The sequence below is a fragment of the Myxococcus sp. AM009 genome, assembly GCF_013372605.1.
GTDB lineage: Bacteria > Myxococcota > Myxococcia > Myxococcales > Myxococcaceae > Myxococcus > Myxococcus vastator.
This window is the reverse complement of the sequence record NZ_JABXEP010000056.1, coordinates 1-48,721: the sequence shown is the minus strand read 5'-3', so window position 1 is coordinate 48,721 and position 48,721 is coordinate 1. Positions and strand designations below refer to the sequence as shown.

Below are 48,721 nucleotides of genomic sequence, written 5' to 3'. Positions count from 1 at the left end.
GTGAGGAGCAGCCCGCCCGCGTTCGCCGACCGGTCCGCGAGCACCGCCGCCTGCTCCAACGACACCCGCCGGGAACGCGCGCGCCAGAGCCACGCGCCCAGCCCCAGCGCCAGCAGCGGCGGCAGGGCCCAGACGAAGGCGCCGCGCAGGAGGAGCCGGGCCAGCACGCAGGCCGTGGCGGTGGCCCACATCGGGACGATGCCCGCCTCCGCCCATGCCACCGCGTTGAGGCGCCGCTGCACGCGCCGGATGGGCGAGAGCACCAGGGCCTGAAAGCGGCGTTCTTCACTGGCAGCCATGAAGCGCCGAGTGTCGACTACTCGGCCCATTCCCCACAAGCGACGCGACGCCCAGCCGTCGCGGTCCGGGTGTGAGCGGTCTCCTCCCGCCGTGCATTGACGCCCCCTCCCGCTGGCCGGCACGGATCGCCCGAGCCTCGCGGACACCGACGCGGCATCCCCGCGGTGGAAGTGCCCATGGCCGCGCCTTCACGCGAGGCTGCCCCAGGTGCCGCCTCGCGCGTCAAAGACGGCCCACCCACTGTCCCCAAGTGCCATCACGCCCACCGGACTGCTGCTACAACCCAGCTCCTGGATGCTCCTCGCCCGCCCTCCAGAACTGGCGCCCCAAGCGCCATGGCCGGACATGCCGCTGGTGGTGTGGCCCACCGCGCTGGCGATGTGGGGCCCCGGCGACGTGACGACGAAGCACGCCCACCACGCCATGCATCTGGTGCTGTGCCGACAGGGCGAGCTGTCCGTCCGCGCGCAGGGCCGGAAGACGGCCGAGCAGGCAGCCGGCGTGCTCGTGGGCCCGGACCTTCCCCATGCGCTCGACGCGCGCGGCAGCGAGGTCGTCATCCTCTTCATCGAGCCCGAGAGCGACGACGGCGCGCGACTCCAGGCCGCGCTCGACGGTCCGCTACGGCTGTTCGGCACGACGCAGCGCGATGCCCTCCTCGGCGGGCTGCCCACGGCGGGCGCACTGGCGCACGAAGCGGTCGGCGGATGGATGGAGTCCACGCTGGCCGCCCTCTCCGGAGCGCCCGAACCCCCCCGCCACCTCCACCCGCGCGTGCGCAAGCTGCTGCGCCACCTGCGCGCGGAGGCTGCGCCGGAAGACACCTCGCTCGAAGCCCTGGCCCAGGTCGCGGGCCTCTCGCCCGGCAGGCTGATGCACACGTTCACCGAATCCGTCGGTGTGCCGCTGCGGCCCTACCTCCTGTGGCTCCGGCTCCAGCGGGCCGCGGGCGCCATCGCCGCGGGTCGCACCTTGGGTGACGCCGCCCATGCGGCCGGCTTCTCGGATGCGGCGCACCTGACGCGCACCTTCCGGCGGATGTTCGGCACCACGCCGTCATCACTTCAGCGCCGTGGACCGCGCGTCCAGGCGCAGGGCCGCACCGGCGCGCCACCACCGACCAGGCCCAGGAGTTAGAGCGCCGAACAGATGAGTGGAACCTCAAGCCGCAAGACGTCGATGTGAGCCTGCCCCGATTCCGGTTGACGGAGTCGTAGACGAAGCCCGCTACTCCTCCAGCCAGAAGAACTGGTCGTCACTCGCCAGGGCGCGCTCAAGGAACTCGCGGAACGAGCCGGCAACTCGCCGCACCTCGCGCGGGTACGTCTCGTGGTAGGCGTCGAGGAGAGGGTACGGGCCTCCGGGGCGCGCCACATCGACCAGTACGAAGTCGGAGTCCTGACAGTCCACCAGAGGATACCAGCAGGCGGCCTCTCCATCGCTGTGGTCGCGACGGCGGAGCCGAAGGGTCGCCTCCTCAATCCCCGCCAACGAGAGGATGCTGTAGTTTGCCTCGGGAAGCCGCTCGAACAGCTCCGCGCCGTCGCAGTGCAGGAAGAAGGCGCGCAAGTCTTCGTCCAGGCGCCACCCCATCCGCGCCTCGAAGGTAGCAATCCGCTCTGGCGTCGCCGGAGGGTGCGGGAAATGCGCCCGTGAGATTTCCGCGAGCAGTGACTCAATGGCCATCGCTAGTCCACGTAGGGCCTGTCCGGCCCCACAGAGCGCCATCGGCCGCCGCGACTATAGCAAGCCGGGTAGGCCCCGCTGAAGACGTCATGCACGAGCGGAGGCACTGGCAACACGTTCGCAAGCGCTGTTGGGTGGCCGCCGTGAAACAAGTCGAAGATGTGGTGCCCCGGCCAGTTGCGCCCGTCCGACTGCGGCCAGCCGCCGAATTCGTTTCCCCACGCTTCGCGAAAGCCAACTCGCGCATTGTTCCAGGTGCGGCGGCGGCGCTGGAGGTCGCTGACAGTCGGGTAGTCGCAGCAGCAGTGGGTAACGGCCAAACGCCCACCTGCCGCCGCCGGGAGCGCCATGAATCGCCCCTGCCAGTCGCCCTTGATGTCCGCGAGCCCTATGCAGCCGAGCAAGGGCGCACGCCCCTCGGCCACGCACCGGCGCTCGCAGCGAGACAGCAGCGAGGCACTACACAGCCAAGGGCCATAGTAGATGGTCGTCTGCACCTTCCCGCCGGCCGGGCTCGGGATGGCCGGGCCCACCCACTTCGCTGAAGGCTTCCCGGCTGCGGTGCTGACGGTGGCCGACCCGCAGCCGCCCACGGCGAGGAGCAAGAACACGCTCACGAAGTACTGGCGGCGCCAAAGCTTCACGCAAACACCACATCACAGACAAAACTGGATAGTGGACCACCAACGCCGCAACTGTCGTGGTGGGTAGGCCCACCACGCCCACCCGCGCGACCAGCGGTAGCACCGAGACCGGAGGCCGCACGACGCGCGCCTCACATCGCAGCCAGTTCGTTCAAGCCGACGGCGGCACAGGGGCCCCATCCTGGAGTCAATGGCACGGCAGGCCACCCTCCCGTGCCTCTCTTCAGGAGCACACCCCATGTCCTTCGCCATCCTGTTGCTGTCCTTCTTCCTGCTGCTGCACCTGCCTCCGCTGCGGCGCCTCCCCGCGCTATCCACGCCCGGGGCGCGCGCCGCGGTCGCCGCGGGGCTCTTCTTCGTGGGCGCGGGCGTCATGCACTTCGTCATGCCCGCGCGCTACGCGGCCATGGTTCCGCCGCGGCTGCCGTCACCCGCGTTCTGGGTCTACCTCTCCGGGGCAGCGGAGGTCGCGGGCGGGCTGGGGCTGCTGCTGCCACGCACGCGCCGGCTCGCGGCGCTGGGGCTCATCGCGCTGCTGCTGGCCATCCTCCCCGCCAACATCCACGAGGCCCAGGCCAACACCGCCGCCCACGTGCTGCCCTTCCCGGACTGGTACTTCTGGCTGCGCATCCCCTTCCAGCTCGTCTACGTCGCCTGGGTGGCGTGGGCCGGCGGATGGTGGCCCGTCCGCGGCCGTGCGCGCCAGGAGGCCCACGGTTAGGCTGGCGCGCACCATGCACTTCCGCAAGCTCGGCCGCAGCGGCCTCGTCGTCAGTGAGATTTCCTACGGCAACTGGATTACCCACGGCTCCCAGGTGGAGGAGGAGGCCGCGCTCGCCTGCGTGCGCGCGGCGCTGGACGTGGGCATCACCACCTTCGACACCGCGGACGTGTACGCGGCGACCCGCGCCGAGGAAGTGCTCGGCCGGGCCCTGAAGGGCCAGCGCCGCGCCGGCTACGAGCTCTTCACCAAGGTGTACTGGCCCACCGGCCCCGGGAAGAATGACCGCGGCCTGTCGCGCAAGCACATCCTGGAGAGCATCGACGGCTCGCTGCGCCGACTCCAGACGGACTACGTGGACCTGTACCAGGCCCACCGCTTCGACGTGGAGACGCCGCTGGAGGAGACGATGCTCGCGTTCGCCGACATCGTCCGCCAGGGCAAGGCGCTGTACATCGGCGTCTCCGAGTGGACGGGCGACCAGATTCGCCAGGGCGCCGCGCTGGCCCGCGAGCTGCGCGTGCCCTTCATCTCCAACCAGCCGCAGTACTCCATGCTCTACCGCGTCATCGAGCCGCAGGTCATCCCGGCCTCCGACGAAGCGGGCCTGGGGCAGATTGTCTGGTCCCCCATCGCCCAGGGCGTCCTCACCGGCAAGTACCTGCCCGGCCAGGCGCCCCCCGTGGGGAGCCGCGCCACGGAGGCCAACGCCGTCCGCTACGGCATCACCCGCTTCATGACGGACGACGTGCTCACCCGCGTGCAGCAGCTCGTCCCGCTGGCGAAGGACGCCGGCCTCTCCATGGCCCAGCTCGCCGTGGCCTGGGTGCTCCAGAATCCCAGCGTCTCCTCCGCCATCGTCGGCGCCTCCCGGCCGGAGCAGGTGCACGACAACGTGAAGTCCGCGGGCGTGAAGCTGGAGCCTGAGCTGCTGCGCCGGATTGACGCGGTGCTGGGCCCCGCCATTGAACGGAATCCCGCCCTGACCGACGTCCCCGCCCAGCGCCCCTGAGCCGTCCCACCCGGGCGGGCGCCTGAGCGTCCGCTTCCGGGAGGGCGACACCCCACCCGAGCCGTTCCATTTGACTTTCCGCGCCAAGGGAACAAGACATGGGCCCGCAAGTTGGCAACCGGGTTGCGAGTACCCCGTGACCCACCTTTACCCAGGCTTCCCTCCATGACGCCCTTCCTCTCCCTGGCCCAGACGAGTCACACCGAGCTTGGCTGGCTCAGCAGCAAACTGCTCGGCGTGACGCTCACCTCCGCCGAGTGGGTGCTCTGGGTGCTCGTCATCCTCTCCGTGCTCTCCATCGCCATCATGCTGGAGCGCACGGTGTACTTCGCGCGCCACCGGCTGCCGGACTCGGAGGCCCTGGCGGTGCGGCTGGCCCGCGGCGAGTACGACGTGGCCCGCAAGGCCATTGAGGGCAAGACGGGCATGGAGGCCGCCATCATCCGCGAGGCCCTGGCCTCCGCCGACCAGGGCGCGGACACGGTGGAGCAGGTGATTGCGTCCACGCTGTCTCGCGAGCGCCCCCAGTACGAGCGCTTCCTGTCGTACCTGGGCACGCTGGGCAACAACGCGCCCTTCATCGGGCTGTTCGGCACGGTGCTGGGCATCATCAAGGCCTTCAACGACCTGGGGAAGATGAACGCCCAGGGCGGCGGCGGGGCCATGCAGCAGACCGTCATGGCGGGCATCTCCGAAGCGCTCGTCGCCACGGCCGTGGGGCTGGCGGTGGCGATTCCGGCGGTGGTGGCCTTCAACGTCTTCAACCGCCAGCTCAAGACGCTCACCAGCCGCACCAATGCCCTGGGCTACGCCCTGGTCGGCAGCATGCGCGCCGAGCGCCCCGCGGCCAGCACGGCCACGGCGGCGCGCGCCGCGGAGGCCCGCTAGGCCATGGCGGGCGGCGCGCAGGACAACGACGACGAAATCACCGGCATCAACGTCACCCCGCTGGTGGACGTGGTGCTGGTGCTGCTCATCATCTTCATGGTGACGGCCAACTTCATCGTCCGGGAGACGGTGGAGGTGGACCTGCCCCGCGCCGCCAACGGCGGTGAGACGGTGCAGGGCCTGGTCAACGTGGTGCTGGACAAGGAGGGCAAGCTCTTCTTCGACGGCGCGGAGCTGACCGAGCAGGAGCTGGAGCAGCGCGTCCAGGAAGCGGTGGCCAAGGACAAGGACACGCGCGCCATCATCAGCGCCGACCAGTCGATACCCTACGGCCGCGTCATGCGCCTCATCGACGTGGTGAAGGGCCAGGGCATCGCGAAGTTCGCGCTCAACATCGAGAAGGACGTGGCCCCCGCGGCCGCGCCCGCGGCACCCTGAGGCAAGGCGTCACTTCATGAGTCAGGCGGTCCTCGACAACGCTCCGACGCCCCGACGCGACCGCTCGCTGGCCGTGGTGGGCGTCTTCCTGCTCGTGTCGCTGGGGCTCCACGTCGGCGGCTTCTGGGCACTGGGAGAAGGCGCCGCGCGCACCCTCCCCGCCGCCAAGCGCCCCGTGGAGATGGTGATGGTGGAGGTGGTGAAGCCGCCGCCGGTGAAGGTGGCCGTGGCCCCCAAGCCGCTGCCGCCGCCGCCCGTGGACGCGCCGCCGCCGCCCAACGACACGCCGCCTCCGGAGCCGCAGGCGAAGCCGCCGCCGCTCATTGTCGGCATGACGATGTCCTCCACCACCAGCGCGGGCTCGTTCGCCGCGCCCGTGGGCAACACCGCCTATGGCAGGACGGGCCCCACCGCGAAGGACCCCAAGGACGTGAAGGGGTACAGCGCGCCGAAGTACGCGCCCATCTACCAGGTGGACTCCGAGCCCACGGTGGCCTCCGAGGTGAAGATTCCCTACCCGGAGGAGGCGCGCCGCGCGGGCGTGGAGGGCACCGTGACGCTCTCCATCACCATCGACCACGAGGGCAAGGTGGTGGCGGTGAAGCTTCTCAAGGGCCCCGGCTATGGCCTCAACGAGGCGGCGCGGGACGCCATCCGCCGCTTCCGTTTCAAGCCCGCCATCAAGGCCGGCGAGCCTGTCTCCACGGAGATGAAATACGCGTACACCTTCCTGCTCGATTGATGTCGCCACTCCCGCTGGGAGAGAGGCGGAGCGCGGGCGTGCCCGGCATGTCAGGGGTACCCCTCCCCACAGGCGTCGCCGGGGTTCCACCGCGCCTTCGCTCCGTCTCTCTTTCATCGGGAGCGGGAACCTCCTCACCCGTATGCTTGGACACGCCATGTCCTCCCTCCTGAAAGCCCGAGGCGCGCTCGTCGCGACCTCGCTCCTGCTGGCGGCGCCCGTGCTCGCGCAGGCACCCCAGGCCGGTGCGCCTCCCGCGGACGCGGCCACGCCACCCCCGGCGCAGGCCCAGCCCACCATCACCAGGCCGCCCGAGCTGGTGCAGCAGGTGGAGGCGCAGTACCCGCCCGAGGCGCTCGCGCAGGGGCTCACCGCGTCGGTGCGGCTCATCATCACCATCGCGGATGACGGCTCCGTCGCCGAGGTGCTGCCCACCGAGCCGGTGGGCAACGGCTTCGATGAGGCCGCCATGGCGGCGGTGCGCCAGTTCCGCTTCTCGCCCGCCGAGGTGGACGGCGTGCCCGCGCCGGTGCAGGTGGAGTACGTCTACCACTTCACCCTCACCGCGCCGGAGCCGGAGCCGGGCGCCGAGGTCGCGGAGGCCGAGCAGCCCAAGGCCACGCTCACCGGCCAGCTCATCTCCCGCGGCAGCCGCTCGCGCGTGCCCAACGCCACCGTGCGCTGCGGTGACGACCCGGACGCGCCCGAGGCGATGTCCGACGACGACGGCCGCTTCACGCTGGAGGTGCCCGCGGGCACCTGCGAGGTGCGCGTGGTGGCCACGGGCTTCCAGCTCTACCAGACGAAGGAGGAGCTGAAGCCGAACGAGACGACGGAGGTGAACTTCTACCTCGCGCCCTCGGGGAGCGGCCTGGAGACGGTGGTGCGCTCCGCGCGGCCGAAGAAGGAGGTGGTGCGCCGCACCATCACCCGCGAGGAGGCGCAGAAGACGCCGGGCTCCTTCGGCGACCCCATCCGCGTCATCCAGTCGCTGCCGGGCGTGGCGCGCGCCCCCTTCATCTCCGGCGAGCTGCTGGTCCGTGGCTCCAACCCGGGCCAGACGTCGACGATGATGGACGGGGTCGAAATCCCCCTCTTGTTCCACCTGCTCGGCGGGCCCTCGGTGGTCAACGCGGAGTTCATCGACCAGCTCGACTTCTACCCGGGCGGCTACGGCAGCCAGTACGGCCGCGCGGTGGGCGGCATCGTGGAGGTGGGCACGCGCAAGGGCGCCTCGGACACGCTGCACGGCTCGGTGAAGGTGGACCTGCTGGACGCGGGCTTCTTCCTGGAGAGCCCGATTACGGACGGCATCAGCGTGGCCGCCGCCGCGCGCCGCTCCTACATCGACACGATTCTGCCCGCCGTCCTGCCGGAGTCGGAGGGGGGCACGCTCTCCGTGGTGCCGCGCTACTGGGACTACCAGCTCCGCGTGGACTTCGGCGCCAAGCGGGGCACGGCCAATGACGACACGGCCGTGACGCCAGGGGGCGCGCGCAGCTCCGGCTACCTCATGGCCTTCGGCAGTGATGACCAGCTCCGCGTGGTGTCCACCGGCCCCACGACGGAGCGGGACCTGGAGCTGGACACGCGCACGAACTTCCACCGGGTGAAGGGCGACTGGACCTACCGCAAGGGCGCCATGTGGTCCGTGTTCACGCCCTTCGTTGGCCTGGACCGCAGCAGCGTCGACTTCGGCCTCGCGCGGCAGGATGGCAGGACGTACACGCTGGGCGCCCGCGAGGTGCTCGGCATCGAGCTGTCCTCCGCGCTCACGCTCCGCACCGGTCTGGACCTCGTCTTCGAGCACGAGCGCTACGACGTGTCGTTCCCCGCGCCGGGCGGCGTGGAGTACGTGCCCTTCCCCGGGGCCGAGCCGGTGGGCCAGCAGTTGGAGGAGCAGATTGCCCTGAGCGCCTTCGACGGCGCGCTCTTCCTGGAGGCCGACCTGCAGGTGGGGAAGTTCACCTTCACGCCGGGCGTGCGCGGCAACCTCCAGTCGGTGGGCAACACGCGGAACCTGGCGTTGGACCCCCGGCTGTGGGTCCGCTACGCGGCGACGTCGCGCACCAACCTCAAGGGCTCGCTGGGCCTCTACAGCCAGCCGCCAGAGACGTTCCGCTTCATCACCTTGCCCTACGGCAACCCGGACCTCGCCTACCAGCGCGCGTTCCAGAGCAGCCTCGGCGTGGAGCACCGCTTCAATGACGTGTTCAACGTGGACGTCACCGGCTTCTTCAACCGCCGCTTCAACAACGTGGTGTCCCCCGGCCAGCTCGTCACCAACGAGGGCGGCGGCGTCTTCACGCTGCCGTACTCCAACGACGGCATCGGCCGCGCGTATGGCGTAGAGGTGATGCTGAAGAAGGACCGCGCCTCGGCGATGGACAAGTGGTCCGGCTGGCTGTCGTACACCTTCAGCCGCGCCGAGGACGGACGCGCGGGGCCTCGGCCTCAGGGCGGAGGCCTCTTCGGTGGCGGGGGCGCCGTGCCGGATGACTCCACGTATGGCCTCAGCCCGTGGGACCAGACGCACATCCTCACGCTGGTGGCCAGCTACGTGCTGGGCAACGGCTGGGAGCTGGGCGGCCGCTTCCGCTACACCAGCGGCCGGCCCATGACGCCGCTGGCGAGCGGCTATGATGTCTATGATTCGGACCGCAACCGCTTCAACGCGACGTTCGGCCCGTACTTCTCCGACCGCACGGGCGGCTTCCACCAACTGGACGTGCGCGTGGACAAGAGCTGGCGGTTCCAGAGCTGGACGCTCACGGCCTACCTGGACGTGCAGAACCTCTACAACGCGCAGAACGTCGAGTTCGTCTTCAATGACTACCGGTTCCGCCGCGAGTACGAGGTGCCGGGCATCCCCATCCTCCCCGTGGTGGGTGTGAAAGGAAGCTTCTGAGATGAAGGCCCTGCTCGAGTCCTGCGGCCTGTCGCTGCTGCTGTTGGGCGCCGCCGCGTGTGTCGACGTGGAGGACCAGCCGTCGCGCGTGTTTGACTTCCGCGTGCTCGGTATCGCCACGGAGCCTCCGGAGCTGATGGCGTCCGCCTGTGAAATCACGCAGGAGACGCTGGATGAGCTCTCCTCGGACGTGACGTACCGGGCCCTGCTGGTGGACCCGGCGGGGGAAGGGCGGCCCATCCAGTACACGCTGTGGGCGTGCGCGGACAGGGAGGACCGGACGTGCGCGAACGCGTCCAACCGCGTGCTGCTCTCCGAGGGCGCCACCGTGGCGGGCGAGCTGGCGCTCAGCGTCCGTCCGGGCGCGTCCACGCTGGCGGAGGACATCCCGCTGCTCCAGCGCGTGCAGGAGCTGGACCCGTACCGGGGGCTGGGGGGCCTGCGCATGCCGCTGGTGCTGCGCGCGCAGGCGGGCGACGAGGTGGTGTACGCGCAGAAGCTGATGGTCTTCTGGTGCCCGGCGGTGGAGGGCATGCGGGTGAACGAACAGCCGGTGATTCCAGGCCTGCGCGTGGATGACGTCGCGTGGCCCGCGGAGGCGCCGCTGGAGCTGCGGGGGGCCGGGCCCTTCGTGGTGACGTCCGAGGACGTGGCCGCCTTGCAGGAGACCTACGTGGTGCCCGGGCTGCGGCTGGAGGCGGTGACGCTGCGGGAGAGCTGGGAGATTTCGTGGCACGCGACGCTGGGCGAGTTCGCGCCGCAGGAGACGGGAGGCTCGTCGTTCGGCGGGCAGGAAGGCCGGCACCGCACGGAGTGGGAGCCGCCCGCGGGCGCGCAGGCGCAAGAGGTGACGTTCTGGGCGGTGGTGCGGGATGGCCGGGGCGGCAGCTCCTGGGTGGTGCGGCGGGCGCTCTGGAGTCCGTGAGCCGCGCTCGCGCGCCGGCCACCAGTCGAGATATGCCGAGGGACTCGCTTGAGGCCGGGCCGGGCCTGACGCGTGGGGTGGAACGCGGATGATGAGACGCACCACTGCTGGGGGATGGGGCCGCCGGTGCGGTCTGCTGGCCGTCGCCTGCCTGGGCGTGTGGGCCACCGTGTCCGCCGCGGCCACGCCGCCCCCGGCGGAAGCGCCCCCGGTGACGCTGCGCCGCTTCGCGCTGCTCGTGGGCTCCAGCGAGGGCGGCGAGGGGCGCGAGCGGCTGCGCTACGCGGGCTCGGATGCGCTGGCCATGTCCCGCGTGCTGGAGGAGCTGGGCGGCGTGGCGGTGGCGGACCGCGTGCTGCTGCTGGAGGCGGACCGCAAGGGCCTGCTGGCGGCGCTGGCGCGGATGCGGGTGCTGGTGGAGGCCGCGACCGCGGACGGCGTTCGCAGCGAGCTGGTGCTCTACTACTCGGGCCATTCGGACGCGGAGGGGCTGCTGCCGCGCGGTGAGCGGCTGACCTACGCGGCGCTGAAGCAGGAGCTGGGTGCGGTGCCCGTGGACGTGCGCATCGCGATTCTGGACTCGTGCGGCTCCGGCGCGCTGACGCGCTTCAAGGGCGGGGTGCACCGGCCGGGCTTCCTCATGGACGCGGCGTCGCAGGTGAGGGGCCACGCGTACCTCGCCTCCAGCTCCGCGGACGAAGTGGCGCAGGAGTCGGACACCATCGGCGCGTCCTTCTTCACGCACTTCCTGGTGACGGGCCTGCGCGGCGCGGCGGATGCCAGCGGCGATGGCCGCGTCACCTTGCACGAGGCCTACCAGTTCGCCTTCCACGAGACGCTGGCGCGCACGGAGCGCTCGCAGGGTGGGCCGCAGCACGCGGCCTATGACATCCAGCTCGCGGGCAGCGGCGACCTGGTGCTGACGGACCTGCGCACCTCACGCGTGCGGCTCACGGTGGCGGAGGACGTGCAGGGCCGCCTCTTCGTGCGCGACTGGGGCAACCAGCTGGTCGCGGAGCTGCAGAAGCCCGCGGGCCGGCGCCTGGCGCTGGGACTGGAGGCGGGGCGCTACCACGTCGTGCTGGAGCGGCCGGCGCAGCGGCTCGAGGCGGAGTTGACGGTGTCGCCGAAGGGGGGCTCGGAGCTGCGCGCGGAGCACTTCGTGCCCATGACGCTCACCCGCACGGCGGCGCGAGGCGGGACGGACATGCGGGCCCAGGCCCTGTCCGTTGGCGAGCCGGTGGTCCTCGGCGACATGCCCTCCGTGCCCTTCAATCTGTCACTGGTGCCGCCGCTGGCCACCACCGCGCTGTGGGGTGGCGGCGGGCGCAACCACCTGGCGCTGGGCGTGCTGGGCGTGCGCTCGATGCAGCTCCAGGGGCTGGGCGTGGCCGTCGGCGTGGGGTGGGTGGACGGGACGTTGGAGGGGTTCCAGGTGTCGGGCATCGCGAACGTGGCGGGCGGGGAGATTTTCGGGCTCCAGACGGCGTTCGGCGGCAACCTCGCCTTCAGTGGCGGCACGGGCGGACAGGTGTCCGCCGTCTTCAACCTGGCCGAGCGGGACTTCACGGGCTTCCAGGTGAGCGCCACGGCGAACCGCGCGGCGGCGCGCCTTCGTGGCGTGCAGGCGGCCGTGGGCATCAACCTGGCGGAGCGGCTCGCGGGCGCGCAGGTGGGCCTCATCAACATCTCCGGGGACGTCGCGGGCGCGCAGGTGGGCCTCATCAACGTGGCGGCCGAGGTGCGCGGCGTGCAGTTGGGGCTCATCAACATCGCCGACGACGTGTCGGTGCCCATTGGCCTCTTGAGCATCGTCCGCAAGGGGCGCTTCGTGCTGGAGCTCTCCGCCGACGACGTCATGCCCCTGTCGGTGGGCATCAAGTATGGGAGCCGGACTGTCTATGTACTGGCCACCACGGGCGTGGGGATTGGCGAAGACTCGCTGCGGACCTTCCTCAACCTGGGCCTGGGCGTGCACGTCCCGCTGGATGCCGCGGACCGCTACTCGCTGGACGTGGACCTGTCATACGGGAGCTGGCAGCCGAACTTCTATGGCACGGGGCCCAAGAACACGCTGTTCCGGATGCGCGCCACGCTGGGGTGGGAGCTCAAGCGGCGCTTCGCGCTCTTCGGCGGTGTGTCGCTCAACGCGTACGACCCGTCGTCTCAGGACGAGGACCGCGACGTGAGCTGGCTGCCGCAGTGGAAGCTGGGGCGCGGCCCCGGCGGCGTCCGCATGTGGCCCGGCCTGTTGCTGGGCGTGCGCATCTGACCTGCCCTCGTGGAGGCGCGCAGCGCTAGCGAACGCTGGATGGCAGCCAGGCCAACACCGCCCGCGGCGCGTCTACGTGGACGAAGTGCCCGGCCTCCGGCAGCGTCTCCACCGGGCAGCCCGTGGCCACCAGGCGCTCCACGTCCGCGTCGCTCACGTACTTGGAGCGGCCACCCCGGAGGCAGCGCGTGGGTGGCCCGTCCTCGCGCTCCACCGCCGCCCACAGGTCCGTGTCATTCACGCGCGAGTGCAGGTCCGCCAGCCCCTGCCGGTCGAAGCGCCAGCGCACGCCGCGCTCCTCCGTCGCCAGGTTCATCAGCAGCCAGTCCGCCAGCGGCTCCGACAAGCCGCGGCCGGTGAGCTCCGCGCGCATCGCCCGGCGGTTCTCCGCCTGGGCCGGCGCCTGGAGCAGGATGCCCAGCACCTTGCCACTCTCCGACAAGTCCCCCGGGACAGGCCCCGGGGCGATGTCCAGCAGCGACACGCTCCGGACGGCCTCCGGCACATTCAGGCTCGCCGCGAGCGTCACCCGCCCTCCCAGCGAATGCCCCACCCAATCGAACGGACCTTGGAACCCCTGCGCACGCGCGGTGTCCACCACGTCCCGGGCCATGCTGTAGAGGTCCGAGTTCGCCGGCAGGGCAGGGGACGTCCCGTGCCCGGTGAGGTCTGGCAGGAGGATGCGCCGGCGCGGGTCCGCCGCGCTCCACGCCGCCGCCAGCGAGCGCAGGTTGCGCCCCGTGCCCAGGAAGCCGTGCAGCATCACCGTGGGCACATCGCCCTCACCCACCAGGAAGCTCTCGAGGACCATGCGATTCGTGCCTTTCTCTCCGCCCCGTTCGCCTTGACGCGGGGCGGGCCGTGCCGCTTCATACCTTGAACGCCCTGCCTGACGAGGTCTTCCGCGTGCCAACCGTTGCCTTGCTGTTCTTCGTGCTCGCCTCCACTCCCGCGAACACGGCTCCCGCTGACCCGAAGGCCGCCATCACCGCAGTGCTGGATGACTGGCACCAGGCCGCCGCCGCCGCGGACGAGGCGCGCTACTTCGGCCACTTCACCGAGGACGCGGTGTACCTGGGCACCGACGCCACCGAGCGCTGGACCCGCGACGCGTTCCGCGCGTGGGCGAAGCCGTACTTCGCCAAGGGCAAGGCCTGGAACTTCAAGGCGACGTCGCGGCACATCGCCCTCTCGAAGGACGGCGCGGTGGCCTGGTTCGACGAGACGCTGGACACGCCCAACCTGGGACCCAGCCGCGGCAGCGGCGTGCTGGTGAAGGACGGCGGCGCCTGGAAGATTGCGCAGTACAACCTCTCCATCCCCGTGCCCAACGACGTGCTGCCGGAGGTGAAGCGGCGCATCGAGCGGCACCTGGCCCGGGGCCAGAAGACGCCCGGGAAGTCGTCCACCTGGAAGGCGCCGCCGGCGAGGGTGCCCGCGCCTCAGACGCCGCCCATCAAGGAGAAGGCGCCCGCGCCGGCGAACTAGGAGCGTGTTTCAGTAAGGGGCAAGGGGCCGGGTAAAGAGCTCCCCGTTGCGTCCAGGCCAACTGCCCCGCTGTCTGCGGGGGGCTGCGGTGGAAGGAATGTTCATTCCACGGGCGCCTCGGAGGGGGGCCCCTACAGCTACGCGGCCACCGTCGCGCCGTGCAGCTTGCGCAGGTTGTGGGTGAGGCAGATGAGCGCCCACTCCCCACGCGCCTTCTCCAGCCCCCGCAGCTACGGTGCCTATTGGGTTTCGCGCTGGCCCTGAGAGTAGAAATGTAAAGCTGGCGGAGCTTGCTGAGGAACTGACTGCCGAGCGATAGCTGTCGGCGCGGGACGCACGCTTGCCTCGGACTGGATGCAGGAGCGCCCTGGTGGGTGGGAAAACGAGCTGCTCGTCGCGTACCTGCTGCCGACAGGGTACGTCGCGGCCTATGGCGTGCCGCTCGTCGGGGTCGCATTCATCTGGGGTGGAAAGGTGTACCGCTGAGTTGCGGCGGCGCGGACAGGATGCACGCGGTTCTGGCTCCACAGGGGCCGCGCTGCGAGACTCAGGCGCGTTCCGAGCACCTTTACTGTCGAGCGTGGCGGGCGGAACCCCATTCGTAAGGACGTGACCATGCGACTCCGCGCCTGCGCCGCACTTCTGCTCCTTCTCTCAGCCTGCGCTACGTCGGCGCCGAGCCGGAAAGGCTCAGCGGCCCGGAACCCGAGGGTCGCCAACCTCCAACGGGCCGCGACGTTGCCGTGGGCGGATGGCGGGCGATGCGTGGTGCGGGAGGCATCCAACGAATGGGCCGTGCTTGTGGAGCGGTGTTATCACGCGCTCGACCTTGACCGGATCGAGTTTCGCGATGTCACGGGAAGATGCTCTGTCGCCTCTGCGGGTGGTGCTGCTATTGGATTGGGCGTCTGCATTCTGATAGCACCCGAGATAATTATTGGGGCTGTGGTTGTCGCTGGCGCAGTCGTGGTGGCAGTCGCCATCAAAGAGGAGTTGGATGCATACCGGAGAGCGTCTCGTGAGCAAGCCAAGCCCGAGACTCAAACGCGGCCATCCAATGAGCAGGAGCGTTTGACGCACCGAAAGCCCAAGCCCGAGTCATCAGGGCAGGACTGGCTCCCCCCGGCGCCGACCGATCCACTGGACCGAGAGCGCCGCCCCGAGTGCAGGCCCGTCCCAGTGCCTCAACGAGGTGGTAATGACCCTCACAATGAGTGTGCCGACAAAGTCCCGAACAACAGCTTCCCCGGTTGGGACGTGCTCGTCAATGGAAAGCAATTCGACGCACTGGCGCTTGCTACGCGCACGCTGTGGGAAGTCAAGACTGATGATTTCGATATACACTCGCCTCGCTCACAAGCATTTTTTGCCAGAGTGAAATTGCCGGAGATACGACGCGAGGCCAAACTCGCAGCGGAATGTGGATATGATTTCTTCGTTGGCGTCAAAAGCGCAGCGCACAAAGCCGCCTTGCTCCGACTCGTCCCCAACCTCAACATTGTCGTCATGGATTGGTGCTGACGTGTCACCCATACAGAGTTCCCTACACCTTGCAGTCTATGCGCCTGCGCTGGTGGGCGACGATGGGCGTCCTGTCGCCATCGTCCATGGAATGGAGGGTGCGGTCCCCGGCCTGCGGCTGGGGTGGACGACTTCTGAAAAGGACGACCTCATTCCGTTGCCTCACCGCGACGAGTGGGTCGCGGCAGATAGGACAGACAATGGCTTTCCCTTCCTTTGCAACGATGACGACGACCGTGTCGTGACGCTTAGCGGGTGGGAAAATGCGATGGGCCTTGCCGCAATTGGGGCGCCTCATTTTGAAGTCCATGCGACGCTGCCACAGGATGCAGTCGGCATCGCAGCGGCAGCGGATGCGCTGGAAGCCGTAGCGGAGAGCGCACGTGCGTTCTGGGGGCGCGCGCTGCCGTCTGGCGTTGCCGATACAGTGGCGCAGCAGTATCGCCACCCCGGGGATGAGCGGTCTGTTCCGCCTCATGGGCTGCCTTGGCTCAAGCACTCATGGGACATCCCCGCGCCTGAGATTCCGCACTACCTCGGGTGGCTGAACTACTGGTCGGATGCTGCCGCCCGCGCCATCGGGTTCCCGGACCCTGCCCGCGACGCCGAGCTGCTCTCACGGGCACGGCGCACGGCATCGGGCGGATGGGTCGTGCGGCTCACGGACACGCCGCTCGACCTGGTCAACCCCGCCCACCTGGTCGCGCTTAAGCGGGCCTACGAGCGCTTCCCGGCGATTGGGGGGCGCTCGGCGCCTTGACTCCTCTGGTCGGGGCGCCCCTGCGCGTGCCGGCGATGGTAGGGTGACCATCTCAACTGCCGGATACGAAATGTCTCACTCACGTTGGCAGAGAGGGGGAGGCCGCGGATTCTGTCCGCGAGTTATTCAGAGCCGAAGGTCTCGGTAGGATCCGCGTCGTACACACCCCGCCGCTCCCATGGGTGAGGTACCAGATGACCGAAAAATACTACGCTGGCGCCTATTGGCCCGGACGACGTGAGCCGGTGGAAGAATACGCTCGACGTGCTGGAACCTTCTTCCGAAGGTTGGCCCCCTTGGACGGAGCCGTTTCGCAGTGGTACGAGCAAGCAAGCTCTCTGGAAGAAGCTCGAAGTCGTCGGTTCGAACCCGACGAAAAGACCCTGATGGGCCTGTTCGACAAGGAGAAATACCAACAGGGGGCTGGTGACGTTTCCTTCGCGGCTTGGAACGGCATGGTCGAGGGCAACAGTGTGGCGAGCCTCTCTTGCGGTTCGCGCTCGCGGCATGTGGTGGATCGCTGCACCCTCACACTTCCACCGATTGGACCCGTTGCGGAGCGACTCCTCTCCTCCCTTACTCTCTCCCAGGTCGTGAGTGCGCTGGCGCTGGCCTGGGACCCGGAATGGGGCATCGCCACATCCGTCACCCATCGGGACAGTTCTTCCGAGTTTGCGGACCCGGGCACGTTCGTTGGGTGGGTGACCTACCTCGCGCGGCATCGAGGGCCGGTGCCTCCCCTTCCTGCTCCGGTGCGCGTCGAGCAGGTAGAGGACAAGGGCACCATCCTCGTTCTCACGCCCGAGCGCTTCACGGCCAGCAATCCGGAGCATGTGGCGCTGGCTGAGCGGGTGCGAGCGCTGCTGGACCGAGCGGGACTGTTGAAGCCGCTACAGGCCCAACCGTAGGACGCGAGAGGGGCTGGGTCATCCGCTGCCCGGGCCCTGACACGCGAGCCCGTCGGTCCGAGGCGGCCGCGTGACGTCAGGCCCCCCGAGCCCCGGTGCGCTGCCGCCACGCGCCGAGGATGTGCTCGGCCACCGCGTCCACGCCCACGTCCTGGGTGACCTGGGTGAAGACGAAGGGCCCGTCGCCGCGCATCTTCCGCGCGTCGCGGTCCATGACGCCCAGGTCCGCGCCGACATACGGCGCCAGGTCCGTCTTGTTGATGACCAGCAGGTCGGACTGGGTGATGCCGGGGCCGCCCTTGCGTGGCACCTTGTCCCCGCCGGCCACGTCGATGACGTAGACGGTGTAGTCCGCCAGCTCGCGGCTGTACTGCGCCGCCAGGTTGTCGCCGCCGCTCTCCACGATGAGCAGCTCCGGCGCCAGCGCCTCCATCAGTTGCTCCAGCGCCAGCAGGTTGTGGCTGATGTCCTCGCGGATGGCCGCGTGGGGGCAGCCGCCTGTCTCCACCGCCTTGATACGGTCCGGGGACAGCGCCTGGTGGCGGACGAGGAACTCCGCGTCCTCCTGGGTGAAGATGTCGTTGGTGACGACGCCCAGGCGGTGGCGCTCGCGCAGCTTGCGGCACAGCGCCAGCACCAGCGCCGTCTTCCCGCTGCCCACCGGCCCGCCAATGCCAATGGTGAAGGCGCGGGCCTTGTAGTCGCGCCGCTGGGGCTCCTCGCGCTCGTGGTAGTGGCCCGGGTGGTCCCACTCCTCGTGCTCGTGGTCTTGGTCGTCGTCGTGTCCGTGGCCGCGGTGGTCGTCGTGCATGTGCGCTTCACCTCACTCAGGACTGGAACAGCCTGGAATAGAGCCGGTCGTGCGTGGCGCCGAACAGGTCGAGCAGGGGAGACGGCTGCGCCAGCGCCTCCACCCCCAGCGCCGCGCACTGCGCCAGCACTTCGTCCAGCAGGGGCGTGGCCTGGTGCTGGAGTTGGTGGGATTCATGCGTGCCCGCGATGCCCAGCCTCACCGCCGCGGACAGCGCGCCCCTCAAGGTGAGGGACAGGAAGAGCTGCTGCGCGTCCTCCAGCGACACGTCCAGCGCGTGCAACACCGCGCCGAACACGGGCGCATGATGGAAGCGCAGCCCGGCGGCGCGGGCCGCCTCGCGGACCGGCGTCACCGGCCGGGGGAAGATGCGCGCGCAGGTGTCCAGGAAGGCCCGGCCCTGCGTGCGGCTGGCGCGGTTGGCCATGTGACTGGAGAGGAACGACTCCGCGCGCGCGTCCAGCGCGGGCAGCGACGTGGGCTCACGGTGCGCGGCGCTCAAGAGCGGCAGCGCGCCCTGGCCCGTCTGCCACAGCAGGTCCCGCACGAAGCGCCGCAGCTCCGCGGGGCCTCGCACCTCGCCCAGTTGCACCGCGGCCTCCAGCCCGCCGGAGTGCGCGAAGCCGCCGGTGGGAAAGCCGGAGTCCGAAAGCTGCAACACCCGCCACGTCGAGCCCATGTCTCGCGTCCCTCTCAGAACAACGAGTAGAGCTGGGCCAGGGGCAGGCGCCTGGCGGGCTCGCAGCGAAGCAGCTCGCCGTCCGCGCGGACCTCGTAGGTCTCCGGGTCCACGGTGATGGCGGGCAGGGCGTCATTGAGCTTCATGTCCTTCTTGCCCAGGCCGCGGCAGCCACTCACCGCGACCAGCCGCTTGGCGAGCCCCAGGTCCTTCACCGTGCCCTCGGCGAAGGCGCGTCCGGAGATGAAGGCCACGCTGGTGGCGCCTGTCGCGCGGCCTCGAGCGCCGAACATCGGCCGCATCATGTAGGGCTGCGGCGTGGGGATGGAGGCGTTGGCGTCCCCCATCTGCGCCCAGGCGATGAAGCCACCCTTCACCACCAGCTCCGGCCGGATGCCGAAGAAGGCTGGGTTCCACAGCACCAGGTCCGCCAGCTTGCCCACCTCCACCGAGCCCACCTCGTGGGACATGCCGTGGGCGATGGCGGGGTTGATGGTGTACTTCGCCACGTAGCGGCGGATGCGGAGGTTGTCATTGTCGCCGCGCTCGTCTGGCAACCGGCCGCGCTGCTCGCGCATCTTGTGCGCCGTCTGCCACGTCCGGCAGATGACCTCGCCCACGCGGCCCATGGCCTGGCTGTCCGAGGCCATGATGCTGATGGCGCCCAGGTCGTGGAGGATGTCCTCCGCGGCGATGGTCTCCCCCCGGATGCGGCTCTCCGCGAAGGCCACGTCCTCGGGAATCTCCCGGTCCAGGTGGTGACACACCATGAGCATGTCCAGGTGCTCATCCAGCGTGTTCACCGTGTACGGGCGCGTGGGGTTCGTCGAGCTGGGCAGCACGTTGGGCTCGCCGCACACGCGGATGATGTCCGGAGCGTGCCCGCCGCCCGCGCCCTCGGAGTGGTACGTGTGGAGGGTGCGGCCCTTGAACGCGGCCAGCGAGTCATCCACGTAGCCGGACTCATTGAGCGTGTCCGTGTGGATGGTGACCTGGATGTCCTCGCCCTCGGCCAGGGTGAGGCAGGTGTCGATGGCGGCCGGCGTGGTGCCCCAGTCCTCGTGCAGCTTCAGGCCGATGGCGCCCGCGCGCACCTGCTCCACCAGCCCCTGCGGCAGGGACGTGTTGCCCTTGCCGGTGAGGCCGATGTTCAGCGGAATCGCGTCCGTGGCCTCCAGCATCCGCTGGAGATTCCACGCGCCCGGCGTGCAGGTGGTGGCCTTGGTGCCCGTGGCGGGCCCGGTGCCGCCGCCCACCCAGGTGGTGACGCCGCTGGCCAGCGCCTCGTCCGCCTGCTGGGGACAGATGAAGTGGATGTGCGTGTCCAGCGCGCCCGCGGTGACGATGAGGCCCTCCCCGGAGATGGCCTCCGTGGTGACGCCCACCACCATGCCCGGCGTCACGCCCGCCATGACGTCCGGGTTGCCCGCCTTGCCGATGCCCGCGATGCGGCCGCCCTTGATGCCGATGTCCGCCTTGTAGATGCCCGTCCAGTCGAGGATGAGCGCGTTGGTGATGACGCAGTCGAGCGCGTCCGCGTCCCCCACGCCGGCCTGCTGGCCCATGCCCTCGCGCAGCACCTTGCCGCCGCCGAACTTGCACTCGTCGCCGTACACCGTGGCGTCGCGCTCCACCTCCGCCCAGAGCGCCGTGTCCCCCAGCCGCACCCGGTCTCCCGTGGTGGGGCCGAACATGTCCGCGTAGTGGCGGCGGTCCATCTTCCGGCTCATCAGCGCTCCTCCTCGTGGCCGAAGCCCCGCGCGCGCACCGCTTCCAATGCGCGCTCGCGGCCCTCTGGTGTCACCTTGCCGCTGCCCAGCGCGTTGCCGCCGCGCACCACCGCGCCGCCGGCGATGGCGACCAACTGCACCGTCTTGCGCTCACCCGGCTCGAAGCGCACCGCGGTGCCCGCGGGGATGTCCAGCCGGCGGCCGTAGGCCCGGGCCCGGTCGAACACCAGCGCGCGGTTCGTTTCGAAGAAGGGGTAGTGGCTGCCCACCTGGATGGGCCGGTCGCCCCGGTGGGTGACGCTCACGGTGACGGTGTCGCGTCCCTCGTTGAGGAGGACGTCGCCCGGCCGCACGCGCACTTCCCCGGGACGCCCTTCCTCCGTCCGCGCCGCCGCGCTGAAGCGCTCCAGCGGAGGAACAGGGAGGAAGCTGCCGTACAGCGCCAGCGCCAGGTCGCCGTGCTCGGCCACCACGGGGTGGTGCACCGTCACCAGCTTGGAGCCGTCCGGGAAGGTGCCCTCCACCTGCACCTCCGCCAGCAGCTCCGGCACGCCGTCCATCACCTGCGCGCGTCCCAGGAGCTGACGCCCCAGGTCCATCAGCTCGGCCACGCCCCGGCCGTCGCGGATGAACTCCAGGAGCTGCGTGGCGATGAGCGCCACCGCCTCCGGGTAGTTCAACCGAACCCCGCGCGCGAGGCGCTTCTGGGCGAGGAAGCCGGCCTGATGCAGCAGCAGCTTGTCGACATCGCGAGGGGACAGGTGCACCCCATCAGCCTAGTGCGCTGCGTCAACGGCTTCCAAGCGGGCACCGTCAGGCGCGGCGGGCCCAGGGGTCATCGCCCAACAGCGCGGGGAGGAAGGACAGCCACGCGTGTGTGGTGTGCAACAGCGCCTCCACGGAGATGGCCGCGGCCCGGAGGAGCAGGCCGTCCTCGCCCAGGGGGCTGACCGCGGGCACCAGCTCCGCGCGAGACGTCACCGGCAGCGCGGCGAGCTGGGCGGAGAGGGGCCCACGGGCCTCCGCGAGCCTGGGGCCCACCAGCAGCACGGTGGCCAGCGCGTTGAAGCGGCCCAGGCGCTCGGGCAGCGCGCCATGCCGTGGGTCCAGGAGCCAGCGCTCGTCCACGAGCGCACGGCCGCCCACGGTGACGCGCAGGGTGGAGTCATAGTGGGCGAAGGCCCACCGTTCACCACTGGCGCCGCGGCCGGAGGTGATGACGTCCACGAGCACCAGCGAGGCGCGGGGCGCGAGCCGGACGTCCAGCGTCTGGGCATACCGGGCGCCGGCGAAGCACGCGGTGGGGTCCGGGACGAAGGCCAGCAGCGCGCTCTCCTCCACGCGGGCGGCCACGTCATTCCGGCAGCCATGGGGTGAGCGGTAGACGCGGTTGGCGCCCTGGCTGGCCAGCAGCGCCGTGGCACCCGGGGCCACGTCCACCTCCAAAGAGACGTGGTCGCCGTCCACCAGGCCGCCTCCGAAGGAGCTGGTGTAGGCCCAGGCCGCGTGGCCGTGGTTCCGGGGCGTGAGCAGCCGCAGCGGGCTGTGCGCCAGCGCGGTGCGCACGACGGTGCGAGGACCGACGCGCTCGAAGGCGAGCCGCGCGCGCCCGGCCCGCTGGGGTTCAGCCACCGCCATCTGCTCGGACGCCCTCACGGGGCCAAGCCTGCGGCAGGCGCGGCCGGAGCACAACGCCAGGGACGTGGCCCACCCCCGGCCACGCGGCCAGGGCGATTGTCGTGAAAATATAGGTCGAATGACCTAATAAGTGCTTCGAGCGGCGTGGATGGCCCACGCCCGGCGGGTGGAGCGCGCAATGGTGTCTGAGGACAGTGTCGTTCTGGTGGGCGGCTACGGCGTGGTGGGGACGTGGCTCGCGCAGGTGCTGCGGGAGCGGCATCCGGAGCTCCCGCTGGTCATCGCGGGTCGTCGCCGCGAGCCCGCGGAGGCGTTGGCCCAGCGCTTGGGGAACGCGGAGGCGGCGGTGCTGGACGTGACGGCGTCCGATCCGCTGGCGTCCCTGTCCGGACGGCCCCGGGCCGTGGTGTCGCTGGTCAATGACCCGGACGACGCGGTGCTGCGCTCGGCGGTCCGGCGGGGCGTGGCGGTGCTCGACATCACCCGCTGGACGTCGCGGGTGAAGTCGGCGGTGCTGCGGTTGTCGGGGACGCCCCCACGGGCACCCGTCCTGCTCAGCTCCGCGTGGATGGCGGGGCTGGTGCCCAGGCTCGTCGCGGGCGCGGCGGAGCGGGTGGGGGGCGCCGAGCGCGTCGACGTGGGCATCCGCTTCGCCATGGCGGACCAGGCGGGCCCGGACTCGCTGGAGTACATGGACCGGCTGGGGGTGGCCTTCGACGTCACGGAGGGCGGGCTGGAGCGGCAGGTGTTGCCGCTGACGGACGGCCGGCGGGTGATGTTCTCGGATGGGCGCCCCACGCGGGTCTTCCGGCTCGACACGCCCGAGCAGGCCACGCTGCCGCTGGTGCTGGGCGCGCGCACGGTGTCGACGCGGCTGGGGTTCGACTCGGGCGCCGTCACCTGGCTGCTCGCGGCGTTCCAGCAGGTGGGGCTGCTCCGGCTGCTCCAGCATCCTCGCCTGACGTCCGTGCGGCGCGCGATGATGACCGGCAGCGGCACGGGCGGCGAGGCGGCGTGGGTGGCGGACGTGGAGGGCCCTCGCGGCGCGCTGCGCATCGAGGTGGTGGACCCGAAGGGCCAGGCCCACCTCACGGCGGTGGGCGCGGCGCTGGGGACGGAGCGGCTGCTGGGGTTGGATGGCGCGCCGCCTCCCGCCGCGGGCGTGTGGTTCCCGGAGCACGACGCGCGGATGGAGCAGACCCTGGAGGCCCTGCGCGCGTGCGGCGTCCAGGTGCGGCTCGAGGCGCCACGGCGCCAGGAGGCGGCCTGATGCCACGCGCCACGCGAGGGAAGCTGCCGTCGTCGAAGCCTCGCGAGGGGACCGCCGTCCACGCCAAGGGGACCGAACGCGTGGCGTCCATCCTGGATGCGGCCACCGACACCCTGGTGGATGAGGGCCACTCGGGGCTCACGCTGCGCCGGGTGGCGCAGCGGGCGGGGCTCAGCGTGGGCAACCTCCAGTACTACTTCCCCGCGAAGCAGGACGTGGTGCGGGCGCTGCTCGCGCGCTACCTGGAAGCGGCCAGCCAGCGGGTGCATGCGCGGGTGGAGGAAGGCGGCAGCGCGCCGGTGGAGCGGCTGCGGCGCGCGGTGGAGGCCCTGCTGGAGGACCAGGCGTCACCGCGTCATTGTCAGCTCTTCGCGGAGCTGTGGGCGCTCGCTGCGCGGGATGAGATGGTCGCGGACGCGCTCGCCGTCTTCTACGCGGGCTTCCGGGCGGGCGTCGTGGAGCTGCTGCGAGACCTGGCTCCCGACCTCGGCCCGGCTCGCCTGGAGCGGCGCGCGGCGCTGGTGGTCGCCTTCCTGGAGGGGCTGTCCCTCTTCGGAGGGGGCGGTGCGCTCCGGAGGGCCTCGGTGCCGGGGTTGGAGCAGGAGCTGCGCGCGGTGCTGGAGGAAGCCCTGAACGGCGTCCCCGCCGCCCAGCGGCTATGAGTCGGCCGGGCCGCCCTCGTCATCCGTGACGAGCACCGACTTGAGCTTGTCCATGGCCAGCGGCGGTACGTCCGTGAAGGCCAGGCCGACTTCAAAGCGCGCCACCGCGTCCTTGGCGAGCTTGCGTGTCCAGGCCACCCGCGCCTTGCACTCCAACGAGGTGCCGTCGCGCAGGAACAGGTCCAGCTCCAGCTCGGAGTCCTGGGTGTACAGCTCGTCGGAGTAGATGCGGATGCCCCCCAGGCTGGCGTCCAGCACCTGCTGCTTGTCCACGCGCCTCAGGCGCGCGGGCCGGGCATAGAGCGGCGCCTCGAGCCGAGGAAAGCGGCGACGATCCATGGGGGATTCATTCACGCTTGCGCTGTTCATGTTCCAGCCTTCTCCGGGGGGAAGTCCGGCCGGGCTCCCGGGCGACTGTGACGAAGCATAGGGGATATGACGGGTTGGTACGAAATCCCGGAACCCAAGCCAGCCCGCAGTACAAGGGAGACAGGTGTCGCGCTGGACCCGTGCCCCGGGCCTCCTGAAGCCCGCCTGAAAGGCGCTCCTGGGCCGCCTGAGGTGTAGCAGGGCCCGCCACAGGAGCCGGGTCTCTGTGACGCCGCGCGCTACGTCCCGTGCTCCCGGGCGGGGTGGCCGCTGAGCCCGCACCGAGCGACGGCGCCGTGCGCGACGCGCTGGCGCGCCAGGTGCAAACGCGGCCCCCGGGTCTTCTGCCGACCCGGCAGTCGTCCATCCCCCCCAACGAGAGGTTTTTCATCCATGAGCATCAAGCTGACGGGCCGCCTGATGGCGGCGGCACTCCTGAGTCTGACGGCCGCGGGTTGCCAGGGCGAGGAGTCGCAGCCCGCCGAGGCTGACGCGCTTTCGAACCAGGAAGCGCCCGTGAAGCAGCAGTGTGTTGGGACCTTCGCCGGAGTCACCCACTGCGCGACGGGCGACGCGAAGCTCGCGCGCACGGAGACGGGCCTCAACGTCACCGGCCTGGCGAACGCCGCGAGCGACGGCGTCTCCAGCAACTTCGCCGCCGCGACGCAGTGGGAGCAGAAGGCCGTCTTCCAGGACCTGGCCAAGGCTGGCCAGGGCTTTGCCCTGGCGGCGCGTGACGGCGAGCAGGTGGTCAGCACCATCCAGGTCGGCATCGGCAATGAGCCGGGCCGGGTGACGTTCCAGCCGCAGTTCACCGGCACGCCGGGTGGCTCGACCTACAGCGTGTACGTGTACAGCGGCGGCCAGCTCCAGGGCCGGCACATCAACCGCGGCCTCTGGTTCCCGATGGACGCGTCCTGGTACGACATCCACATCCGCTTCACGCCCATCCACACGGGCTTCCGCAACCACACGTCCTTCGGCGCGCATGACCCCATCGCCTCGGGCGCGTGTGTGTGGGCCTTCCGCAGCGCGACGCCGGGCGCCTTCACGTTCAACTTCGACGGCCGCATCGTCAGCGGCGACCACGTCGAGTTCGTCGAGGAGCTGGGCGACGGCCACTACCCGTACACCAGCTTCTCGGCCATTGACCTGACGGCCGCCGCGAGCGCCCTGAGCATCCAGAGCGAGTCCATCATCCGCGGCAAGTAGTCCGCAGTCTGAAGCCTCCACGCCGGGCGGGAGCCGCTCCCGTCCGGCGTGCCGTCTCCGGCGCGCTACACCGCCAGCACGTCCTCGAAGGCGAGGATGCGGCGGAAGTCCGCCGCCCGCCAGAAGGTGTTCCCCTGGGCATGGAAGCGGCGCAGCTCCTCCCGCTCCGGCCAGGAGCGGTAGGGATGGCGCGCCCGGCTCACGTCGATGGGACGCGCGTCCGGCGTCTCACCGCGCTCCAGCGCCTCCAGGTGCCGCTTGAGCAGGGCGATGCCCGCCGCGGTCGCCTTCGCCGTCAGCGCCAGGTGGGAATCAGCGGCCGTGCGGGTGAACGCGCTCTGGGCCAGCACGTCGCCCGCGTCGATGCGCGCGGTGGTGCGGTGAAGCGTCGTTCCAATCTCAGACACGCCGTTCAGCATGGCCTGGAAGACGGAGTCCACGCCGCGAAACTCCGGCAGCAGCGACGGGTGGATGTTCAGACAGCCATGGCGCGGCAGGCTGAGCAGCGGCTCCCGGATGATTTGGTCGCACATGCTGGTGAGGAACAGCTCCACCCCGTGCCGCTGAAGCTCGCTCACCGTGGCCGCTCCGGAGAAGTCATCACTGATGACCAGCGGAATGCCATACGCCTGGGAGAGCGCCTGGAAGCTCATCAGCCCCGAGGCGGGGATGCTGAAGGGCAGCGAGCCGCTCAGCCCGGCGAGCACGTTGTAGCCGGTGAAGCGCGGGCCGAACTGCTTGAGGAAGACAGGGAGCACCTGGGCCGGGGTGTAGCGCTTCTTCTGGAAGCGCAGGCCCCCCGCGGACAGGAGGATGCACGCGGGCACCAGCCCTGCTCGCCGCACCAGGGTGTTGGCGAAGTACAGGGACATGACGGAGGGGATGCAGCCGTAGGCGAAGCGGAGCATGGTCAGGCGGCCTGGTCAGTGGGGGGCTGCGAGTCGTCGTCGAACGTGGAGACGCGGAACTTCCGCCGCTCCTGCGGCTGCTTCTCGCTCAGCAGCGCGGGCAGCAGGGGGTTGAGCAGGGGACGCAGCCACGCGGACTGGACGCGGGCGGCCATCGTCATGCCCTCCAGCTCCGCGCCCACCGTCTGCTTCACGAAGTAGCTGGTGAGGCCCAGGTCCACCACGCGGCACCCGGTGCGCGCCGCGTGCTCGATTTCCTTCCACATCATCAGGTAGTAGGCCGGCGTGCCCTCCGTCCGGGCGTAGTCCATGCCGATGCAGAAGGGGTTGTTGATGCCGCCCCCGGTGCCCGTGAGGATGAAGGCAATCAGGTGTCCCGCCGAATCCCGCAGCGTGAGGAAGCTGCTGGTGGTGGGCATCCGCTCCGCGATGGTTTCAAAGAAGGCCCGGGGGAACGGGTTGCGCTTGAACTCCGAGGCGCCCTCATGGACCTGGAGGTAGAGCGGGTAGCACTCGTCCAGGAGGGGGCGGAAGTCCCGCACGCGCTCCACCTGGAAGCCCAGCGCCTCCGCGTCCTTCAGCTTCTTGCGCAGGTTCTGCCGCGACTTCTTCTTCAGCCGCTGGAAGTGGGCCTCGCTGCTCAGCCCGTCCAGCGTCACCGTGGCCATGGGGTGGTTGGCCACCTGCTTGAAGCCTCGCTGGAGGAACCACGACTCCAGGCGCACGTCTTCGGGCAGGGCCTCCATGAAGTCGCGCACCAGCAGCAGCGCGGCGCTGCCACACACCTCGTCGCAAGCGGCGAGCAGCGCCCGCGCGAAGTCATGCTCGGACACGCGCTGCGCGTCGTACCACCAGTGGCGCTCCGCTGTTTCGAAGGTGCCCACCATGCCCAGGCCCAGCGACAGGAAGCCGGGCAGCACCTTGCGCACGCCCTTGGCCAGCGCGCCCACCTGCTCCGGCAGCAGCAGGCTCAAGTCCAGCCGCTCCTCGGTGATGACCGCCAGTCCGACGACCTCCGCGCCCCGCGACACGATGAGGTAGCCGAACTTCCGCTCCGGAAAAGAGTCCTCCAGGCAGGAGAGGAACGCGGCGCTCTTGAAGGGGTGGCCCCGCGCCACCTTGTCGTCCCACAGCGCCTGGGGCACGTCCTGGATGCGAGGGACGACCTTCGTGGTGATGCCCGCCTTCGCCGTCATTCGTCGCCCCCCTCGTCCAGCCGCTCGAAGTGGATGCCATGGCGCGCCAGGCCGTCGTCGTTCTCCTTCATGTCCCGGAACACGCGCTGCGAGCGGGGCAGGGGCGTGGGAGGGAAGAGCTCCGCGCCGAAGCGCTTCAGCAGCGCGTCCATCACCGGGTTCGTGTGGTGCACGGCCAGGTACAGCCGGTCCACCACCGCGCCGATGCTGGCCTTCACCGCGTAGCTCGTCTGTCCCAGCTGCACCACCGCCTTGCCCTGGGACTCCAGCACCTCCACGATTTTGTAGATGCTGTTGAAGTACAGCGCGCCCTCGTCGCGGAGGCTGTAGTCCAGGCCCAGGTAGATGGGGTGGACCCACTCCGCGTCCTTGAGGAACAGCTCGAAGGACACCAGCTGCTCGCCCTTGAAGCACAGGAGCGCGAAGACGCGGTCACCCAGGCGCTGGGGGAGCTGGGCGAAGAAGTCCACGCTGAGCGTCTCGAAGCGAATCTTCGAGCGGTTGAGGACCTGCAGGTACAGCGGGTGCATCTGCGCGGCGTACCGTGAGAAGTCGGAGACGGTCTCCCAGCGCATGCCCGCCTCCTGGACGCGGGCCATGCGGTTGTTCATCAGGGAGCGGTACTTCTTGCGCAGCCGGTCCTTGAAGGTGCTCTTCCCCGGCTCGCCCAGGTACAGGTAGGTGGTGGCCGCGCTCTCCACGAAGTTGAAGCGTGGGGACAGCACGTCCTTCACCTCGGGCAGCTTCTGGGAGGTGAACTCCTTCATGAAGACCAGGCCCAGCTTCAGGTGCCGGGCGCGGGCAATCACCTCGCGGGAGATGGCGCGCAGCACGTCGTCACGCCGCGCCTTCGGCAGGTCCGTGCGCACGCCCAGCAGGTCCTTGCAGATGGCGATGGGCGTGCCGATAACGAACGCGTTCAGGAAGAGGAAGTCCGGGAACGCGCGGCGGACCTGGGACACCACCTTGTTGACGTTCTCCGGGGCGATGACTGTCAGCGACATCCGGAAGCGGAAGCAGGGGACGATGGCCACCACCGCGCCCTCGCTCCGGAGGACCAGGTAGTGGAACTGCACGTCCTCGATGCTGGCGGCCTCGGTGGCCTGGTGCAGCTCGAAGGACTGCATCACGTCGGTGGGAGGAAAGCAGGTGTGCCAGTCCTCCCGGCCAAGGTCGTTGATGGAGCCGACCCAGCGCACGTCGAGGGGGCGCGGGAAGGTGTGGAAGGCGGGAGCGCTTCCGGTGACGGGTGCGGACGCGGTCATGTCTTTCGGGTGGGTTGGGGACGTCGGAGCAGGGAGCGGGGCGCTCAGGCGGCCAGGGCGCCGGAGCCTCGCGTGGAGGTGTCAGCGCCTTCGTGGAACGCGGCGCGGAAGCGCAGCAGCCACGCGGCGCTGAGGACGGGGTGGAGCAGGATGGGGAGCGCGCTGACCAGCGGCACACCCTCCATCAGCGCCAGGGCGGGACCCAGCAGGGCGATGCCCGCCAGCCGCGCGAGCTCCTGCCGCCACGCGAAGGCGCGCGAGTCCATCAGCGCGCCCAGGCTCCAGGCGCCGAAGAGGACCAGCCCCAGCGTCACGGCGCGGGCCAGGGGGCCGAGCGTGTCCAGGTACCACGCCAGCAAGAGGATGCTGGCCGCCAGGCTGAAGAACTGCGTCACGCAGTAGGCGGTGACGGGCAGGGGCAGGCGCGGGTCGTACTTCTTGAAGGTGGCGGAGGGGCCGTCATCCGGGTGGCCGGTGAAGCGCTCCTCACGCAGCGACGGCGGGCTCCAGTCCGGCCCCTTGATGAAGCACAGCACCTTGTCGCTCAGCCGCGCGCAGGCGGCGGACTTCTGGAACAGCTCCACGAAGTAGTGGAAGTGCGCGGTGAGGGGGTTCCACGAGCGCAGGCTGCTGCGCAGGCCGTAGACGGGCGGCTGGTCCTTCAGCTCCGGCTGGTAGGTGCGGAACAGCAAGTCCCAGACGACGAGGATGTTGCCGTAGTTCTTGTCGATGTACGGCGTGTTGCGGCTGTGGTGGACGCGGTGCTGGGAGGGCGTGACGAGCACGTACTCCAGCCAGCCCAGCGGCGGCACGTAGGTGTTGTGGATGGCGTACTGGAAGATGAGCTGGATGCCGGTGATGCCCAGGAACACCTCCGGCGCGATGCCCAGCAGCGCCATGGGCACGAAGAAGGGCCACGTCGTCAGCTCACCCAGCGCGCTCTGCCGCACCGCGAGGCCGAAGTTCATGTCCTCGCCGGAGTGGTGGGCGACGTGGACGCCCCACATCCACGCCATGGTGTGGTGCAGCCGGTGCGCCCAGTAATAGAAGAAGTCGTAGGCGAAGAAGGCCACCACCCACGTCCACGCGGAGTCCTTCGCCAGGCTGAAGAGGGCGTGGTGCTGGTAGACGTAGCCGTAGAAGACGAAGGTGGCGCCCGCGATGACCACGCTGCCCAGGACGGTGAGCAGGCTCATCGTCACGTTGGTGAGCATGTCGTTGAGTCGGTAGGCCGGCTTGCGCCGCAAGCGCCCCACCACCAGCTCGATGAGGATGGGAGCGAGGAACACGGGCAGGCCGTAGAGGAGCTGTTCCTTGAGGTCCATGGCGGGTCTTCCAGTGGCGTGGGGGGCGAAGGGCGCCGGCTCAGGTGCCGGTCTGCTGGAGCGGCGGCGCGTCCAGGAGGTTGAGTCTGCGGCTGCAGCGGTCCAGCGCGTCCAGGAAGCGGTCCAGGTCCGCCTGGATGAGGTTGGCGCTGACGTTGATGCGCAGGCGCGTGCGGTTCTTGCTCACGGCGGGGTAGCCCACCGGGTTGACGTAGATGCCCTCCAGGTGGAGCAGCCGCGTCAGCTCGAACGTCTTCTCGTAGGCGGGCATCAGGATGGGGATGATGGGGGACTCACTGTTCATGCAGTCCAGGCCCATGGCGCGGATGCCGGCGCGCAGGTAGTTCTCGTTGTGGTGCAGCCGCTCCTGCAGCTCGGGCTGCTCCTGGAGGATGCGGATGCCCTCCAGCAGGCCCGCGGCGATGGGCGGCGGCAGCGAGGCGGAGAAGATGTAGCCGTTGGAGCCGAAGCGCAGCAGGTCGATGGTGGCCTTGGACCCGGCGGCGAAGCCGCCGATGCCCGGCAGGCCCTTGCTGAGGCTGCCGGTGAGCACGTCCACCTGCGACTGGAGCCCGAAGCAGGCCGGGGTGCCGCGGCCGTTGGGGCCCATGGCGGCGGTGGCGTGCGCGTCATCCACGAGGACGAAGGCGTTGTAGCGCTCCGCCAGCGCCGCGATGCCCGGCAGGTCCGCCACGTCGCCGTCCATGCTGAAGACGCCGTCGGTGATGATGAACTTGCGCTGCTCGCGCGGCAGCTTCTTCAGCGTGGCCTCGATGCTGCGCAGGCTCTTGTGCCGGTAGGTGCGGATGTCCGCGCCGGACAGCTTCAGCCCGTCGATGATGGACTGGTGGTTGAGCATGTCCGACAGCACCACGTCGCCCTCGCCACACAGCGCGGACAGCACCGACAGGTTCGCCGCGTAGCCGCTGCTGTAGGTGACGCAGTCCTCGAAGCCCAGGAACTCCGCCAGCGCGCGCTCCAGCTCCAGGTGCAGCTCACACGTCCCGTTGAGCAGCCGCACGCCGCTGACCGTCGTCCCGTAGCGGCGCAGCGCCGCCTCCGCCGCGGCCACCACGCGCGGGTGCCCGTTCAGCCCGGAGTAGTTGTAGGAGCCGAAGTGGAGGACGTCCCGAGGCCCCTCCGCGTCCAGGCGCGCATCCCGGCGCGTCGGGCTGAAGCTGACGCGCGCCTCCCGGCCCGGCATCCCGTGAAACACCCGCCCGATGACGTCACAGTGATGGTTGTCCACGTAGTAGTGGACCGCCTTCTGGACTTCCTGGAGCCGGGCGGAGCCCACGGCGAGGTCGCGGTTCTTTTCGGGAAAGGCATTGCTGGTGAGGTCCATGGCGGTGGCTTCCTGGTGCGCGTCTCGCGGGCGCTCCCATCCGCCGGGCAGACACGTCCCACCCACCGCGCCGCTCAAGCCGCGGATACGAGCGTACGAATCCTGACCGGCGGCCCGGGAGGAGGGGGCCGCTGTTCGTGGAGAGGTCTCCAGCGCAGTTGTGGCGATGTGTGGGTTCTGGGCAGCCACGCCGCTGAGCATCCCTGAGAATGCTCGATACGGTCCCCCGTTCGTGGCGAATTACAAGTATCGAGCAATGGATATCGTGTCAATGGATAACCGGATTTTTACGTAAATACCATATTCGCTACCTGAGCCATCCTTCAACTCGCTTTGGTGCGCTCAACCCGTGGCGTGTGCCGGGAGCGCCTGACACGAAGGAAGGAGGAGCGGGCGCGGCGGGCGCGCCCGCTCCGGCAGACGGCTTACGGGTCTTCAGCGGGGATGGTGCAGATCCACGTGCCGTTGGAGCGGCAGAAGCAGCCGCCGGTGGGCACGCCCGGCACGCAGCAGTCACGCGAGACGCCGGGGGTGGCGCAGCGGGTGCCGTTGAGGTTCACGCACATCTGGCGCGGGTCCGTGCAGTCGGGCGGCACGGGGGGCGGGCAGTACTGGTAGTTGCCATTACACTGGACGAAGTCCTGGTCCGAGGCGGAGCAGGTGGTGCCCGTACACGACAGCACGGTGCCGTCGGAGCAGGACGTCGAACAGGAGACGAGGGCGCTCGACTCCTCGCCCAGCGCCTCCCCCGGCTCCACGGCTTCAACGCCACCACAGGCCACCAGGGTCGACACGGCGAGCGCCGCCAGGACAGCAAAAGTCTGCTTCATGAGGTGTTTCTCCTTGGGTGAGGGCTACTGCTTGCAACAGACGTAGTGCCTGCCGAGCCACGGGTCGGAGGTGGTCCCATGGACGCAGCGTGCCATGTGGCTGACGCCGCCCAGGTCCGCGCAGAGGGACGGGGCCAGGGTTCGAGCCCTGGCGCAGGCATCGTCTTGGGATATCGAGGACTCGGCTTGGGCGTAGAGACAGGTTCTCAGCCCGGCCTCGGCCTGTGTCAAATCCTGCTCAACTGAATCCACCGGACCACAGGCGGAGAGCCCGCCGGACATCAACAGCAGCGAGGCGTACACCGCGCGCTTCACAGGTGTCATCTGACCGCTCCTTGGGGATGTGGCCTCCGCGTGACAGCCAGAGGCTGAGAGGAATTGAAACATTTTGCGTTACAGTCACGCCAGGGGTGGGGCGGAGGGGGCCCCAGTCGGTGTAGAGAAGACACATGCATCCCCCGCTGGAGAATGGCGCCCGCCGAGGGGCCCAGGTTCGCTGCCCGGCCTGCACGCGCTTCCACGCGCCGGGCCTTCTGTGTCCCCGGTGCGATTGTGGCCCGGTTGCTCCGGAGCGGTACGGCGCCGCGCGGATGCTCGTGCACGCGGGGGTGGACCGGTATGCGCTGGCGGACCGGGTGTTGCTCCTGCCCACTTCCATGGCGGAGCACCTGGAGGCGCGCTACGCGCGGATGTGGGCCCTTGTGCGGCGCCTGCTCGTCGGCGTGCGGCGTCACGCGCCGGCGTTGTTGCTCCAGGGCTTCGAGGCGGAGGTCGAGGACCGGTGGGCCCAGCGGCTCCCCTGGCACGTCCCCGAGGCGGAGTCCGCCGGCGAGCCGGAGGAGGGGTTGCACGCCGCCGCCCCCGCGCCGGAGCTCCGGTGGCTCTCCGCGTTGGTGGAAGTCCACGGAGAGGCGCCTTCGCCCGCGGCGCTCGAAGCGGTGCTGCCGTGTCTGGAGGATGATGGCCGCTTCGGCTGCGAGGCGGCGCTGGCGCTCACCCGGTGGCGGGTGTGGCCGCGCGCGCGCAGGTACAGGGTGGACACCGCGCGCATCGCGCGGCTCGCGCTCGCCGCCTTCTCCCGGTTCCCGGAGCAGGGGGCGCGCGCCGCCGTGGCGTGGGTGCGGGCCACCGGGCAGGCGCCGGAGGTGGACCTGCTGCTCGCGCTGCGCGAGGGCCTGCGGCATCCAGACGAGGACGTGCGCTTCGAATGCGTGCTCTGCTTGCAGGACGAGGACGGCCTCTTCGACGCCGTGGAGTCCGAGGACCTGGCGAGGGCCTCGGAGGCGCGCGGGGCGTTGGCGGCACGCGGCTCCGTGCGGTTGCTGGAGCGGATGGCGTCGCGAGGGGACGCGGCCTTCGCGCTCGACGTGTTGCGGCGGCTGCCCGCGCAGGCGCCTCCGGGGGCGCTGAGCGCGTTGCTCACCGTGTCGGACCGGGTGGAGGGCGGGCTGGCGGCGGCGCTGCATGGCTGGGCCCGGGGACGGCCGTTCGCGGAGCTGTCGCTGGAGGAACGGGCGTTGTGGGCGGACTGGGCGCTCGCGCGGCTGGCGCGGCTCTCCGCGGAGGATGCCCTTCGTTTCCTCGAGTGGGCCGCCGCCGCGTCGGAGGCGGACCGCGTGGAGGAGACGCGCGCCTTCGTCTCCGCCGTGTCCGAGTCCCTGGCGCGGGAGCCACCGTCGCTGCGCGTCAGCCGCTTCCAGGACGCGGCCTTCTCCCGCTTCCTCACGCTCGCCGACGACGAGGACGCACTCCGGCTGCACGCGTGGAGTCGCGAGGCGCCGTGCATGGAGCCGTTGCTGGAGGCGGTGCTGTCGCTGCCCTCGCGGCAGCGGTGGGGTGACGCGCTCGCTCCCGGCCAGGGGGCGCGCCTGCTGATGGCGCTCTGGACAGGGGAGGGCCGTGAGCGCCTGCTGGCGCCGCTGGCGAAGGTGGTGCGCGCGTGGAGTGGCGGCAGTCAGGAGGCCGTGTTCATCGACGCCGTGTGGCGGCGTTTCCAGCAGCACCCGGACGAGCGCGCGGACCTGCTCGCCACCTTCACGCCGTGGCGGGCGGCGCTCTGGGAGCGGCAGCAGGCGGCGGAGGCTGACGCGGTGGTGTGCTTCCAGACATGGTGGCCGGTGGAGGACCCGGAGCAGTTGCCAGAGCGCGTGGAGGCGCTGGTCCGTCAGTCGCCTCCGGAGGACCTGGCGCGCCGCCTCGAGCCTGTGTGGAAGGCGGCGGAGGCCCGGGTGGAGGCGTGGCCGCGTGCGACCTCGCTCGCGGTGTCGTACGCGGCGGCGGTGCTGTCGGGGGCCGTGCGGCAGGGCGTCGACGTGCTGGGGCCGGACGCGGAGCGCTTCCTGTCCTGGTTCCCCGGCCTGCGGGAGCGTGTCGCCGCCGCGTCACCCACGTCGCGCGAGCGGCGCTGCTCCCGCGACTTCCTGGAGGACATCGAGGTCGATGCCCGGCTGATTCGGGAGCACCTCGAGCGGAGGCGGGAGCGAGAGGAACAGGCGCGCGAGGCGGAGCTCCAGCGCATGGTGGCGGCGTCCCGCCAGCGGGACCTGGAGCGCCAGCGGGAGCTGCTGACGCACCAGGTGGAGGCGTCACCGCCCGCGCATGTCGTGGAGGTCGCGCCGCTGGTGTTGCTGAGTCCGCGCGGGCCGGTGCAGCCGCTCGACCTGGAGGAGTGGTTTCCGGAGGCCCGGCTGCGCACGCTGCTGGACTACACGCGGCTGTTGAAGGTCATGAGCGCGAACAACGACGTGATGGCGGTGTTCGAGGCGCATGGCCTGTCGGTGGCCACCTGGACGTCGGAGGCCACCGCCTGGGGGGCGCTGCTGGTGCGGCGCCCGGAGCTGGCGCTGCGCTTCTCCGAGTTGTTCCAGGGCCCCTGGGCCTGACGGAGCGGCGGCGCTCGGCGCCTCAGAGCGGGCCGTTGGGCGTGAGGAGCACCTTGCCGGCGCGCCCACCTTCCATGGCGCGCGTCAGGGCCTCCTGGATGGACTCCAGGGGGAAGGTGCCCTCCACCGGGACGTGGAGCGCGCCCTCGGCCACCTGCTTCGCGAGCCGGGCGAACAGGGCGCCTTGCTCCTCGCGCGGCGTCTTCTTCATCCACGTCACCAGCCAGAAGCCGCGCAGGGTGACGTCCTTGAAGATGGTGGCGGCGGCCGACAGTCGAGGGCCCTTGCCGCTCATCACGCCGTAGTTCACGACCACGCCGCCGCGCGCGAGCGCGTCACCGAGGCGCTGGGTGGACTCACCGCCGACGGCGTCGATGGCCAGCCGGACCTTGGCGCCGCCCGTCACCTCGCGCACGCGCACCGGCAGCTCATCCGAGTCCAGCAGCACGGCGTCCGCGCCCAGCGCGGTGAGCTCCGGCGCCAGCTCCTCGCGCCGCACCACGTTCAGCGTCTTGAAGCCCGCCTGCTTCGCCAGGGTGATGATGGAGCGGCCCACCGCCGAGTTGGCGGCGTTCTGTATCACCCACTCGCCGGGCTGAAGCGCGACGAAGTCCCGCAGCAGCAGGTCCGCGGTGGGCGGATTGATGAACAGCATGGCGGCCTGCCGCAGGTCGGTCCCCGGCGGCACCCGCAGGAGCGAGTCCGCGGGGGCGACCAGGTGGCTGCACCAGGTGCCCGCGCCCACCGGGAGGAACACGACGTCACCCACCTTCACGGCGCTGGAGTCCTGGACCTCGACGACGCGGCCGACGCCTTCGTTGCCGGGCACCGCGGGCAGCTTCGGGAGCTGTCCGTACTGGCCGCTGAGCGTGAGGAGGTCGGAGGGATTGATGGGCGTGGCCAGCACTTCAATCCGGGCCTCGCCCGGCTTCAGCGCCACGTCCGGCTGCTCCACGACCTCCACCACCTTCAGGGGGTGCCCGAAGGCCGAGAACCGTACTGCTTTCATGGGACGCTCCATGTTCCGTGTGGGAGTGCGGGCCGCACCCTAGCGGCCTTCGGCGGGCGCGCCGAGTGTCCAGACGGACGATGTGATTCACCGCCTCGTGGGTGGGACGGCGGCTGCCTGTCCACCGCTGGACGCGATGTCGGTCGAGAGTCTCCTGCGTGGAGCCGTCGGACGCCTCGGTGCCGGTTCAGCTTCGCCACGCCTGCTATCATCCACATGTGCTCCGCTGCCCGGTGACTTGAAGAAGAGGCCGTGTCCATGCGTTCCCTCGCGTGCGTCGCACTCCTGACGTTCCTCGCGGCCTGTGCCACGTCGGCACCGGCTCGGGGCGCACACGGAGGCCGGAGTCAGAGAGTGGCCAACCTCCAGCGCGCGGCGGCGCTGCCGTGAAGGGATGGTGGGCGGTGCGTCGTCCGTGAGGCGTCACGCCCTTGGCCGGTGCTGGTGGAGCGGTGCTATCAGGCCCTGGAGCATGAGCGTCTCAAGCTCCGCGACACCACGGGAAGCTGCGCGGTCGCCTCGGCGGGCGCCGCCGCCGTGGGAGTCGGGCTGTGCGTGCTGGCGGCGCCTGAGATTGCGGTGGGGGCAGTCATTGTCCTTGGCGTGGTGGTGGTGGCAGTCGCCATCAAGGAGGCGTTGGACGCGTATGAGCTTCGATACGGCTCCCCCGAGGAGGCAGGGGCCTCGCGAGGAGCGAAGGTGGCCAGCCGGGAAGGTGAAGCGAAGCGGAAGCCTGAACTGGAGCCAGCGCCAGCGGGGCAGGACTGGCACCCCCCGGTGCCCCCTGGGCCCGTGGACCGGCCGCGCCGCGCCAGTTGCGAACCTGTTCCGGTGCCGCGCGCGTCCAATGGCGCTCACGCTCGCGTGGAGTGCCGCCGCGCAGACCCAGCCGGCCACGGGGACGCGCGTCGAGCGTCGACGCTCAGTGACCATCGCCAGCACATCCGCCGAACCGATGCCCGTCGTGCATGTGGCGGCGGACTCGCCGACGTTGTTCCTCTTCTCATCGCCCATTCAGCGGAAGACCCTCACCTTCGACGAGTCCCGGATTCGCGTCCTGGATGCCGGCGAGCGCTCCGTCATCATCCAACCCCTGGCCAACCTTGGTGAGGGCGAGCGCCAGGAACTCGGCGTCTTCTTCGCCGACAGTCGGGCGCCAGCGCGGGCTTCCTTTGTCCTCATGACTGTCCCGGCCGAAGTGGACTCACGGATTGACGTTCAGCGCCCGGAGCCGCCGAATCCGGCCTGCCCGCCCACGGCTCAAACCCTGGCACCGAAGCCGGAAGACTTCGTGTTGCTTGGCTATGTGGGCAAGGCAGGCGTTACGACTTCCATCCGCAAGGACAGGGGCGACTCCGCGCAAGGGCTTGAACTGCAGTCGGTCGTCTCCTATCGGGGCGCGGGTTGGATTCTGATGGACGTGTGTCAATCATGAACATTCCCGGCCACCCGGGCTGGATACCACGAGAGGCGACATTCGCGGAGCGTGCCGGTGTGCCTCTTCGGGCGCGGCTCGTCATGAAGAAGCCAGGGCCCATCTTTCCGGGGGAGATGGGGCGTGTTCTGGCCGTCCTGGAAGTGCCAGAGACGGAAGCGGAGCTCGTCTTCACCCTGGAGGTCCACGGAGATGGGGGGCGTCGCTTCAAGATTCACGACGTGCGCTTCCCGAAGCCCTCCTCGGAGGAGGCTCGATGACCCCGACGCTCAACTCGACGACCGCCAGGCGCGTTTGGACAGGTGTGGTTCACCGCTGGCGCGGAGGTGGTGGGGGTTGTCCCGAAAGACCACAACGACGACCGGCAACATGCGGTCGCTCCGACCGGGACGCGCTTCTACGGCAAGGCCTACTACCTCTCCGACAAGATGGGCCGCGCGGATGGGCCAGCGCTCGTCGTCCGGTATGACCGTGTGAAGCTCCCGGGGCAGGACGAGCAGCCGATTTGCCTGGTGGTTGAGGGCACGGTCTACGGGTTCAAGGACGGCAGAGTGAAGGCGTCCAACCGGAACGTGGGGTGGGTCGTGCACCGCTGGCCCTGAGTGGGCCTGCGGTGACGTGGCGGGTAGGTGCTCGATTCCGGCCCCCTGCTCACCAGCGTCGACAGAACCTCTCAGGGTCGTTCCATGCCTGCCAATCCCATGGGGAACATGGTCCGCGATGCGCTGGCTGGGGATGCCCGCGCGAGAGGAGGACAGAACATGTCGGCGAGCGAGTTCAGGCTCCCACGAGGGGCGATTCTCTTCACGAGGGACGGCTTCCAGTATGAGTTCCGCGAGGACCTGGGCGAGGCCCATCACGGGTTGCGCCTCCTGCTGGCCCGGCGCCGCACGGTGGACGGCAACATCCGCGGCAAGGTGCTGCTCAAGGCGGTCGGGGTCCCGAAGTTGATGGAACTGCCCCGCATCAAGCGGGCGCGGGCGAAGCTTGAAGAGCAGGTGCACCTGGCGACGTACCTCGACCATCCGGGCATCCTCCGTGTCCACGGACTGCACAAGGCGGAAGGGGGCTGGTACGTCATCACCGAGCATCCCTCGGGGTACAGCATCGGCGACCTGCTGACGCTCGCAGGGGAGTGCGGCCGACGGTTCTCGCCCCTCTTCACCCTCCATGTCGGGGCTCGCGTCGCCGCGGCCCTGGCGCATGCCCACGACGCGACGGACGGACAGGGGCGCTCCCTCCACATCGTCCACCGGGCGCTCGACGTGGAGCACCTCGTTGTCGGCTGGAATGGCGACGTGCGGATCTCTGACTTCGGGCTCGCGCTCTCGGACCTGCCCGGCCGCGTTTCGTCCACGGTGCGCTGGCCGCAGGGGGACGCGTTCTACTCCTCCCCGGAGATGCTCCTGACCGGCCGCGTGGATGCGCGCTCGGACCTCTTCGCGCTTGGCAATGTCCTGCTCGAACTGGCGACGGGGAGGAACATCCTGGATGCCCCGGATGCCCTCACCGAAGAGGTGAAGGACGCCCTGTCGGCGAGGCAGCGCGTGCGGGTTCGGCGTGCCATCAAGCGGGCCCGGCTCGCAGGAAGCGCGCCCCAGGTGGCGGATGCCATCTGGCGCGCGGCGACCTACACGCAGGCGGACCTGGAGGCGTTGACGGAGGGGCTTCCGCAGGGGCTGGGTCTGGTGCTGCGCAAGCTCCTCCAGCCCCGGCCGGATGCCCGCTACCAGACGGCGCGCGAGCTGGCGACGGACCTCCGCCGCTGGCTTGGAGAGGGGGATGCCTACGGCCAGGAGGAAGCGGCGGCGGAGCTGCATGGAATGGCGAAGCGGGCCCACGAAGTGTTGATGGAGCTGTGCATGCGGCGCCCCCGTGGCCTCCAGGCGTCTCAGGATGCGGTCAGCACGAACTGAGCCTGCCGATTTCGTGGATGCCCGAGATTGGTTGGGAGGAGTACGGGCGGTCCACGGAAGCTCACGGGACTTGACCGGACGCTCGCCGACTTGATTTCGATTCAGGAGAAGGAATCGAATCAGATAGACAAGGTGCGAAGAGCCGCTGTGGCCTGCGGAGATGGCTTCATCGTCGAGCGGATATCTCAGGCCAGGGCCGGCACATCAACGAACCTCCACAGGCACTTCTCCCACCTGAGAAGCTCGCGGGCCATGCCCGCCGTCTTCTTCTCACCGGGGCGAGCCCCGGCCTCCCGCGGCTCACCCCCGGGGCCGCTCGTGGAGCAGGGGGCGCACGGCCGCGAACACGGCGTCCCGCGCCCACCGGTGGGCTGCATCGTGCTGGAAGCGCTCGTGCCACAGCATCGCGAAGCGGACGCGGGGAAGGGCCAGGGGCGCGGGGTGGACCTCCAGCCCCAGCGCGCCGGCCGCCTCGTTGACGAGGGGCACGGGGACGTTCATGAGCAGGTCCGAGCGGGCCACCACCTGGAGGCCCGCCAGGAACGAGGGCACCTCAAGGGCCACGCGGCGCCGCAGTCCGCGGCGCGTGAGCGCGTCCGCCACCGCGTTCGCACGCTCGTTGCCGATGTGGACGACGACATGCCCGTGGGCCAGCCAGCGGGCAACCGTCAACCGCGGGCGCAGCGCCGGGTGCCCCCGGCGTCCGGCGACGGCGAACCGCAATTCCCCTAGCAGGCGCGAGCGGGTGTGCCCGCCGACGAAGTGCGCGGGCGCGAGCGCGAGGGTCAGCGGACCCGCGGCGAGCAGGTGCGGCAGCTCGGCAGAGACGGGCCGCACGCGGAGGCCCATGCCCGGGGCCGAGCGCCCGACGGCGGTGAGGACGTGGGGGAGCACCGGCGCCAGGAGGTCCGGCAGCATCAGCGTCAAGGTCTGGGTGCAGGCCGCCGGGTCGAAGGCCGCCTCTGGCGTCACCGCGGCCTCGAGCGCCCGGAGGGCCTCGGCCAGCCGCGGCGCGAGGGCCTCGGCGCGAGGCGTGGGCAGCAGGCTTCCGCCCGCGCGCGCCAGGAGAGGGTCTCCCAGCGCCACGCGCAGGCGCTGCAGCCGGTGGCTCATGGACGACTGGGTGATGCCCAGGCGCCGGGCGGCGCGCGTGACGTGCCGCTCCTCCAGCAGAACGTGCAGCGAGTAGAAGTGCGAGGCGTCGAGGCGGTCGAGCAACATCATCGAAAAGTACCATGATGAAGATGTGCAACATGCAGGATGTGGATGGCCTGCGTGCCGCTAGGTTCGCGGCATGATCTCCAAGACCTCCCGCCGCCAGCCGGGCGACGTCCTCGCCCCCTTCTCCGTCACCACGCTGTCCCACGGCCTCATGGAGCTGCCCATGAGGGCGCCCGGTGCGTTCACACACCTCCAATTCCGCCGCTTCGCGGGCTGCCCCATCTGCAACCTGCACATGCGCAGTTTCGCCGCGGCGCAGGGGCGGATCGAGGAGGCGGGGATCCACACCGTGGCGTTCTTCCATTCCTCAGCGGAGGCGATGCGGCCCTACCAGGGGGACCTGCCATTCCCCGTCGTGCCGGACCTCGAGCGCCGGTGGTACGGCCACTTCGGCGTGGAGCAGTCCGTCCTCGCGGTGGCCCATCCTCGCGTCATGCTCTCCGCGGTGCGGGGGCTGGCCTCGGCCCCGTCGAATCCGTTCGCCGGAGAGGGGGGACAGCGAGGGCTGCCCGCGGACTTCCTCCTCGACGCCACCGGCCGGGTGCGCGCGGTCCACTACGGGCGCCATGCGGACGACCACTGGGAGGTGGATGACGTCATCGCCCTCGCGCGGAGCGGGCGAGCACGCGACGAGAGAGAGGCCGTCGTCCCGGCCCGGGGGGCGGTGAGGCCGGGCTGAGGCGTCGCACACCGGCAGGCCCGGTGCCTGAGGCGGGGGCCCGGGGACGCGCCACGCTCAATGTAGGGGGCGTCTCCTCCGCCGCTGGGGGCCGCCTGGGAGTGCGGAGTCCCAGCCAGGGCACGCGCACCAACGCCACCGTGTTGGCCGCCAGCTCAATGCCCTCCACGCGGGAGCGCACCAGGCCGCGCTGGGAGATACCGTCCTTCACCTCGCGCACGCGCAGCTCCACCCAGTTGTCCGTCAGCCATAGGTAGGCGCGCGGCTCCAACTCATCGGCGTGGATGAGGTAGCGCTCGCGCATGTTGGCCAGCTCGTGGCGGCCTTCGTCGATGATGCCGGCGGTGGCCTCGCGCACGGTGGCGACGATGATGGCCTCGGCCCGCTGGAAGTCGGTGTCGTAGCGCAGCGGCAGCTCCTCCCAGAGGAAGTTGAAGTTGCGCGTGTGTCGTAGGTTGGCTGCTTGAAGACCTCCGCGTTGGTGATGGTGACGACGCGGCCGGTGTACTGTCGGGCCTGCACCCAGTGGTGCGGGGCTGGGCGCAGCAGCGCGGGCACGGCCAGCTGCATCTCCGTCGTCTTCAGGAGGCTGATGTCCAGCACGTCTCCTCGCGCGCACCTGCGCCACCGTGCACCGCAGCAGCCCGAAGAGCGCCAGGGTTATGGCCGAGGCCGCGTACAGTCTCCGCGACAGCACCCCCCGAGGGCAGATGGTGCATGCGGCCCCGCACCGGGTGCACCGGTAGCGGCGCACGTCCATCCCTCGCGCCTGGGAGCCGTCGCCCCATTCCCGTGCCCCAGCGCCTGCCTGCCTCGCAGCCCATGCCCATGCAGTCCCAACTCTTTCCCAACGCACCTGCTGGCCGCACCGCCACTGGGACAATGTGCTGAACGGACGTCCTCCACCGAGGGCAATCCCCGGCCCAGGACTCGACTCCCACCGCGCTTCGGATGACTTCGCGGGTGCTCCGAGAGTCTCTCGTCACAGTCTTCTCGCGGGGCATTGGTGGGCAGGGGGGGGCGACCTCCTCCCACCGCCTACCCGCCCCGTCCGCTCGCCAGCCGGTAGTCGGACATCACCGACAGCGACACGCAAGAAACCGGCTCGCTGAGCTGCTCGAAGGTCCTGGCCCGAATCACCTCGCGCATCAGCGACATCCACCCGTCCAGAATGCGCCACACGGTGTCCACGCCCAGGTAGGCGATGGCCGTGGCCGTCAGCAGCGCTGCCATTCCCTTGCGCACCGGTTCGGGGAGCGACCAGGGGAGCAGGTACATGCTGGCGGAGGCACTCACCGTCGCCAGCAGCGCCCGCCGGCCGGCTATGTCCTCCAGCGCCTCGGCCGTCTCTCCCCACACCGAATCCATGGCCAGCGGCGGGCCTTCGGTCGGCGGGCGCAGGACTCACCTGGGGATGCGCTTGACGTTGGCGCGGCTCACCGCCGGGTTGGAGGCGTGCTGTATCCCCCACCGCCGTGTCTGCCACGGGCGCGCGCCTGTCCACCGCTGGACGCGGGCCCAGGTGGGCAGGGACAGGCGGACAGACGGGGCTCGCCAGTCGCGTCCGTGCTGCCCACCTTCCGCTGCGGGCAACGGGACGGTGAGGAGGTCGATGGTGAGCAACGCGCACGGGGGGCTGTCCCTGGCCCAGCCAGCCGCCGCGGTGGGAGCAGCGGCGCCGCAGCGGGTCCTGAAGCGGTGGATGGTGGTGGGGCTCCGGCCCGTCTTCGCGCTGGCGGGGGTGGGCACGCTGGCGTTGCTGGTCCACAAGGTTGGGCCTCGTGAGCTGGGCGCCGTGCTGTCCGGCGCGGCGCCCTGGCTGCCGTGGGTGGTGCTGCTGGAGCTGGGGCGGCAGTGCATGGACGGACTGGCCACGCGGTGCGCCTATGGACCGGGTGCCCGAAGCGTGCCCTGGCGCGTCCTGGCCCGCGCGCAGCTCATCGGCACCGCGGTGTCCAGCATGGCCCCGGCGGGCCGCGCCGCGGCGGAGGCCACCAAGGCGGCCCTGCTGAGTCCCTATATGGGCGGGGGAGCCGCCACCGCGGCGGCGGCCACCTCCCAGGCGGCGTCCCTGGCGGCGGGAGGCTTCATCTCGTTCCCCTGCGCGCTGGCGTCCTACTTGCTGACGGGCATGTCGCTCTTCACGCTGCTCATGCTGGCGCATGGCGTGTTGCTGGTGCTGCTGTCTGTGGGCGTGCGCGCGTGCATGCGCGCGAAGCGGCCCGGCGCGTGGCTGGTGTGCCGCTTCAGCCGCTGGGCGCTCCACGCGGAGCAGTTCCAGGCCTCGGCGCGGTGTGGCGCGTTGCTGCCGTGGTCGCCCATGCGGGCGTTCCTGTGCAGCCGGCTGTTCCAGGTGGCGCAGTACGGCGTGCTGACCTACGCGGTGGGCATCGACACGTCCCTGGTGCAGGCGTTCTTCGCCCAGGGCCTCTACCTGTGCGCGCTGGCGGTGGGCTCGCTGGTGCCGGGGCAGGTGGGCGTGAGTGACGGTGCCTTCGCGCTGGCGGCGGGCGTGCTGGACACCACGGCCGCGCGCGCCATGTCGGTGGCGCTGCTGGGGCACCTGGTGCAGCTGCTGTTCGTGCTGGTGGGCGCGCTCATCCCGCTGGTGTGGCGGATTCGGGCGCCGCTGCCCGCAGCACCCGCACCGGCGTGCCGCTGAAGGCGGCGTTGCCGCAGAGCGCGTCCACGGCCTGCGCGTCCGTGAGGTCGTTGTGGCTGGCGCCCGCGTGCGCGGCGGCCACGGCGAGCCGCGTGCCCTGGCGTCCATGCCCGTAGCCGTGGGGCAGGCTCACCACGCCGGGCATCACCTCGTCCGTCACGTGGATGGGCACCGTCACCGTCCCCACGCGCGAGGTGATGGTGGCCTCCATGCCGTCGGCCAGCGCCCGCCGCGCCGCGTCCTCCGGATGCATCATCAGCGTGCAGCGCGGCTTGCCCTTCAGCAGGCCCGGAACGTTGTGCATCCAGGAGTTGTTGTCGCGCAGGTGCCGCCGGCCGATGAGCAGCAACTCGTCGCTGTCCGGCGCGGGAACTGTGTCCTGGGGGAAGGCTGCTCGCAGACGCTGGACGTCCGCCACCAGCACCTCCGGCGCCAGATGGATGCGGCGGTCCTTCGTCTGGAGGCGCTGGGGCAGGCAGGACTGGAGCGGCCCCAGGTCGATGCCGTGGGGAGATTGACGCAGCTTCGCCAGGCTGAGGCCGTGCTTCGCCGAGTGGAAGCGCGCCCCGTAGGGCCCCAGCCGCAGGCCCAGGTCCAGCACCCGCTCCGGACCCAGCCGGGACAGGGCCTGGTACTTGAGCGTGGCGCGCACGGAGGGACGGCCCCGCCGCAGCGTCAGCAGCCGGTGCTGGAGGGCGAGCAGAATCTGCCAGTCCTGCCGGCTGCCCGGCCCGGGCTCGAAGAGGGCGGGCGAGTACTTCGCGGTGTTGCGCACCGCCAGCGCGTGGAACGCGACGTCGTAGTGGCTGCGCTCCAGCGGTGACACCGGCGGGAGGATGAGGTGCGCGTGGCGCGTCGTCTCGTTGAGGTACGGGTCGATGCTCACCATGAAGTCCAGGCCCGCGAGCGCCTGCTCCAGCCGCGCGCCATCCGGCGTGGACAGCGCGGGGTTTCCCGCGACGGTGACGAGCGCGCGGACGCGGCCCGGGCCTGGCGTGAGCATCTCCTCCGCCATCGCCGCCGCGGGCAATTCCCCCGCGAACTCGGGGAGCCCTCGCACGCGGCTCTTCCAGCGGCCGAAGCCGCCGCGGCCCACGGCCAGGGCCCGGGGGCCTCCGACGATGTCGAACGCGGGCAGGGTGAACATGGCGCCGCCGCGCCGGTCCAGGTTGCCGCTCACCACGTTGAGCACGGTGATGAGCCACTGGCACAGCGCGCCGAAGGCCTGGGTGGACACGCCCATGCGGCCGTAACACACGGCGGCCCGGGCGGAGAGGAAGTCCCGGGCGATGCGGCGCAGGGTGTGCGCGGGCACGCCCGTGTGCGGCGCGACCTGCTCCGGAGGAAAGTCCCGGGCCAGCGCGCACACCGTCTCCAGGCCGTCGGTGAAGGCCTCCAGCGGCCCCAGGCGGGGCGCGTGCTCCACCACCGCGACGTGCAGCAGGGCGAGCAGCGCGAGCGCATCGGTGCCCGGCCGGATGAAGACGTGCGTGTCGGCGATGGCCGCCGTCTCCGTGCGGCGCGGGTCCATCACCACGACGCGGCCGCCGCGCTGCTGGATGGCGCGCAGGCGGGCGCGCACGTCGGGCGCCGTCATCAGGCTGCCATTGGACGCCAGGGGATTGGCGCCCAGCACGAGCATGTAGTCGGTGTGGTCGATGTCTGGAATCGGCACCATCAGCTGGTGGCCGAACATGAGGTAGGCGGTGAACTGGTGCGGCAGCTGGTCCACGGACGTCGCGGAGAAGCGGTTGCGCGAGCGCAGCGTGCGCAGCAGCTCCGGACCGAACAGCATGTTGCCCAGGTTGTGGACGTTGGGGTTGCCCAGGTACGAGCCCACCGCGTCACGGCCGTGCGCTTGCTGGATGGCATGCAGGCGGCGCGCGGTCTCATCCAACGCGTCGTCCCAGGAGACGGGCTCCCAGCCGCTGGCGGTGCGCCGCAGGGGGCCTCGCAGCCGGTCCGGGTCCTGGTGCAGGTCCTCCAGCGCCAGCGCCTTGGGACAGACGTGGCCCCGGCTGAAGGGGTCCTCCGCGTCGCCCCGGATGGAGGTGATGCGGCCGGCGTCCAGTTCGATGCGCAGGCCGCACATGGCCTCGCAGAGGTTGCAGGTGCGGAAGTGGACCTGGGGGGCCGGCGTCGCGCTCATCCGCGGAACTGTAGCGCGAGGCGAAAGGACCTCCGCGGGGCGCGCTTGAATCCGTCTGGGTTCAGACGAAGGGCTTCCTGGCGGACTGCACGATTTCAGCGGCACACCTGCAAAGGGCCCGTGAAAGGATGGCGTCCCAGGAGGGCAGCACATGCACCGCGTGTATCCGTTCGTCGTCTCCCTGGGGCTCTCGCTCGCGCCGCTCGCCGCCCATGCCCAGGCGCCGGGTGCGCCCGCGGCGGAGGTGAAGGCGCCGACCCTCCAGTTCAAGCAGGTGAATGTCCGCGTGGGGGACCAGGAGGTGCTGGACAACGCCGTGGACATGCGGCTGGCGCTCGACCTGCGCGCCTCGGACATGGACAAGCCGATGTCGGTGGCGATGTCGGTGACCTCGTCCAGCCGCCACACGGTGACGGTGCTGGCCGCGAAGGGGAACGTCGTCTCCAAGGTGAAGCTGGCGTTCGGCGACGTGGGCGAGGTGGCCGAGGAGCAGGGCGAGGTCCAGCGCAAGGCGAGCCCCATCAGCCGGAAGACGTACCTGGCGGAGTGGAAGAAGGCGCGCGTGGCCATCACCGATGTGAAGGGCAAGCCGGTGTCCAAGGAGGAGGCGGACGAGGTGACGAAGCACCTGCCGGAGCTCGGCAAGCCAGACGCGCTGGAGGCCGCCTTCCCGAAGACGCCGCTGTCGGTGGGCGCCACGCTGGACGGCTTCTCCGATGCGCTCGCGAAGCAAATCGTGGACGAGCAGGGCGATGACACCCGCGTCACCCAGACGCGCGCGCGCCTGGTCGAAGTGCGTCAGGAGTCGCGCGGCGCCGTGGGCATCTTCGACGTGGCGATGACGGTGTCGCGCCAGGAAACCAACGCGCCCTTCCTGATGACCATTCCCCTGCAAGGGCAGATGTCCGTCCTCGCGGAGGGCATCCAGTTGTTGGAGCTCACCTTGTCCGGGCCGGTGAAGGTGGCGCTGACCGACGACGCCGTCGAGCAGGGCTTCGAGGCGCGCGGTGAGGGCGCGATGCGGCTGCGACTCACGGGCCGGAAGACTGACGCCGCGCGTTAGGTGGATGGCCTGGCAGGCCGTCCGCTGTGCGCGAAGGCGCGAGGGCGTGACAAACGGCTGACAGAGTTTTGGGAGGCTGAGCGGTTAGAGGGTTCTGAATGTATCTCCACGCGCTCGGCCACTTCCATCCTCCCAACCTCCTGACCAACGCCTTCTTCGAAGAGCTGGGGCTGGAGACCAGCGACGCGTGGATTGTGGACCGCGTGGGCATCCGCACGCGGCACACGGTGCTGCCGCTGGACTACCTCCGGGAGACGCGCAACCGCGACGTGCGCGCGGCGCAGGAGGCGGCGCTCTTCAGCAACGCGGAGACGGGACGCCGCGCGGCGCTGATGGCGCTGGAGCGCGCGGGGCTGAAGCCGTCCGACATCGGGCTGGTGGTGGCGGGCGGATGCAGTCCGGACGAGTGCATCCCCGCGGAGTCCAACCGGGTGGCGCAGCTGCTGAACATCAACGCGCCGGCGGTGGACCTGCAGAGCGCTTGCTCGTCCTTCTGCATGCAGCTGCACTTCCTGGCGGGCATGCGGCCGGAGCGCCTGCCGGACTACGTGCTGGTGGTCAACATGGACAACTCCACGCGCGTGGTGGACTACACGGACCGCTCCAGCGCGGTGCTGTGGGGAGACGGCGCGTCCGCGGCCATCCTGTCGCCGCGCGTGCCGGGGCGCTGGCTCCTCACGGAGACGCTGCTGGCCGGAGACCCGTCGGGCGCGGACAAGGTGCGCGTGCCGCGCATGGGGCACTTCACCCAGAACGGCGGCGAGGTGCAGAAGTTCGCCATCCGCCGCGCGGGGGAGACGTTCCAGGCCCTGCGCGCGCGCTTCATGGACCGCCACCCGGACCAGGGCGCGGAGGCCGTCACCCTCATCGGTCACCAGGCCAACCTGCGCATGCTGGAGGCCGTGCAGCGGCGGTGTGAGGTGCCGGACGCGCGGCACTTCTTCAACGTGCACACCCGGGGGAACACGGGCGCCGCGGGCGCGCCCGGCGTCCTGAGCGAGCACTGGGACGACCCCACCGTGGGAGACGCGGTGGTGCTGAGCGTCGTGGGCAGCGGCCTGACGTGGGCCGGGGCCCTGCTGGAGCGCACCCCGGCGCCGTGAGCCGCCCGGCGCTGAGCCACCAGGACCTGTCGCCGTCCACAGCCTGACAGCGCTGCCCTTCCGGGCGTTGGCGATGCCGGGCAGCGTGTGCAGCGTATGTCCTGTCGGATTCAGTGGGGTCGGGGGTCGGGCGCATGCGTACTCAGGCG

At 70.5% G+C, this 48,721-nt stretch carries 44 protein-coding genes and 3 pseudogenes; 26 read left to right on the top strand and 21 right to left on the bottom strand.

Annotated features, from left to right (window positions below; all coding sequences use genetic code 11):
• A pseudogene (locus tag HV824_RS16175) lies at positions 1 to 299 on the bottom strand (hypothetical protein); the annotation flags it as partial.
• 346 nt (positions 300 to 645) lie between these two features.
• Between HV824_RS16175 and HV824_RS16170 the strand changes: the two are divergent.
• Positions 646 to 1,437, top strand: coding sequence for an AraC family transcriptional regulator (locus tag HV824_RS16170; RefSeq protein ID WP_255208080.1), 792 nt, complete (start codon positions 646 to 648; stop codon positions 1,435 to 1,437).
• Positions 1,438 to 1,527: 90 nt separating this feature from the next.
• On the opposite strand, the gene HV824_RS16165 is transcribed toward HV824_RS16170, so the two are convergent.
• A complete protein-coding gene (locus HV824_RS16165; protein ID WP_176423669.1) occupies positions 1,528 to 2,028 on the bottom strand; it encodes an SMI1/KNR4 family protein in 501 nt (166 codons plus the stop codon).
• 840 nt (positions 2,029 to 2,868) lie between these two features.
• Between HV824_RS16165 and HV824_RS16160 the strand changes: the two genes are divergently transcribed.
• The 8 genes from HV824_RS16160 to HV824_RS16125 all read left to right on the top strand — a co-directional run bounded on the left by HV824_RS16160 (position 2,869) and on the right by HV824_RS16125 (position 12,536).
• Positions 2,869 to 3,351, top strand: a complete 483-nt coding sequence (locus HV824_RS16160; RefSeq protein ID WP_176417997.1) for a DoxX family membrane protein — start codon at positions 2,869 to 2,871, stop codon at positions 3,349 to 3,351.
• Between the two features lie 13 nt (positions 3,352 to 3,364).
• Positions 3,365 to 4,363: an aldo/keto reductase family protein gene (locus HV824_RS16155; RefSeq protein ID WP_176423668.1), complete on the top strand. Its 999-nt coding sequence runs from the start codon at positions 3,365 to 3,367 to the stop codon at positions 4,361 to 4,363.
• 165 nt (positions 4,364 to 4,528) lie between these two features.
• On the top strand, positions 4,529 to 5,251 hold the full coding sequence (locus tag HV824_RS16150) for a MotA/TolQ/ExbB proton channel family protein (RefSeq protein ID WP_176417999.1): 723 nt from the start codon (positions 4,529 to 4,531) through the stop codon (positions 5,249 to 5,251).
• 3 nt (positions 5,252 to 5,254) lie between these two features.
• A complete protein-coding gene (locus HV824_RS16145) occupies positions 5,255 to 5,689 on the top strand; it encodes a biopolymer transporter ExbD (RefSeq protein WP_176421578.1) in 435 nt (144 codons plus the stop codon).
• Positions 5,690 to 5,705: 16 nt separating this feature from the next.
• Positions 5,706 to 6,431 (top strand): energy transducer TonB, encoded by a 726-nt coding sequence (locus tag HV824_RS16140; RefSeq protein ID WP_176423667.1) that lies wholly within the window; start codon positions 5,706 to 5,708, stop codon positions 6,429 to 6,431.
• 157 nt (positions 6,432 to 6,588) lie between these two features.
• A complete protein-coding gene (locus HV824_RS16135) occupies positions 6,589 to 9,339 on the top strand; it encodes a TonB family protein (protein ID WP_255208079.1) in 2,751 nt (916 codons plus the stop codon).
• Position 9,340: 1 nt separating this feature from the next.
• Positions 9,341 to 10,264, top strand: a complete 924-nt coding sequence (locus tag HV824_RS16130) for a hypothetical protein (RefSeq protein ID WP_176423665.1) — start codon at positions 9,341 to 9,343, stop codon at positions 10,262 to 10,264.
• An 88-nt stretch (positions 10,265 to 10,352) separates the two neighbouring features.
• Complete coding sequence (locus HV824_RS16125; protein ID WP_176419815.1) at positions 10,353 to 12,536, top strand: caspase family protein; 2,184 nt, start codon at positions 10,353 to 10,355, stop codon at positions 12,534 to 12,536.
• A 25-nt stretch (positions 12,537 to 12,561) separates the two neighbouring features.
• On the opposite strand, the gene HV824_RS16120 is transcribed toward HV824_RS16125, so the two are convergent.
• On the bottom strand, positions 12,562 to 13,347 hold the full coding sequence (locus tag HV824_RS16120; RefSeq protein WP_176419816.1) for an alpha/beta fold hydrolase: 786 nt from the start codon (positions 13,345 to 13,347) through the stop codon (positions 12,562 to 12,564).
• A gap of 50 nt (positions 13,348 to 13,397) precedes the next feature.
• Here HV824_RS16120 and HV824_RS16115 point away from each other — a divergent pair, with 50 nt between their 5' ends.
• The 5 genes from HV824_RS16115 (at position 13,398) to HV824_RS16100 (ending at position 17,213) form a co-directional block, all read left to right on the top strand.
• Positions 13,398 to 14,024 (top strand): nuclear transport factor 2 family protein, encoded by a 627-nt coding sequence (locus tag HV824_RS16115; RefSeq protein ID WP_176419817.1) that lies wholly within the window; start codon positions 13,398 to 13,400, stop codon positions 14,022 to 14,024.
• A gap of 354 nt (positions 14,025 to 14,378) precedes the next feature.
• Complete coding sequence (locus tag HV824_RS37400; RefSeq protein ID WP_255208078.1) at positions 14,379 to 14,510, top strand: hypothetical protein; 132 nt, start codon at positions 14,379 to 14,381, stop codon at positions 14,508 to 14,510.
• Positions 14,511 to 14,639: 129 nt separating this feature from the next.
• On the top strand, positions 14,640 to 15,545 hold the full coding sequence (locus HV824_RS16110; protein WP_176419818.1) for a DUF6310 domain-containing protein: 906 nt from the start codon (positions 14,640 to 14,642) through the stop codon (positions 15,543 to 15,545).
• A 52-nt stretch (positions 15,546 to 15,597) separates the two neighbouring features.
• Positions 15,598 to 16,305 (top strand): DUF5953 family protein, encoded by a 708-nt coding sequence (locus tag HV824_RS16105; protein ID WP_368670995.1) that lies wholly within the window; start codon positions 15,598 to 15,600, stop codon positions 16,303 to 16,305.
• A gap of 194 nt (positions 16,306 to 16,499) precedes the next feature.
• The gene (locus tag HV824_RS16100) at positions 16,500 to 17,213 is read left to right on the top strand and encodes an immunity 52 family protein (protein WP_176419820.1); all 714 of its coding nucleotides are present in this window, start codon (positions 16,500 to 16,502) and stop codon (positions 17,211 to 17,213) included.
• 76 nt (positions 17,214 to 17,289) lie between these two features.
• On the opposite strand, the gene ureG is transcribed toward HV824_RS16100, so the two are convergent.
• From ureG to HV824_RS16075, 5 genes are read right to left on the bottom strand one after another with little or no spacing between them, the layout of a single operon-like run.
• Positions 17,290 to 18,024, bottom strand: a complete 735-nt coding sequence (gene ureG / locus HV824_RS16095) for an urease accessory protein UreG (protein ID WP_176423664.1) — start codon at positions 18,022 to 18,024, stop codon at positions 17,290 to 17,292.
• Positions 18,025 to 18,040: 16 nt separating this feature from the next.
• Positions 18,041 to 18,703 carry an urease accessory protein UreF gene (locus HV824_RS16090; RefSeq protein WP_176419822.1) on the bottom strand — a complete coding sequence of 221 codons (663 nt, stop codon included), beginning with the start codon at positions 18,701 to 18,703 and terminating at the stop codon, positions 18,041 to 18,043.
• Positions 18,704 to 18,717: 14 nt separating this feature from the next.
• Positions 18,718 to 20,433 carry an urease subunit alpha gene (ureC, locus tag HV824_RS16085; RefSeq protein ID WP_176419823.1) on the bottom strand — a complete coding sequence of 572 codons (1,716 nt, stop codon included), beginning with the start codon at positions 20,431 to 20,433 and terminating at the stop codon, positions 18,718 to 18,720.
• Entirely contained in the window at positions 20,433 to 21,200 is a 768-nt protein-coding gene (gene ureA, locus HV824_RS16080; protein WP_176419824.1) for an urease subunit gamma, read from the bottom strand. Before ureA ends, ureC begins: the two co-directional genes overlap by 1 nt.
• A gap of 46 nt (positions 21,201 to 21,246) precedes the next feature.
• A complete protein-coding gene (locus HV824_RS16075; protein WP_176423672.1) occupies positions 21,247 to 22,071 on the bottom strand; it encodes an urease accessory protein UreD in 825 nt (274 codons plus the stop codon).
• 178 nt (positions 22,072 to 22,249) lie between these two features.
• On the opposite strand from HV824_RS16075, the gene HV824_RS16070 reads away from it, so the two are divergent.
• Both HV824_RS16070 and HV824_RS16065 read left to right on the top strand, forming a co-directional pair.
• Positions 22,250 to 23,341 (top strand): saccharopine dehydrogenase NADP-binding domain-containing protein, encoded by a 1,092-nt coding sequence (locus HV824_RS16070; RefSeq protein WP_176419825.1) that lies wholly within the window; start codon positions 22,250 to 22,252, stop codon positions 23,339 to 23,341.
• Complete coding sequence (locus HV824_RS16065) at positions 23,341 to 24,003, top strand: TetR/AcrR family transcriptional regulator (RefSeq protein ID WP_176419826.1); 663 nt, start codon at positions 23,341 to 23,343, stop codon at positions 24,001 to 24,003. Before HV824_RS16070 ends, HV824_RS16065 begins: the two co-directional genes overlap by 1 nt.
• Here HV824_RS16065 and HV824_RS16060 read toward each other — a convergent pair.
• Complete coding sequence (locus HV824_RS16060) at positions 23,998 to 24,342, bottom strand: PilZ domain-containing protein (protein WP_255208076.1); 345 nt, start codon at positions 24,340 to 24,342, stop codon at positions 23,998 to 24,000. The two genes, HV824_RS16065 and HV824_RS16060, sit on opposite strands and share 6 nt — an antisense overlap.
• Positions 24,343 to 24,765: 423 nt before the next feature.
• Between HV824_RS16060 and HV824_RS16055 the strand changes: the two genes are divergently transcribed.
• Positions 24,766 to 25,584: a hypothetical protein gene (locus HV824_RS16055; RefSeq protein ID WP_176423663.1), complete on the top strand. Its 819-nt coding sequence runs from the start codon at positions 24,766 to 24,768 to the stop codon at positions 25,582 to 25,584.
• 65 nt (positions 25,585 to 25,649) lie between these two features.
• On the opposite strand, the gene HV824_RS16050 is transcribed toward HV824_RS16055, so the two are convergent.
• The 7 genes from HV824_RS16050 to HV824_RS16020 form a co-directional block, all read right to left on the bottom strand.
• Positions 25,650 to 26,492 carry a formyltransferase family protein gene (locus tag HV824_RS16050; protein ID WP_176423662.1) on the bottom strand — a complete coding sequence of 281 codons (843 nt, stop codon included), beginning with the start codon at positions 26,490 to 26,492 and terminating at the stop codon, positions 25,650 to 25,652.
• 2 nt (positions 26,493 to 26,494) lie between these two features.
• Complete coding sequence (locus HV824_RS16045; protein WP_176423661.1) at positions 26,495 to 27,688, bottom strand: GNAT family N-acetyltransferase; 1,194 nt, start codon at positions 27,686 to 27,688, stop codon at positions 26,495 to 26,497.
• A complete protein-coding gene (locus HV824_RS16040; protein ID WP_176419830.1) occupies positions 27,685 to 28,953 on the bottom strand; it encodes a GNAT family N-acetyltransferase in 1,269 nt (422 codons plus the stop codon). Before HV824_RS16040 ends, HV824_RS16045 begins: the two co-directional genes overlap by 4 nt.
• A 44-nt stretch (positions 28,954 to 28,997) precedes the next feature.
• Positions 28,998 to 30,278, bottom strand: coding sequence for a sterol desaturase family protein (locus HV824_RS16035; protein ID WP_176423660.1), 1,281 nt, complete (start codon positions 30,276 to 30,278; stop codon positions 28,998 to 29,000).
• Between the two features lie 40 nt (positions 30,279 to 30,318).
• The gene (locus tag HV824_RS16030) at positions 30,319 to 31,623 is read right to left on the bottom strand and encodes an aminotransferase class I/II-fold pyridoxal phosphate-dependent enzyme (RefSeq protein WP_176423659.1); all 1,305 of its coding nucleotides are present in this window, start codon (positions 31,621 to 31,623) and stop codon (positions 30,319 to 30,321) included.
• Between the two features lie 425 nt (positions 31,624 to 32,048).
• Entirely contained in the window at positions 32,049 to 32,453 is a 405-nt protein-coding gene (locus HV824_RS16025; protein ID WP_163784619.1) for a hypothetical protein, read from the bottom strand.
• 24 nt (positions 32,454 to 32,477) lie between these two features.
• A complete protein-coding gene (locus HV824_RS16020) occupies positions 32,478 to 32,777 on the bottom strand; it encodes a hypothetical protein (RefSeq protein ID WP_176423658.1) in 300 nt (99 codons plus the stop codon).
• Between the two features lie 125 nt (positions 32,778 to 32,902).
• Here HV824_RS16020 and HV824_RS16015 point away from each other — a divergent pair, with 125 nt between their 5' ends.
• On the top strand, positions 32,903 to 35,335 hold the full coding sequence (locus HV824_RS16015) for a hypothetical protein (RefSeq protein WP_176423657.1): 2,433 nt from the start codon (positions 32,903 to 32,905) through the stop codon (positions 35,333 to 35,335).
• Between the two features lie 22 nt (positions 35,336 to 35,357).
• Here HV824_RS16015 and HV824_RS16010 read toward each other — a convergent pair whose 3' ends face one another.
• Positions 35,358 to 36,344 (bottom strand): zinc-dependent alcohol dehydrogenase family protein, encoded by a 987-nt coding sequence (locus tag HV824_RS16010; protein ID WP_176419835.1) that lies wholly within the window; start codon positions 36,342 to 36,344, stop codon positions 35,358 to 35,360.
• A gap of 847 nt (positions 36,345 to 37,191) precedes the next feature.
• On the opposite strand from HV824_RS16010, the gene HV824_RS16005 reads away from it, so the two are divergent.
• The 4 genes and pseudogenes from HV824_RS16005 (at position 37,192) to HV824_RS15995 (ending at position 39,695) form a co-directional block, all read left to right on the top strand.
• Complete coding sequence (locus HV824_RS16005; RefSeq protein WP_306465602.1) at positions 37,192 to 37,779, top strand: DUF2381 family protein; 588 nt, start codon at positions 37,192 to 37,194, stop codon at positions 37,777 to 37,779.
• Complete coding sequence (locus HV824_RS38055; RefSeq protein WP_306465601.1) at positions 37,776 to 38,039, top strand: DUF2381 family protein; 264 nt, start codon at positions 37,776 to 37,778, stop codon at positions 38,037 to 38,039. The genes HV824_RS16005 and HV824_RS38055 overlap by 4 nt, the downstream gene beginning before the upstream one ends.
• Before the next feature lie 39 nt (positions 38,040 to 38,078).
• Positions 38,079 to 38,381: pseudogene (locus HV824_RS16000) on the top strand (serine/threonine protein kinase); the annotation flags it as partial.
• 159 nt (positions 38,382 to 38,540) lie between these two features.
• Positions 38,541 to 39,695: a protein kinase gene (locus HV824_RS15995; RefSeq protein WP_176423656.1), complete on the top strand. Its 1,155-nt coding sequence runs from the start codon at positions 38,541 to 38,543 to the stop codon at positions 39,693 to 39,695.
• Between the two features lie 300 nt (positions 39,696 to 39,995).
• On the opposite strand, the gene HV824_RS15990 is transcribed toward HV824_RS15995, so the two are convergent.
• On the bottom strand, positions 39,996 to 40,919 hold the full coding sequence (locus tag HV824_RS15990) for a LysR family transcriptional regulator (protein WP_176419837.1): 924 nt from the start codon (positions 40,917 to 40,919) through the stop codon (positions 39,996 to 39,998).
• A 70-nt stretch (positions 40,920 to 40,989) separates the two neighbouring features.
• On the opposite strand from HV824_RS15990, the gene HV824_RS15985 reads away from it, so the two are divergent.
• Positions 40,990 to 41,595 (top strand): peroxiredoxin-like family protein, encoded by a 606-nt coding sequence (locus HV824_RS15985; RefSeq protein ID WP_217917448.1) that lies wholly within the window; start codon positions 40,990 to 40,992, stop codon positions 41,593 to 41,595.
• Here the strand turns inward: HV824_RS15985 and HV824_RS15980 are convergent.
• Positions 41,513 to 42,355 (bottom strand): hypothetical protein, encoded by an 843-nt coding sequence (locus tag HV824_RS15980; RefSeq protein WP_176423655.1) that lies wholly within the window; start codon positions 42,353 to 42,355, stop codon positions 41,513 to 41,515. The genes HV824_RS15985 and HV824_RS15980 overlap by 83 nt on opposite strands.
• 344 nt (positions 42,356 to 42,699) lie before the next feature.
• Positions 42,700 to 42,969 (bottom strand): annotated as a pseudogene (locus HV824_RS15975) (hypothetical protein); the annotation flags it as partial.
• A gap of 238 nt (positions 42,970 to 43,207) precedes the next feature.
• On the opposite strand from HV824_RS15975, the gene HV824_RS15970 reads away from it, so the two are divergent.
• Positions 43,208 to 44,257, top strand: coding sequence for a lysylphosphatidylglycerol synthase domain-containing protein (locus tag HV824_RS15970; RefSeq protein ID WP_255208075.1), 1,050 nt, complete (start codon positions 43,208 to 43,210; stop codon positions 44,255 to 44,257).
• On the opposite strand, the gene HV824_RS15965 is transcribed toward HV824_RS15970, so the two are convergent.
• Positions 44,193 to 46,406: a molybdopterin-dependent oxidoreductase gene (locus tag HV824_RS15965; protein WP_176423654.1), complete on the bottom strand. Its 2,214-nt coding sequence runs from the start codon at positions 46,404 to 46,406 to the stop codon at positions 44,193 to 44,195. The two genes, HV824_RS15970 and HV824_RS15965, sit on opposite strands and share 65 nt — an antisense overlap.
• Before the next feature lie 151 nt (positions 46,407 to 46,557).
• Here HV824_RS15965 and HV824_RS15960 point away from each other — a divergent pair, with 151 nt between their 5' ends.
• Both HV824_RS15960 and HV824_RS15955 read left to right on the top strand, forming a co-directional pair.
• Positions 46,558 to 47,469: a hypothetical protein gene (locus tag HV824_RS15960; protein WP_176419840.1), complete on the top strand. Its 912-nt coding sequence runs from the start codon at positions 46,558 to 46,560 to the stop codon at positions 47,467 to 47,469.
• 98 nt (positions 47,470 to 47,567) lie between these two features.
• The gene (locus HV824_RS15955) at positions 47,568 to 48,572 is read left to right on the top strand and encodes a 3-oxoacyl-ACP synthase III family protein (RefSeq protein WP_176419841.1); all 1,005 of its coding nucleotides are present in this window, start codon (positions 47,568 to 47,570) and stop codon (positions 48,570 to 48,572) included.
• Positions 48,573 to 48,721 lie beyond the last annotated feature (149 nt).

What these genes read in the sequence shown, in the direction of transcription:
- HV824_RS16170 (WP_255208080.1), top strand. Translation starts at nt 646, where the DNA reads ATGCCGCTGGTGGTGTGGCCCACCGCGCTGGCGATGTGGGGCCCCGGC.
- HV824_RS16165 (WP_176423669.1), bottom strand. Translation starts at nt 2,028, where the DNA reads ATGGCGCTCTGTGGGGCCGGACAGGCCCTACGTGGACTAGCGATGGCC.
- HV824_RS16160 (WP_176417997.1), top strand. Translation starts at nt 2,869, where the DNA reads ATGTCCTTCGCCATCCTGTTGCTGTCCTTCTTCCTGCTGCTGCACCTG.
- HV824_RS16155 (WP_176423668.1), top strand. Translation starts at nt 3,365, where the DNA reads ATGCACTTCCGCAAGCTCGGCCGCAGCGGCCTCGTCGTCAGTGAGATT.
- HV824_RS16150 (WP_176417999.1), top strand. Translation starts at nt 4,529, where the DNA reads ATGACGCCCTTCCTCTCCCTGGCCCAGACGAGTCACACCGAGCTTGGC.
- HV824_RS16145 (WP_176421578.1), top strand. Translation starts at nt 5,255, where the DNA reads ATGGCGGGCGGCGCGCAGGACAACGACGACGAAATCACCGGCATCAAC.
- HV824_RS16140 (WP_176423667.1), top strand. Translation starts at nt 5,706, where the DNA reads ATGAGTCAGGCGGTCCTCGACAACGCTCCGACGCCCCGACGCGACCGC.
- HV824_RS16135 (WP_255208079.1), top strand. Translation starts at nt 6,589, where the DNA reads ATGTCCTCCCTCCTGAAAGCCCGAGGCGCGCTCGTCGCGACCTCGCTC.
- HV824_RS16130 (WP_176423665.1), top strand. Translation starts at nt 9,341, where the DNA reads ATGAAGGCCCTGCTCGAGTCCTGCGGCCTGTCGCTGCTGCTGTTGGGC.
- HV824_RS16125 (WP_176419815.1), top strand. Translation starts at nt 10,353, where the DNA reads ATGATGAGACGCACCACTGCTGGGGGATGGGGCCGCCGGTGCGGTCTG.
- HV824_RS16120 (WP_176419816.1), bottom strand. Translation starts at nt 13,347, where the DNA reads ATGGTCCTCGAGAGCTTCCTGGTGGGTGAGGGCGATGTGCCCACGGTG.
- HV824_RS37400 (WP_255208078.1), top strand. Translation starts at nt 14,379, where the DNA reads ATGCAGGAGCGCCCTGGTGGGTGGGAAAACGAGCTGCTCGTCGCGTAC.
- HV824_RS16110 (WP_176419818.1), top strand. Translation starts at nt 14,640, where the DNA reads ATGCGACTCCGCGCCTGCGCCGCACTTCTGCTCCTTCTCTCAGCCTGC.
- HV824_RS16100 (WP_176419820.1), top strand. Translation starts at nt 16,500, where the DNA reads ATGACCGAAAAATACTACGCTGGCGCCTATTGGCCCGGACGACGTGAG.
- ureG (WP_176423664.1), bottom strand. Translation starts at nt 18,024, where the DNA reads ATGCACGACGACCACCGCGGCCACGGACACGACGACGACCAAGACCAC.
- HV824_RS16090 (WP_176419822.1), bottom strand. Translation starts at nt 18,703, where the DNA reads ATGGGCTCGACGTGGCGGGTGTTGCAGCTTTCGGACTCCGGCTTTCCC.
- ureC (WP_176419823.1), bottom strand. Translation starts at nt 20,433, where the DNA reads ATGAGCCGGAAGATGGACCGCCGCCACTACGCGGACATGTTCGGCCCC.
- HV824_RS16075 (WP_176423672.1), bottom strand. Translation starts at nt 22,071, where the DNA reads ATGGCGGTGGCTGAACCCCAGCGGGCCGGGCGCGCGCGGCTCGCCTTC.
- HV824_RS16070 (WP_176419825.1), top strand. Translation starts at nt 22,250, where the DNA reads ATGGTGTCTGAGGACAGTGTCGTTCTGGTGGGCGGCTACGGCGTGGTG.
- HV824_RS16065 (WP_176419826.1), top strand. Translation starts at nt 23,341, where the DNA reads ATGCCACGCGCCACGCGAGGGAAGCTGCCGTCGTCGAAGCCTCGCGAG.
- HV824_RS16060 (WP_255208076.1), bottom strand. Translation starts at nt 24,342, where the DNA reads ATGGATCGTCGCCGCTTTCCTCGGCTCGAGGCGCCGCTCTATGCCCGG.
- HV824_RS16055 (WP_176423663.1), top strand. Translation starts at nt 24,766, where the DNA reads ATGAGCATCAAGCTGACGGGCCGCCTGATGGCGGCGGCACTCCTGAGT.
- HV824_RS16050 (WP_176423662.1), bottom strand. Translation starts at nt 26,492, where the DNA reads ATGCTCCGCTTCGCCTACGGCTGCATCCCCTCCGTCATGTCCCTGTAC.
- HV824_RS16045 (WP_176423661.1), bottom strand. Translation starts at nt 27,688, where the DNA reads ATGACGGCGAAGGCGGGCATCACCACGAAGGTCGTCCCTCGCATCCAG.
- HV824_RS16040 (WP_176419830.1), bottom strand. Translation starts at nt 28,953, where the DNA reads ATGACCGCGTCCGCACCCGTCACCGGAAGCGCTCCCGCCTTCCACACC.
- HV824_RS16035 (WP_176423660.1), bottom strand. Translation starts at nt 30,278, where the DNA reads ATGGACCTCAAGGAACAGCTCCTCTACGGCCTGCCCGTGTTCCTCGCT.
- HV824_RS16030 (WP_176423659.1), bottom strand. Translation starts at nt 31,623, where the DNA reads ATGGACCTCACCAGCAATGCCTTTCCCGAAAAGAACCGCGACCTCGCC.
- HV824_RS16025 (WP_163784619.1), bottom strand. Translation starts at nt 32,453, where the DNA reads ATGAAGCAGACTTTTGCTGTCCTGGCGGCGCTCGCCGTGTCGACCCTG.
- HV824_RS16020 (WP_176423658.1), bottom strand. Translation starts at nt 32,777, where the DNA reads ATGACACCTGTGAAGCGCGCGGTGTACGCCTCGCTGCTGTTGATGTCC.
- HV824_RS16015 (WP_176423657.1), top strand. Translation starts at nt 32,903, where the DNA reads ATGCATCCCCCGCTGGAGAATGGCGCCCGCCGAGGGGCCCAGGTTCGC.
- HV824_RS16010 (WP_176419835.1), bottom strand. Translation starts at nt 36,344, where the DNA reads ATGAAAGCAGTACGGTTCTCGGCCTTCGGGCACCCCCTGAAGGTGGTG.
- HV824_RS16005 (WP_306465602.1), top strand. Translation starts at nt 37,192, where the DNA reads ATGGCGCTCACGCTCGCGTGGAGTGCCGCCGCGCAGACCCAGCCGGCC.
- HV824_RS38055 (WP_306465601.1), top strand. Translation starts at nt 37,776, where the DNA reads ATGAACATTCCCGGCCACCCGGGCTGGATACCACGAGAGGCGACATTC.
- HV824_RS15995 (WP_176423656.1), top strand. Translation starts at nt 38,541, where the DNA reads ATGTCGGCGAGCGAGTTCAGGCTCCCACGAGGGGCGATTCTCTTCACG.
- HV824_RS15990 (WP_176419837.1), bottom strand. Translation starts at nt 40,919, where the DNA reads ATGATGTTGCTCGACCGCCTCGACGCCTCGCACTTCTACTCGCTGCAC.
- HV824_RS15985 (WP_217917448.1), top strand. Translation starts at nt 40,990, where the DNA reads ATGATCTCCAAGACCTCCCGCCGCCAGCCGGGCGACGTCCTCGCCCCC.
- HV824_RS15980 (WP_176423655.1), bottom strand. Translation starts at nt 42,355, where the DNA reads ATGGACGTGCGCCGCTACCGGTGCACCCGGTGCGGGGCCGCATGCACC.
- HV824_RS15970 (WP_255208075.1), top strand. Translation starts at nt 43,208, where the DNA reads ATGGTGAGCAACGCGCACGGGGGGCTGTCCCTGGCCCAGCCAGCCGCC.
- HV824_RS15965 (WP_176423654.1), bottom strand. Translation starts at nt 46,406, where the DNA reads ATGAGCGCGACGCCGGCCCCCCAGGTCCACTTCCGCACCTGCAACCTC.
- HV824_RS15960 (WP_176419840.1), top strand. Translation starts at nt 46,558, where the DNA reads ATGCACCGCGTGTATCCGTTCGTCGTCTCCCTGGGGCTCTCGCTCGCG.
- HV824_RS15955 (WP_176419841.1), top strand. Translation starts at nt 47,568, where the DNA reads ATGTATCTCCACGCGCTCGGCCACTTCCATCCTCCCAACCTCCTGACC.